The 57671-nt window shown below is 40.6% G+C and carries 55 protein-coding genes and 1 pseudogene (2 of these 56 cut by a window edge); 10 read left to right on the top strand and 46 right to left on the bottom strand.

The annotated features are described in order from the left end of the window. The 4 genes from IYQ92_RS00585 to IYQ92_RS00570 form a co-directional block, all read left to right on the top strand. Positions 1-461 carry the 3' portion of an ABC transporter ATP-binding protein gene (locus tag IYQ92_RS00585; protein WP_195674830.1) on the top strand. Its footprint begins 292 nt before the window's first position, so only the last 461 of its 753 coding nucleotides appear in the window; the start codon falls outside the window, past its left edge; the stop codon is at positions 459-461. 1 nt (position 462) lies between these two features. Next, entirely contained in the window at positions 463-2469 is a 2007-nt protein-coding gene (locus IYQ92_RS00580) for an ABC transporter permease (RefSeq protein WP_195674829.1), read from the top strand. Between the two features lie 349 nt (positions 2470-2818). Continuing rightward, positions 2819-3481 (top strand): DNA-binding response regulator, encoded by a 663-nt coding sequence (locus IYQ92_RS00575; protein WP_195675054.1) that lies wholly within the window; start codon positions 2819-2821, stop codon positions 3479-3481. Beyond that, the gene (locus IYQ92_RS00570) at positions 3478-4428 is read left to right on the top strand and encodes a sensor histidine kinase (protein WP_195674828.1); all 951 of its coding nucleotides are present in this window, start codon (positions 3478-3480) and stop codon (positions 4426-4428) included. The genes IYQ92_RS00575 and IYQ92_RS00570 overlap by 4 nt, the downstream gene beginning before the upstream one ends. Here the strand turns inward: IYQ92_RS00570 and xerS are convergent, their stop codons facing one another. Then, positions 4429-5499 (bottom strand): tyrosine recombinase XerS, encoded by a 1071-nt coding sequence (gene xerS / locus IYQ92_RS00565; RefSeq protein WP_195674827.1) that lies wholly within the window; start codon positions 5497-5499, stop codon positions 4429-4431. A 348-nt stretch (positions 5500-5847) separates the two neighbouring features. Between xerS and IYQ92_RS00560 the strand changes: the two genes are divergently transcribed. Next, positions 5848-7503, top strand: coding sequence for a peptide ABC transporter substrate-binding protein (locus IYQ92_RS00560; RefSeq protein WP_195674826.1), 1656 nt, complete (start codon positions 5848-5850; stop codon positions 7501-7503). A gap of 91 nt (positions 7504-7594) precedes the next feature. Here IYQ92_RS00560 and ffh read toward each other — a convergent pair whose 3' ends face one another. The 20 genes from ffh to IYQ92_RS00460 all read right to left on the bottom strand — a co-directional run bounded on the left by ffh (position 7595) and on the right by IYQ92_RS00460 (position 26286). Then, the gene (gene ffh / locus IYQ92_RS00555) at positions 7595-9160 is read right to left on the bottom strand and encodes a signal recognition particle protein (RefSeq protein ID WP_195674825.1); all 1566 of its coding nucleotides are present in this window, start codon (positions 9158-9160) and stop codon (positions 7595-7597) included. Positions 9161-9186: 26 nt separating this feature from the next. Next, positions 9187-9396, bottom strand: coding sequence for a hypothetical protein (locus IYQ92_RS00550; RefSeq protein WP_229311250.1), 210 nt, complete (start codon positions 9394-9396; stop codon positions 9187-9189). Positions 9397-9459: 63 nt separating this feature from the next. Continuing rightward, the gene (locus IYQ92_RS00545) at positions 9460-9792 is read right to left on the bottom strand and encodes a putative DNA-binding protein (RefSeq protein WP_195674824.1); all 333 of its coding nucleotides are present in this window, start codon (positions 9790-9792) and stop codon (positions 9460-9462) included. A gap of 133 nt (positions 9793-9925) precedes the next feature. Continuing rightward, positions 9926-11248, bottom strand: coding sequence for a sensor histidine kinase (locus IYQ92_RS00540; RefSeq protein ID WP_195674823.1), 1323 nt, complete (start codon positions 11246-11248; stop codon positions 9926-9928). After that, the gene (locus IYQ92_RS00535) at positions 11232-11912 is read right to left on the bottom strand and encodes a response regulator transcription factor (protein WP_195674822.1); all 681 of its coding nucleotides are present in this window, start codon (positions 11910-11912) and stop codon (positions 11232-11234) included. Before IYQ92_RS00535 ends, IYQ92_RS00540 begins: the two co-directional genes overlap by 17 nt. A gap of 153 nt (positions 11913-12065) precedes the next feature. Then, positions 12066-14612 (bottom strand): M1 family metallopeptidase, encoded by a 2547-nt coding sequence (locus IYQ92_RS00530; protein ID WP_195674821.1) that lies wholly within the window; start codon positions 14610-14612, stop codon positions 12066-12068. 184 nt (positions 14613-14796) lie between these two features. Then, entirely contained in the window at positions 14797-15450 is a 654-nt protein-coding gene (gene phoU, locus IYQ92_RS00525; protein WP_195674820.1) for a phosphate signaling complex protein PhoU, read from the bottom strand. 22 nt (positions 15451-15472) lie between these two features. After that, positions 15473-16231, bottom strand: a complete 759-nt coding sequence (gene pstB, locus IYQ92_RS00520; protein WP_195674819.1) for a phosphate ABC transporter ATP-binding protein PstB — start codon at positions 16229-16231, stop codon at positions 15473-15475. Between the two features lie 12 nt (positions 16232-16243). Then, on the bottom strand, positions 16244-17047 hold the full coding sequence (gene pstB, locus IYQ92_RS00515; RefSeq protein ID WP_195674818.1) for a phosphate ABC transporter ATP-binding protein PstB: 804 nt from the start codon (positions 17045-17047) through the stop codon (positions 16244-16246). Between the two features lie 36 nt (positions 17048-17083). Beyond that, positions 17084-17971, bottom strand: coding sequence for a phosphate ABC transporter permease PstA (pstA, locus tag IYQ92_RS00510; RefSeq protein ID WP_195674817.1), 888 nt, complete (start codon positions 17969-17971; stop codon positions 17084-17086). Next, on the bottom strand, positions 17961-18878 hold the full coding sequence (pstC, locus tag IYQ92_RS00505; protein WP_195674816.1) for a phosphate ABC transporter permease subunit PstC: 918 nt from the start codon (positions 18876-18878) through the stop codon (positions 17961-17963). The genes pstA and pstC overlap by 11 nt, the downstream gene beginning before the upstream one ends. A 65-nt stretch (positions 18879-18943) precedes the next feature. Further along, positions 18944-19810: a phosphate ABC transporter substrate-binding protein PstS gene (locus IYQ92_RS00500; RefSeq protein ID WP_195674815.1), complete on the bottom strand. Its 867-nt coding sequence runs from the start codon at positions 19808-19810 to the stop codon at positions 18944-18946. A gap of 189 nt (positions 19811-19999) precedes the next feature. Further along, complete coding sequence (locus IYQ92_RS00495; RefSeq protein ID WP_195674814.1) at positions 20000-21310, bottom strand: RsmF rRNA methyltransferase first C-terminal domain-containing protein; 1311 nt, start codon at positions 21308-21310, stop codon at positions 20000-20002. Between the two features lie 12 nt (positions 21311-21322). Beyond that, positions 21323-22081 (bottom strand): inositol monophosphatase family protein, encoded by a 759-nt coding sequence (locus IYQ92_RS00490; RefSeq protein ID WP_195674813.1) that lies wholly within the window; start codon positions 22079-22081, stop codon positions 21323-21325. Continuing rightward, a complete protein-coding gene (locus tag IYQ92_RS00485) occupies positions 22071-22349 on the bottom strand; it encodes a UPF0223 family protein (protein ID WP_195674812.1) in 279 nt (92 codons plus the stop codon). The genes IYQ92_RS00490 and IYQ92_RS00485 overlap by 11 nt, the downstream gene beginning before the upstream one ends. After that, positions 22342-22755, bottom strand: coding sequence for a Spx/MgsR family RNA polymerase-binding regulatory protein (locus IYQ92_RS00480; RefSeq protein ID WP_195674811.1), 414 nt, complete (start codon positions 22753-22755; stop codon positions 22342-22344). The genes IYQ92_RS00485 and IYQ92_RS00480 overlap by 8 nt, the downstream gene beginning before the upstream one ends. A gap of 54 nt (positions 22756-22809) precedes the next feature. Beyond that, on the bottom strand, positions 22810-23730 hold the full coding sequence (locus IYQ92_RS00475) for a bifunctional riboflavin kinase/FAD synthetase (RefSeq protein ID WP_195674810.1): 921 nt from the start codon (positions 23728-23730) through the stop codon (positions 22810-22812). A 9-nt stretch (positions 23731-23739) separates the two neighbouring features. Further along, positions 23740-24621 (bottom strand): tRNA pseudouridine(55) synthase TruB, encoded by an 882-nt coding sequence (gene truB, locus IYQ92_RS00470; protein WP_195674809.1) that lies wholly within the window; start codon positions 24619-24621, stop codon positions 23740-23742. Between the two features lie 75 nt (positions 24622-24696). Further along, positions 24697-26055, bottom strand: coding sequence for a DUF438 domain-containing protein (locus tag IYQ92_RS00465; RefSeq protein WP_195674808.1), 1359 nt, complete (start codon positions 26053-26055; stop codon positions 24697-24699). Further along, complete coding sequence (locus tag IYQ92_RS00460) at positions 26056-26286, bottom strand: DUF1858 domain-containing protein (RefSeq protein WP_195674807.1); 231 nt, start codon at positions 26284-26286, stop codon at positions 26056-26058. It lies immediately after the preceding gene. Between the two features lie 186 nt (positions 26287-26472). Between IYQ92_RS00460 and IYQ92_RS00455 the strand changes: the two genes are divergently transcribed. Beyond that, entirely contained in the window at positions 26473-26778 is a 306-nt protein-coding gene (locus IYQ92_RS00455; RefSeq protein WP_195675053.1) for a GFA family protein, read from the top strand. Positions 26779-26970: 192 nt separating this feature from the next. Here the strand turns inward: IYQ92_RS00455 and IYQ92_RS00450 are convergent, their stop codons facing one another. The 16 genes and pseudogenes from IYQ92_RS00450 to IYQ92_RS00375 form a co-directional block, all read right to left on the bottom strand. Continuing rightward, positions 26971-28332 carry a DUF2130 domain-containing protein gene (locus tag IYQ92_RS00450; protein ID WP_195674806.1) on the bottom strand — a complete coding sequence of 454 codons (1362 nt, stop codon included), beginning with the start codon at positions 28330-28332 and terminating at the stop codon, positions 26971-26973. Beyond that, the gene (locus IYQ92_RS00445; protein ID WP_195674805.1) at positions 28325-29302 is read right to left on the bottom strand and encodes an aromatic acid exporter family protein; all 978 of its coding nucleotides are present in this window, start codon (positions 29300-29302) and stop codon (positions 28325-28327) included. The genes IYQ92_RS00450 and IYQ92_RS00445 overlap by 8 nt, the downstream gene beginning before the upstream one ends. A 15-nt stretch (positions 29303-29317) precedes the next feature. After that, positions 29318-29887 (bottom strand): restriction endonuclease subunit S, encoded by a 570-nt coding sequence (locus IYQ92_RS00440; protein WP_195674804.1) that lies wholly within the window; start codon positions 29885-29887, stop codon positions 29318-29320. A gap of 169 nt (positions 29888-30056) precedes the next feature. Next, positions 30057-32198, bottom strand: coding sequence for a type I DNA topoisomerase (topA, locus tag IYQ92_RS00435; RefSeq protein ID WP_195674803.1), 2142 nt, complete (start codon positions 32196-32198; stop codon positions 30057-30059). An 89-nt stretch (positions 32199-32287) separates the two neighbouring features. After that, positions 32288-33133: a DNA-processing protein DprA gene (gene dprA / locus IYQ92_RS00430; protein WP_195674802.1), complete on the bottom strand. Its 846-nt coding sequence runs from the start codon at positions 33131-33133 to the stop codon at positions 32288-32290. A 62-nt stretch (positions 33134-33195) separates the two neighbouring features. Next, a complete protein-coding gene (locus IYQ92_RS00425; protein ID WP_195675052.1) occupies positions 33196-33741 on the bottom strand; it encodes a sugar O-acetyltransferase in 546 nt (181 codons plus the stop codon). A 14-nt stretch (positions 33742-33755) separates the two neighbouring features. Then, positions 33756-34517, bottom strand: coding sequence for a ribonuclease HII (locus IYQ92_RS00420; RefSeq protein ID WP_195674801.1), 762 nt, complete (start codon positions 34515-34517; stop codon positions 33756-33758). Next, entirely contained in the window at positions 34504-35355 is an 852-nt protein-coding gene (gene ylqF / locus IYQ92_RS00415) for a ribosome biogenesis GTPase YlqF (RefSeq protein ID WP_195674800.1), read from the bottom strand. Before ylqF ends, IYQ92_RS00420 begins: the two co-directional genes overlap by 14 nt. A 672-nt stretch (positions 35356-36027) precedes the next feature. Next, positions 36028-36264: pseudogene (locus tag IYQ92_RS00410) on the bottom strand (DNA-binding protein). Between the two features lie 29 nt (positions 36265-36293). Continuing rightward, positions 36294-36902: a transposase gene (locus IYQ92_RS00405; protein ID WP_195674799.1), complete on the bottom strand. Its 609-nt coding sequence runs from the start codon at positions 36900-36902 to the stop codon at positions 36294-36296. Positions 36903-37072: 170 nt separating this feature from the next. Continuing rightward, positions 37073-38614, bottom strand: coding sequence for an ABC-F family ATP-binding cassette domain-containing protein (locus IYQ92_RS00400; protein WP_195674798.1), 1542 nt, complete (start codon positions 38612-38614; stop codon positions 37073-37075). Positions 38615-38741: 127 nt separating this feature from the next. Next, positions 38742-39080 (bottom strand): ATP cone domain-containing protein, encoded by a 339-nt coding sequence (locus IYQ92_RS00395; RefSeq protein WP_195674797.1) that lies wholly within the window; start codon positions 39078-39080, stop codon positions 38742-38744. A gap of 130 nt (positions 39081-39210) precedes the next feature. Next, positions 39211-40137 carry a 4-hydroxy-tetrahydrodipicolinate synthase gene (gene dapA / locus IYQ92_RS00390; RefSeq protein WP_195674796.1) on the bottom strand — a complete coding sequence of 309 codons (927 nt, stop codon included), beginning with the start codon at positions 40135-40137 and terminating at the stop codon, positions 39211-39213. Between the two features lie 64 nt (positions 40138-40201). Next, positions 40202-41278, bottom strand: coding sequence for an aspartate-semialdehyde dehydrogenase (locus IYQ92_RS00385; RefSeq protein ID WP_195674795.1), 1077 nt, complete (start codon positions 41276-41278; stop codon positions 40202-40204). Positions 41279-41584: 306 nt separating this feature from the next. Continuing rightward, a complete protein-coding gene (gene cls / locus IYQ92_RS00380; protein WP_195675051.1) occupies positions 41585-43156 on the bottom strand; it encodes a cardiolipin synthase in 1572 nt (523 codons plus the stop codon). Positions 43157-43303: 147 nt separating this feature from the next. Beyond that, positions 43304-44974 carry a formate--tetrahydrofolate ligase gene (locus IYQ92_RS00375; RefSeq protein ID WP_195674794.1) on the bottom strand — a complete coding sequence of 557 codons (1671 nt, stop codon included), beginning with the start codon at positions 44972-44974 and terminating at the stop codon, positions 43304-43306. A 186-nt stretch (positions 44975-45160) separates the two neighbouring features. Between IYQ92_RS00375 and IYQ92_RS00370 the strand changes: the two genes are divergently transcribed. The 4 genes from IYQ92_RS00370 (at position 45161) to IYQ92_RS00355 (ending at position 48858) form a co-directional block, all read left to right on the top strand. Continuing rightward, positions 45161-45847 carry a phosphopantothenate--cysteine ligase gene (locus IYQ92_RS00370; RefSeq protein ID WP_195674793.1) on the top strand — a complete coding sequence of 229 codons (687 nt, stop codon included), beginning with the start codon at positions 45161-45163 and terminating at the stop codon, positions 45845-45847. Next, positions 45840-46382 (top strand): phosphopantothenoylcysteine decarboxylase, encoded by a 543-nt coding sequence (gene coaC, locus IYQ92_RS00365; protein ID WP_195674792.1) that lies wholly within the window; start codon positions 45840-45842, stop codon positions 46380-46382. The genes IYQ92_RS00370 and coaC overlap by 8 nt, the downstream gene beginning before the upstream one ends. Before the next feature lie 67 nt (positions 46383-46449). Next, the gene (locus IYQ92_RS00360) at positions 46450-47022 is read left to right on the top strand and encodes an ECF transporter S component (protein ID WP_195674791.1); all 573 of its coding nucleotides are present in this window, start codon (positions 46450-46452) and stop codon (positions 47020-47022) included. A 120-nt stretch (positions 47023-47142) separates the two neighbouring features. Beyond that, positions 47143-48858, top strand: a complete 1716-nt coding sequence (locus IYQ92_RS00355) for a phospho-sugar mutase (RefSeq protein WP_195674790.1) — start codon at positions 47143-47145, stop codon at positions 48856-48858. Positions 48859-48890: 32 nt separating this feature from the next. Here the strand turns inward: IYQ92_RS00355 and IYQ92_RS00350 are convergent, their stop codons facing one another. The 9 genes from IYQ92_RS00350 to prfA form a co-directional block, all read right to left on the bottom strand. Further along, positions 48891-49094 carry a hypothetical protein gene (locus IYQ92_RS00350; RefSeq protein ID WP_195674789.1) on the bottom strand — a complete coding sequence of 68 codons (204 nt, stop codon included), beginning with the start codon at positions 49092-49094 and terminating at the stop codon, positions 48891-48893. A gap of 66 nt (positions 49095-49160) precedes the next feature. Then, positions 49161-50897, bottom strand: a complete 1737-nt coding sequence (locus IYQ92_RS00345; RefSeq protein ID WP_195674788.1) for an ABC transporter ATP-binding protein — start codon at positions 50895-50897, stop codon at positions 49161-49163. 1 nt (position 50898) lies between these two features. Beyond that, positions 50899-52617 carry an ABC transporter ATP-binding protein gene (locus IYQ92_RS00340; RefSeq protein ID WP_195674787.1) on the bottom strand — a complete coding sequence of 573 codons (1719 nt, stop codon included), beginning with the start codon at positions 52615-52617 and terminating at the stop codon, positions 50899-50901. 12 nt (positions 52618-52629) lie between these two features. Continuing rightward, positions 52630-53232 (bottom strand): lysozyme family protein, encoded by a 603-nt coding sequence (locus IYQ92_RS00335; protein ID WP_195674786.1) that lies wholly within the window; start codon positions 53230-53232, stop codon positions 52630-52632. Between the two features lies 1 nt (position 53233). After that, complete coding sequence (locus IYQ92_RS00330) at positions 53234-54211, bottom strand: nucleoid-associated protein (RefSeq protein WP_195675050.1); 978 nt, start codon at positions 54209-54211, stop codon at positions 53234-53236. Positions 54212-54219: 8 nt separating this feature from the next. Next, positions 54220-55470: a serine hydroxymethyltransferase gene (glyA, locus tag IYQ92_RS00325; protein ID WP_195674785.1), complete on the bottom strand. Its 1251-nt coding sequence runs from the start codon at positions 55468-55470 to the stop codon at positions 54220-54222. A 62-nt stretch (positions 55471-55532) separates the two neighbouring features. After that, positions 55533-56129 carry an L-threonylcarbamoyladenylate synthase gene (locus IYQ92_RS00320; protein WP_195674784.1) on the bottom strand — a complete coding sequence of 199 codons (597 nt, stop codon included), beginning with the start codon at positions 56127-56129 and terminating at the stop codon, positions 55533-55535. Beyond that, on the bottom strand, positions 56122-56952 hold the full coding sequence (gene prmC, locus IYQ92_RS00315; protein ID WP_195674783.1) for a peptide chain release factor N(5)-glutamine methyltransferase: 831 nt from the start codon (positions 56950-56952) through the stop codon (positions 56122-56124). Before prmC ends, IYQ92_RS00320 begins: the two co-directional genes overlap by 8 nt. Then, on the bottom strand, positions 56952-57671 hold the 3' portion of the coding sequence (gene prfA / locus IYQ92_RS00310) for a peptide chain release factor 1 (RefSeq protein WP_195674782.1). Its footprint extends 360 nt past the window's final position; 720 of the gene's 1080 nt are visible here — the last part of the coding sequence; its start codon lies off the right edge, out of view; it ends in the stop codon at positions 56952-56954. The genes prmC and prfA overlap by 1 nt, the downstream gene beginning before the upstream one ends.

The raw sequence follows: 57671 nt of genomic DNA, 5'->3' as shown, positions 1-57671 counted from the left end.
TCGACACGCTCAATGTCAGAGATAATATTTTTCTGCCGCTGGTCTTAGCGCGCAAGGGTTACAAGGAAATGGACAGTCGTCTGCAAGCTATCGCGCCAAAATTGCGTATCCAAGACTTGCTTGAAAAGCGCCCCTTTGAATTGTCTGGTGGGCAAAAGCAGCGCGTGGCCATCGCACGCAGTCTGATTACCAATCCTCAGATTCTTCTGGCTGATGAACCAACGGCTGCGCTGGACTATCGTAATTCGGAAGACCTGCTCAATCTTTTTGAGACCATCAATGCAGACGGACAAACCATTCTCATGGTAACCCACTCTGCCAATGCAGCCAGTCATGCCAAGCGCGTGCTCTTCATCAAAGACGGTCGTATTTTCCACCAGATTTACCGTGGTAACAAGACCAATCAAGAGTTCAGCAAGGATATTTCATTGACCATGACAGCTCTGTTAGGAGGTGAGTAGGATGTTCTACCTCAAACTGGCTTTCAACAATTTAAAGCATTCCTTCAAATACTTTGCTCCATTTTTCCTCGTGGGTGTGACCACCTTTGTTTTCTGTAATATCACGCTCCTGCTGGGAATGAGTCCTATGGCTGCTTCTATGGGGACGGGTCAAATGGCTTTAGGGCTGGCCTACATTGTCTTGGCTATCCTGACAGCCATTCTCTGTCTTTACAGCTACAACTTTCTCCTCAAGCAGCGTAATCAGGAGTTCGGGCTCTATAACATTCTTGGCATGAATAAGAGTCAGATTATCCGCGTGGCTAGTCTTGAACTCTTGGCTATCTATGTGATTACCGTTCTTCTGGGTGTCGTCTTTAGTGGTATTTTCTCGAATTTCTTCTATCTGATTTTCGTCAACATCATCAACTACAGGGACTTGCACTTTTCACTGACAGCTCAGCCATTTTTCATCAATACCGGTCTTTTCGCTGTTATCTTTGCGGGGCTTGAGCTTGTCAATATCCAAAAGCTCGGGCGGACTTCGGCCCTTAACCTCTTTAAGAATCAAAGTCAGGGCGAACGTGAGCCTAAGGGAAATCTTATCCTAGCGGTTCTTGCTTTACTTGCTCTTGCTTACGGTTATCACTTGTCACTTTCTTCTGGCAATAGTAATGTTCTCGCAGCTATTGTAAAATTCTTCCAAGCTATCTTGGCGGTGATTTTTGGGACTTACCTTTTCTATATCAGTTTTACAACCTGGTATTTGAAGGCTCGTCGTAGAAATAAAAAATACTTCTACCAACCTGAGCATTTCGTCAATACCTCGCAGATGATTTTCCGCATGAAGCAAAATGCGGTAGGACTTGCCAACATCACCCTGCTAGCCATCATGGCCTTTGTGACCATTTTTTCAACGGTAGCCATTTATACTAATACTAACAATCTTATTAAGGACCAATTTCCTAAGTCTTCTGTTTTTGAAGTCATTAATGCGACTAGCAAAGAAGAAGCAGATGCACTTATTAAGAACTATATTGAAAAACCTCTTGGAAAAGATGCCAAGTCACTCATGCGGTATTCTTACTATACTTACGGTGTCAATCTTTCAAAGAAATCTCATCAAACCTTAGCCCTTGAGAATCAATCTCTCGGTAATAAAAAGGCTCTTCTTAAGAAGGACTCTAATATGACAGCTCTACAAGTCGTCACTCAAGACGATTTCAAAAATCTAGGTAATAAACTACCAAACTTGTCAGAAAATCAAGTGGCAGTCTATTACTACGACAACACACATCCTCAAGCCTTCAAAACCTTATCTTGGTTAGGCAAAGATTATCAAAATGTTTACCAAATCAAGACAGCTAATCATATGCGCGGCAATAATACAGGTTTGCCAGGGGCAATGATGATTGTCGTTGCTAACAGTCAGGTGGCTTCGGACTTATTGGCTAGCTATAAACAACAAGTTCAGTTACAAGCTTCACAAACGAGTGTGGTTTTCGGTGACCTAAGTAAAGCTAAGGAAGCGAAATTCCTCAAGATTGCTAGCAAGAGCAATGGAACTATCGCTTCAGACGAAAATGGCGGAGCTATCATCTATTACAACCAAGAAAACAGCCGTGAGGAGTTTCTCAAGATGACCGGTGGCTTCCTCTTTGTTGGTTTTCTTCTAGGGGGTTCCTTCCTACTGGGCGCAGCCTTGATTATCTACTACAAACAACTGTCTGAGGGCGAGCAGGACAAGGAATCTTACAGGATTTTGCAGGAAGTTGGGATGAGCCTCAAGCAGATCAAGAAGACTATCAATTCACAAATTATCTTTGTTTTCTTTCTACCTTTAGCCATGGCTATCCTTCACTTTATCTTCGCTTTGCCGATTTTAAAATCCCTACTCTATGCTTTCGGCGTCCAAAGCGACAACCTCATCTATACCGTCAGCGCAGTGACAATCCTTGCTATCTTGCTCATTTACTTCGGTATCTACAAGCTAACCAGCAGAACTTACTATAAAATTATCGAAAGATAGTTCAGTCCCTCGGGGAATTGACCAGAACCACATGTCGGACAAGCAAAACCCCCGAGGAATTTCCAGAATGACATGTTGAACAATCCAAACGCACTGTGCATTGACTAGAATGATACGTCGGACAGTCCAGATACACGATGCACTGACCTCAATCTGAACGAAACTCGTCAGTTGCACGGCGAACTGATAAGAACGACCTTCGGTTCTGATGAGAGACACACGGTGCATTAACCTAAAAAAACGAACGATAGACAGAGGCACTTCTTATTACCCTTCGTTTCTAACTATCCTTTTGAAAGGCAGACTGAGTGGCGATTTTTCGCCACTTTTTTGGTAAAATGAATTTATGATGAAAAAGGAAATGATTTATATCGTTGAGGACGACGAGACCATCGTTGACCTCCTAAAAAACCACCTGTCTAAGACTTATCAGGTGGCTAGCGTCAGCAATTTTCGCAATATCAGCAGAGAAGCGGAGGCGCTCAAGCCCGACCTCATCCTCATGGACATTACGCTTCCCTATTTTAATGGCTTTTACTGGACGACTCAGATTCGCAAGCAGTCCACTATGCCTATTATTTTCATTTCGTCCAGCGACGACGAGATGGATATGGTCATGGCGCTCAACATGGGTGGCGACGACTTTATTTCTAAGCCCTTCTCACTGACTATCCTAGACGCCAAGATTTCAGCCTTCTTGCGACGCGTCCAGCAGTTTGTCACCGACGAGTACCATTTGGACCAGTTTAGCCTTAGTCGTGATGGGGTCTTGTCAAATGGGGCTGAGCGGGTCACCTTGTCGCCAACGGAGAACAAGATTCTGACCATTCTCTTTGCCCACATCAATCAAGTGGTCTCCAAGGAAGACTTGCTGGAGAAACTCTGGGAAAATGAGAGTTTTATCGACCAAAACACCCTCAGCGTCAACATGACTCGCCTACGCAAGAAGGTCATGCCACTGGGCTTTGACCGCATTCATACCGTGAGAGGAGTTGGCTACCTACTCAAATGATTTGGACGTTTTTGATTGAATACCGAGCTTGGTATCTGACCTATCTGGTCATGTCGGGGACCTACTGGCTGACCTTTTACCTTTACCGCCTGCCCATGTCCTATTTTGGCATGAGTATCCTCTTTAATCTGACATTTCTAATCATGATTAGCATGGCGTTTTTTATCAAATTCAGGAAGAAGATGCAGATACTTCACGATTTTATCTATCTTGACGAATTGGCAGAGCTCCATTCACCGTCGGAGTTGGTCTACCAGCAGCTCATTAGTCATCTGAAAGACAGTGATAATCAGTTGCTGTCAGACATCAAGGAGCAGTTGAAGCAGCAGCAGGACCTCATCAAGATGTGGTCTCATCAGATGAAGGTGCCCCTATCTGCCCTCTCTCTCATGGCACAGACTGACCAGATGGACAGCCGAGAAGTGCGCCAGCAGCTCCTACGTTTGGGCAATTACATTGACACACTCTTGACCTATCTCAAATTTAATCAAAACAAGGACGATTTTCGTTTTGAAGAATGCTCCGTCCGTGAGATTGTCACCGATTTGGTCAAGAAGTACCGCATCGCCTTTCTGGTTAAGCACCTATCCATTGATATTGAGGGAGAATGGCTCCTAAAGACCGATAAAAAATGGCTCAGCTTTGCTATTTCACAAATCCTAGACAACGCCGTCAAATACTCTAACCCTCAGTCGAGTCTGAACATCCGCATGACGGATAGCAGTATTGTGATTGCTGACAAGGGGATTGGCATTTTGGAAGAAGACCTGCCTCGTATTTTTGAGGAGGGCTTCACTGGCTACAACGGTCACGAGGACAAGAAGGCGACTGGACTTGGACTTTACATGACTAAACAAGTGCTGGACCAGCTTAACCTCACTATTCAAGTTCAAAGCCGAGTTGGGCAAGGGACGAGCGTCAGCATTCTTCAAAAATCGTTGCGCTGATTAGAGCTTATCGAGAGCATTCTTTTGCTCATCGTTGACGATATGGGTATAGAGGTCGGTGACTTGGGTGGAAGCATGGCCGAGCTGATGGCTGACCAGTACCTGCGATTTAGTCGCGTCGTAGAGACGGGTAGCAAGGGTGTGGCGGAGCTTGTGCGGGGTCACACGAAGCTTGAAGTCCTGCGAATATTTGCCAACCATTTTTTCAATAGAAGAAGCATCCATGCGATTGGGAACACCACGGTATTCGGATAGAAAGAGGGCAACATCCTGCTTTTCAGCCTTGTAACGGGCTTTTCGGATGCTGAGGTAGTTTTCCAGATAGGGCTTGGCAAAGCCGGCAACGTTGACCGAATCACGTTTGCCACCTTTTCTGGTAACATCGATAACCATCATATTCATATGCAAGTCTTTCACATCCAGATTGACAGCCTCGGACAGACGAACGCCAGAAGCGAGAAGTAGTGCCACAATGGCTAAATCGCGTTCCTTATTTTTCTTGAAAGATGACAGGGCGCGTTTAGAGAGCTTGTTTTCATACTCACAATCGATATACTCCAAGAACTCCATGGTTTCATCACCTAAGAAGAGTTTTTGTTTAATATTTTCAGCACGTGCAGCCAAGGTTTCTTTTTTCTTCTTGGTTGCTATTTTTTTCATGACATTTCGGTAAAAATAAGGCTCACCATCAGTATTTTCAACCTCCTCGGTAAGATATTTGAAAAGACTAGATAAAGCTGACAAAGTCCGATTGATGGTTGTCTGTGAAACCCCGTTTTGCGTTGTGTTAGCATTCAGCAAAGGACGTTCTCTCAAATACAAAACGAAAGATTCCATGTCTTTCTTAGACAGATTTTCCAGCGTCTCCAAATCAACGTCAGCAATTTTTCCAGCATCCGAGATGCCAGAATCAATCAGCCATTCCAAAAAACGACGATATTCCTTGAGGTATTCATAAAGCGTCGTAAAGCTATAAGGCACCGATAATTTTGACTGATAGTAATCCAAAACATACCAAGGCATGATTTCTTTGAGCTGGTCAATTTTTTCGAGTAATAATTCACGTTTCATCTGTATTTTTCTCCATAGATTTCTATAATAGAAGTATATCATACCTATATCTTTCTTTCAAGAAAATTACAGTTTTTCGGAAAGATGTATGAAGTTGGTTTGGTGGTCGGACTTATGCAGGTTACATTTTTATTAGCTCGACCAAGAGACAATATTTTTTACTTTTCAATTAAATAACTGATAAATAAAAACTTCACTTATCTTTGATAAAATGGTCATTGAATTATAATTCGTATTTTTAAATAAAAAATAATTTCAGAATTTTCGGAATCCCTCTTTAATTGCTTTCTCTTTTTTGATATAATACCCCTATCATATGAAAAAAGAGATTTTGAAGGAGGTTTTAAAATGACTACTTTTCATTCTAAAACGGTAAAATATTCAGGTTTAGGCTTAGCCGCTCTTTCTGCTGGTTTGTTACTCGCAGCTTGTGGCAATAACAGCAATTCCGCTAGCGCAAATAAAAACGAAATCAACTGGTACACACCGACTGAAATCATCACTTTGGACATTTCTAAAAATACCGATGCTTATTCTAATATCGCCATTGGAAATTCTGGAAGTAACCTACTACGTATTAATAAAGATGGTGTTCCAAAGCCTGACTTGGCTAAATCAGTTGATGTGTCATCAGACGGTCTTACCTACACAGCAACTCTACGAGACAACCTAAAATGGTCAGATGGAAGCAAGTTAACTGCTGAAGATTTTGTTTACTCATGGCAACGTATTGTTGACCCCGCAACAGCGTCTGAATACGCTTATTTAGCAACAGAATCACATTTGTTGAATGCTGACAAGATTAACTCTGGTGACATTAAAGATTTGAGCCAGCTAGGTGTTAAGGCTAATGGTAATAAAATCACCTTTACTTTGACAAGTCCTAGCCCACAGTTCAAATATTTCTTGGCTTTCTCTAACTTTATGCCACAGAAAAAAGCCTATGTTGAAAAAACAGGTAAAAATTACGGTACAGCATCTAAGTATCAATTGTACTCAGGACCTTATACCATCAAAGGTTGGAACGGGTCAAATGGTACTTTCAAACTAGTTAAAAATAAATACTATTGGGATGCTAAAAATGTAAAAAATGACGCCGTCAATATCCAAACGGTTAAAAAGCCAGATACAGCCGTTCAAATGTACAAACAAGGACAGCTCGACTTTGCTGAAATTTCAGGAACTTCTGCTATCTACAACGCTAATAAAAACAACAAGGATGTCATCGATGCTTCAGATGCTCGTACAACCTATGTTCTCTACAACCAAACCGGTTCTGTAAAAGCTTTGACAAATACAAAAGTTCGTCAAGCGCTCAATCTGGCAACAAACCGCAAAGGTATTGTTAAAGCTGCAGTTGATACTGGTTCTAAACCAGCAGAATCCCTTGCACCAGCTAAGTTAGCTAAGTTAACAGATGGTACAGATTTGGCGAAATATGTTGCACCAGGTTACAGTTATGATGCTAAAGAGGCAGCAAAACTCTTCAAGGAAGGCCTTGCTGAAGTCGGTCAATCTGACCTTAAAATCACAATCACAGCTGACTCGGATTCTCCAGCAGCTAAAAACACTGTTGACTACATCAAATCAACTTGGGAATCTGCTTTACCAGGCTTAACTGTTGAAGAAAAATTTGTAACCTTTAAACAACGTTTGGAAGATGCTAAAAATGAGAACTTCGATGTTATCCTATTCTCATGGGCTGGTGACTATCCAGAAGGCTCAACATTCTACGGATTGTTTACGACCACATCATCATACAACTATGGTAAATTCTCAAGTTCTGACTACGATACTGCCTACACTAAAGCAATCACAACAGACGCTCTAGATACAGATGCTGCTGCAGATGATTACAAGGCTGCTGAAAAAGCTCTTTACGACCAAGCTTACTACAACCCAATTTACTATCTTGGTAAAAAAGGTTTGCAAAACCCAAGCATCAAGGGACTTGTTCGTAACTCTACTGGTCTAAACGTTGACTTTACTTACGCGCATAAGTAGCACAAATTAAGAGGGAAGTTTGAGGCTTCTCTTTTAATTTGTGCTAATAAAAAGACCTATCTAGTGAGGTGCTAGATAGGTCTTTTGAGTTTTATTTACGTTTTTTCTTAGCCTTTTTGATTTTGTTAGCTTGGCGTTTCATGGCTTGTTTCATTGCAAATTGTCCCACCTTACCTTTCAGACCACCACCAAACATTTGGCTCATGTCCATATTTCCACCAAGAGCAGATAGGTCAGGCATGCCATTGCTTCCCATCATACCTTCTAGGGCAGACATATCCATATCAGGCATATTCGGCATGTTCTTAGGAAGATTGTTAGGATTGATACCCATTTGCTTCATCATTTTGTCCATGTCACCTGACATAACGCCCTGCATCATTGATTTAGCTTGGTTGAAATCTTTGATAAACTTATTGACTTCGACAAATGAATTCCCTGAACCGTTGGCAATGCGACGACGACGACTTGGTGTTAGTAAGTCTGGATTTTCGCGCTCTGCAGGTGTCATCGATGAGACGATAGCTCGCTTACGTGCGACTTGCTTTTCATCAACTTTGAGATTTTTCATAGCAGGATTATTAGCCATGCCTGGAAGCATTTTAAGAAGGTCTTCCATTGGTCCCATATTTTGGACTTGGTCCAATTGGTCAATAAAGTCGTTGAAATCGAAGGTGTTTTCACGCATCTTCTCAACCAATTCTTGTGATTTTTTCTCATCATATTCTTGGCTAGCGCGTTCAATCAATGTGAGAAGGTCCCCCATTCCCAAGATACGACTTGACATACGATCTGGGTGGAAGGTTTCAATATCGGTAATCTTTTCACCAGTACCAGTGAATTTAATCGGCTTACCAGTGATTTCGCGAATAGAAAGAGCAGCACCACCACGGGTGTCACCATCGATTTTGGTAAGGACGACCCCGGTGATATCAAGTTGATTGTTGAATTCTTCGGCGACATTTGCTGCCTCTTGACCGATCATGCTATCAACAACTAGCAAGATTTCATTTGGATTAGCCAGTGCTTTAACATCACGGAGCTCTTCCATGAGCTTCTCGTCAATTTGAAGACGACCAGCGGTATCAATCAAGACATAGTCATTGCGATTTTCGCGTGCCTGCGCCAGCCCATTTGCCACAATCTCAACAGCCGAATGGTCAGTCCCCATGTCGAAGACAGGAACATTGATTTGCTGACCGAGTGTTTTCAGCTGGTCAATGGCTGCTGGACGGTAAATGTCGGCCGCAATCATCATCGGACGAGCATTTTCTTCCTTGATGAGTTTGTTAGCCAGTTTGCCTGCGAAGGTTGTTTTACCAGCACCTTGAAGCCCAACCATCATAATAATCGTTGGAATCTTAGGAGATTTTTCAATTTCAGCCGTTTCTGAACCGAGAATCTCAGTCAATTCTTCGTTAACAATCTTAACGATTTGTTGCGTTGGGTCAAGCGTATCAATGATTTCATGACCGACAGCGCGTTCACGGACACGCTTGATAAAGGTTTTGACAACTGGTAAAGCAACGTCAGCTTCAAGCAAAGCTAGACGAATTTCTTTGGTAACTTCCTGAACATCTTTTTCAGTCAGCTTTTTCTTTCCACGAATATTTTTGAAAACGCCCTGTAAGCGTTCGGTTAAACTTTCAAATGCCATGTTTTATCTCCACTTAAAATTCTTTACTAAAATAATAAACATCGTCCTCGCGATGCATGCCCAATCCTTGATAGACAGATTGCGCTACTTTGTTGCTTCGGATAAACTTGAGTAAAACCCAAAATCTTATCGTCTTCCTCTGCCAAAAAAACGATTGATTCCTGCTTATCAAACAAATCATAGGCTTGGTCAATTTCAGCCTCTTGACGGTAACCACGACGGTAGTCATCAAACAACTCAGCTACTTTCTACAAATCTTTTTCTTGCATCAAGCGAATCATCTGCTCTACCTCTTCGTTTTATTCCCGATTATCAATACTGCTAAGGATGGCAATCTTCTCAGTCAAAAAAGAGTCGTCAGGATATTCTTCCAAAATCTCATCGAAAATCTGACTACGCACAATATAATCTGAATACATGTGCAGCTTCATTTCATAAGCTTCCAAAATGCGCTCGGTCCGCTTGATATTGTCATAAACAGCCTGACGGCTGACACCAAATTCTTCAGCAATCTCTGCCAAGCTGTAGTCATCAGCATAATAAAGCTCAATGTAGTTCATCTGCTTATCGGTTAACAGCGCAGCATAAAACTCAAAAAGGGCATTCATGCGATTGGTTTTTTCAATTTCCATAACTCATATTATAACAAAAAATTAAAAACCGCGCTACAATGGGATTTATTAGACTTTTAGATACTAGAAAACAGCCTAGTCAATCTGCTAAGCTGTTTTGGAATTATTTCCAAAAATACATGAATTCAAGATTTTATTTATTCGAAAAGTGAACTTCAAAAATCGTCCCCTTAGGTGTATTATCTTTGACTTCGATAGTTCCTTTTAGAGCGCTAGCGATTTGGCTTGCTAGAGACAACCCTAGACCAAAACCACCACTTTGACGCGTCCTAGCCTTATCGACACGATAGAAACGGTCGAAAATCTTTGTTTTGTCGCTATCTTTGATACCAGGACCATTGTCAGCGACAGTCAAAATCACTTGCTTATCAGTTGTTTTAACCGTAAAATCAACCACCCCATCCTCACCAGTATATTTAATGGCATTGTCAAAAAGGATAGTCATCAACTGTTTAAGAACAGCCTTGTCTGATTTGAAAGGTGCCGTCATAAGGTTGTGGGCATGGAAAGTTTTATCATTCTCCTCAGCAATCAAGCTATAATTTTCGAAAATGGCGTCAATATCTTTAGCAGTAATCTCAGTATAGACCAGCTTAATCCCATCATCGCGACGAGCTAAGTTGAGCAGATTTGTGGTCAAAATACGCATATTGCGCACTTCGTCCAGACTCGATGCGATGCTTTCGCTATTATCTAAAATCGTCGAATCCGGCTTTCTAAAGAGAGATTCTAGACGGTTCTGAAGCACGGCTAGCGGTGTACGAAGCTCATGGCTAGCATTTTCGACAAATGCTTTTTGCTTTTCATAACTTTCGATAATAGGCTTGCGCGTCCAGTTAGCAAGGTAGACGCTTGCACCAATGGAAATGAGCCAAAATGTTGCCATGACAACGATAATAATACGTTCATAACGTTCGTTGGCGGTTGCAAGCTGGTCAACGTTGATAATAACTGACATATATTTTACATCTGGATAGCTAATATTTTTTACTTTCACAGTAACAATGTGATATTTTTCCTCATGTCCAAAAATATTCGTTAAAGAAATTTCATATATTTTTGAAAGATATTTTTTATTAAGTTTTAGCGATTCCCAGCTAGCGAAGAAAATATTGTCAGCATTTAAAATCTTTCCATCATCCGAGAATAAAATGATGTCCGTATTTGCTACAATCTGCTCAGATAATTTTGGATTTAAGTTGTTTGATTTAGAAACTTCAGAGTCCTGATTAACTAGACTACTGCGCCCCATAACCATTTCAACATAATCATCTGTTTTGCTAGAAATACGACTTAAACTACTATCTACGTTGGAATAAAGTCCATTTCTCATAATTTGCAAAATGATGGTTGTCATGATGACGAAGATTCCAGTAAAAACTAGAAAAAAATGAATAAAATGGGAAAAACGACTAGATGAAATGATTTTTTGTACTTTATTATTCAGTTTCGACATTTTTTAGAATATACCCTACACTACGCAATGTTTGTAGATTTTCAGCAAAAAGAGTCCCTTTTAGTTTTTTACGAATTTTAGAAACATACACTTCAACAACGGAAACAGTCGTATCACTGTCAAATCCCCATAGACGGTCAAAAATTTGAGATTTTGGCAAAATCACATTTTGATTTTGTAGGAAATAAACCAATAAATCAAATTCTTTACCAAGTAGTTCAACGGGCTGGTCATTAACATAAGTGCTGTTTGTAGCAGTGTCCACACGAACATCGCCATAAACTGAGTTATTATCATCTAATTTTCCTGAACGTTTCAAAAGCGCCTGAATACGCATTTTTAATTCTTCAAGATAGAAAGGCTTAGTGAGATAGTCATCTGCTCCTAACTCAAAACCGTGTCCTTTATCGTCCAGACTTTCCTTGGCTGTCATGATAAGGACAGGCGTTTTAATTCCTTTTTCGCGCAGCTCTTTCAACACCTGAAAACCATTCTTTTCTGGCAACATCAAGTCCAGCAAAATAAGGTCATAGATACCGCTTTCTGCTTCGTACAGCCCTTCTTCACCATCAAAAACCTGCATAACATCTGCAAAATCATCTAAAAAGTCAAAAATAGAATTTGACAGACTTAGGTCGTCCTCAATCAATAATAATTTAATCATAACTTTCTCTCCTTAACGAACATATTTCTACTCTTAGCATTATATCACGAATTGTAACTAATTGTTCTTGTTTACACATAATAATGACGAGTTTAGCAAATATATCTTAAGGAATACTAAAAGAAGCAAGAATCTCTTACTTCTTTTAGTCTATTAGTTGATAGCTTCTTTAATTGCAGTGTTGACGGCTACTTTTTCAGCTTCAATGAGGGCTACGCGAGCAGCAATTTCTTTGATACCCATTGAAATGTTACGGCTGATTGCCATATCTGATAATTGTGGTTCAAAGAAGGCTTTGTACTCATCAAGACGTTGACTCGTTTTGAAAATATTGGCTGGATAGATAACAAATTTATCAAAACTCATATCACCACCGAGAGCAGCTTTAATCCAGTTCCAGTTTTCTTTAGCCCAATTCCAAACGGTTTCTTGAGCAAAATCGTTACGTAGGAATGTGTAATACCAGCTCATAGCGAGATCCTGAGGTTTAACAACATCTTTATCTTGCCACTTAGCGAGTAAACTAGCAAGTGTGTCAGCATCTTTAGTATTTGAAAGTGCATTGGCAATTTGACGTTTGAAGTTTCCGTCAGTAGTTGCGATGTAAGTTTCAAGGTAAAGAATTGTTAATTCCTTTGATTCGTGATGCTTGATTTGATTGTTCAATACTAATGCACGAACGGCCGCTGGGATATTAGCTAGATTGTCTCTGTGCTCATCAAAGATTTGGCTCGCCTTAGCAACGGCGTCTTCATTACCAGAGTAAAGAGCATTGGTCAAAGTAATTTGACGAACCATTTCATCTTCATCGCTTTCACCATCGTGTTTTTCAAAACCAAGACGGTCGTAGTTACTTTGGCTCAATTCACCGACTAATTTCTTGAAGGCAACTTCTTCTTCCGTATCAGATTCAACGAATAGCTCAAGACCGTTAAGAACGCTTCTGATTCCCGCTGCTACTAGGTATGATGTCTCATGAGCTAGCGCTTTAACTAGAGACACTAGGGCGCTGTATGAAATTTCGCCACTTTCTGCAAGCAAACGGCGCTCTTGAACAATTTGAAGTTTAGAAATGTTATCCAACTCAGTCAATTCATTCAAGATATTATCGAGCAACTCACCTTGATAATCAGTGATGTAATGAGCCGTATTTTCAGTGTTGAAACGAAGTGCACCAGTATTTTGACTAGCAAGTTGGCTATAGTTTGGAATTTCAATGCTTTCTTCAGTCAAAGTATCTGGAAGACCAGACCAGTTGCTGTTTAATGGAACATGCCATAAACGACCTTTTTCTTCGTGTTCACCGATGAAGAATTGTTTTTGAGAAATCTTGAGTGTATCATTTTCAAGACTAACTGTGACAACTGGGTAGCCTGATTGTTCCAACCATGAGTTCATGAAAGCAGCAACATCTTTACCAGAAGCGTCAGCTAGAGCATTCCACAAATCACGTCCGATAGTATTGCTATACTGATGTTTTGTGAAGTAAGCGTTAAGCCCTTTTGTAAAAGTAGCATCACCCAACCAACGACGAAGCATGTGCATGAGACGGCTACCTTTGGCATAAACAATGGCAGGATCAAATAGCGTATTGATTTCGTCTGGGTGGTTAACAGCAACGTGAACAGATTGAACACCATCTGTTGCATCACGTTTAAGGGCAAGAGGAACGCCACTTGTTTGGAAATCTTCGAAGATATTCCAAGTAGGTTCAATGGCGTTGATTGAAACGTATTCCATCATGTTGGCAAAAGATTCGTTAAGCCAAAGATCATCCCACCATTTCATTGTCACAAGGTTACCGAACCATTGGTGAGCAACTTCGTGAGCTACAACTAATGCAACTTGTTGGCGACTAGTAACAGTTGAATTTTCATCTACAAGTAGGTAAACTTCACGATAGGTTACAAGACCCCAGTTTTCCATTGCTCCGGCAGAGAAATCAGGAAGGGCTACGTGCAGTGATTGTGGAATTGGGTATTTAACACCGAAGTAATCTTCATAGAATTCGATGACACGCACAGCGATATCAAGTGAAAATTCTACTTCACTGAGTTTATGGGCTTTTGTCGCATAAGACCCTACAAGGGTACCATTTTTAGTATGAGCAGTTTTTCCATGAAGGTCTCCCGCAGCGAAAGCTAGAAGATAGGAAGACATACGAGGGCTTGTAGCGAATGTCCAGAGACCAGTTTCTTGACGACGCTCTGCATTGACTTCAGGCATGTTTGAAAGAGCAATCTCTCCCTCTTCTTGATCAAATTTAAGGCTAAGATCGAAAGTTGCTTTTGCTTCAGGCTCATCAATACTTGGGAAGACTTCACGAGCAAAGTGACTTTCAAACTGCGTTGAAATAACTTCCTTCTTAACACCTTCAACTGTGTAGTATGATGGGTACATACCTGTCATATTATCAGTGATTTTACCAGCAAATTCAAAGACAAGTGTCATGCTACCTGTTTCAGGTAATTCGATATGAAGTGCTTCATTTTCATTGTCCATTGTAAAAGTCAATTCTTGATTATCAAGAAGGACTGATTTGATGGCTAAATCTTTTTGATGGAATGAAACCCTATTGTCTAAAGCTTCTCCACTGACAGCAACATTACCCGAAAAAGATTTTTCAGCGCGGTTAATATCTAGAAAAAGGTTGTAATTTTCAGGCACAAACTTTTCTACAAAGTGTTCTACAGTTTTCATATAGCTCCTTAACTAATACTGATGATAGCTAATCATCAGCGAACGGTATTTAATGTAAAAACGGTCAATTACTTCTGCGGCTTCTACATTTTACAAACACTAATTATATCATAAATGAAACAAGTTTGCTATTTTAGGGTTGTCATAATAAAAAATCTGAGCATTTTCACTCAGATTTTCTGTATTATAATTCGATGATTTTACCTGTTTTGAGATAAACGACCCACTCACAGATGTTTTTAGCGTAATCTCCAATGCGTTCAAGGTGCATTAAAACTTGGAAGTACTCTTTCCCAGCAAATACAACATCGGGTTGTTTACGGATTTCATCCACTGCCAAAGTTTGAATATCACGGAAGTAATTATCAACGATTTCATCTTGTGCAGCAATTTCGTAAGCGTGCTTTTCATCGCCATTGATGTAAGCTGTCAATGCTTCTTCTACCATGGTTTTAACGTGTTTACCCATTGCGTTAATTTCTTTTTCGACAACAGGAATGCGCTCTTCGCCTTTCATACGAATAGTCGCTTTAGCAATTGATGTTGCGTGGTCTCCCATACGTTCAATATCACTTGTTGCTTTTAAAACAGTAATAACAGTGCGAAGGTCCTGTGATACGGGTTGTTGCAAGGCGATAATTTCAAGAGATTTTTTCTCTAGCTTTGTTTCAAAGTTGTTGATTTCTTCATCACCTTCGATAACTTCTTTTGCCAAGTCACGGTCATGGCTGACAAAAGCGCGGACTGTTTTATTTAATTGAGCAGCTACTTCGGTCCCCATTGCGTAAAATTGATTATGGAGTTTTTCTAATTCTTCGTCAAATTTCGATCTTAACATTATCTTATTCTCTTTCTTAACCTTATCCAAATTTACCAGTGATGTAATCTTCGGTTTCTTTATGTTTAGGACTCATAAACATTTCTTTAGTATTTCCATACTCAATTAAACTACCATCCAAGAAGAAACCAGTTCTATCAGAGATACGAGAGGCTTGTTGCATTGAGCGGGTAACCAAGAGCATTGTATAAGTATCTTTCAAACCATAAAGTGTTTCTTCAATCTTACCAGCTGATATTGGGTCAAGTGCTGATGTGGGTTCATCAAGTAGGATAATTTTAGGACTAGTTGCCAATGTACGAGCGACGCAGACCCGTTGTTGTTGACCACCTGAAAGCCCTAAAGCAGAGTCATGAAGGCGATCCTTAACTTCATCCCAGATAGAAGCCCCTCTGAGTGATGTTTCGACAGCCTCATCTAAGATTGCTTTATCTTTAATACCTTTTAGGCGCAAGCCATAAACAACATTTTCAAAAATAGACATTGGAAACGGGTTAGGTTGTTGGAAAACCATGCCGATTTCTTTGCGCAATTCAACTGTATCTGTACGTGGGCTATACACGTTATGTCCGTTATACATTACAGAACCGGTTAAAGTAACTTCAGGATTCAAATCTCCCATGCGGTTGATAGCACGTAGCAGAGTTGATTTTCCAGAACCTGATGGTCCGATTAGAGCTGTGATTTCATTAGGATAAAAATCCATCGAAACTTCTTTTAAGGCTTTCTTTTTATTATAGTAAACGGATAAATCGCTGATTTGTAAAATAGGTTCAGTCATTTGCTACCTCTCCTATCCAAAACGTCCTGAAACATAATCACTTGTTGATTGTAATTTGGCATTTTGGAAAATGTTATTAGTTTTATCATACTCAATCAAATCTCCAAGATAGAAGAATGCGGTATAGTCACTTGCACGTGCGGCTTGTTGCATATTGTGAGTCACGATGATAATCGTATAATTCTTTTTGAGTTCGAACATGGTTTCTTCCAACTGCATGGTTGCAATTGGATCAAGCGCTGAAGCGGGCTCATCCATCAACAAGATTTGAGGTTTAACCGCAATAGCTCGCGCGATACAAAGACGTTGTTGCTGACCACCAGAGAGGGTGAAGGCTGATTTATGCAAGTCATCTTTCACTTGGTCCCAGAGGGCGGCTTGTTTAAGAGACGTTTCTACGATTTCATCTAAGAGTTGTTTATCCTTCACTCCGGCCCGTTCGTAAGCGAAGGTAATATTTTTATAAATTGATTTTGCAAATGGGTTAGGGCGTTGGAAAACCATTCCGATTTCCTTACGCATTTCGTATACGTTGATATTTGGTGCATTAACATCGATGCCTTCGTACAGGATTTCACCTGTTACGCGGGCAATATCAATGGTATCATTCATACGGTTCAAGCTACGAAGGTAAGTTGATTTTCCGCAACCTGAGGGACCGATAAGGGCAGTAATTTTATTTTTTTCAAATTGCATATCGATTCCTTTGATAGCTTCCTTTTCACCATAATAGACGTGAAGGTCTTTGGTTGAAAGCGCAAGCTTTTCTTCAGGAAAAGTAATGATATGGCGTTCATCCCAGTTATATTCTGTCATGAGTTCTCCTTGTGTCACTTCTAAATTGATATGACATTAGTTTGCAGATGTGAGTTTAGAGTGAAGCTTTTTACCGATGTAACGAGCAGATAAGTTGAAAATAAGAATAACAACGAGCAATACCGCCGCTGAACCTGCTGAAACTTTTGTCGCATCAGGAATAGTACCTTCACTGTTAACCTTCCAAATATGAACAGCCAACGTTTCCGCTTGGCGGAAAATTGAGATTGGACTTGTAATGCTAAATAGATTCCAATTTGACCAGTCAAGAGCTGGTGCTGATTGTCCCGCTGTATAGATTAGGGCTGCTGCTTCACCAAAAATACGACCAGATGCTAGGACGATACCTGTTACAATACTTGGAAGGGCTTCTGGTACAACAACGTGAATAACTGTTTCCCAACGAGAAATACCAAGAGCTAAGCCAGCTTCGCGCTGTGTATGGTGAACATTTCGCAAACTATCTTCAACGCTTCGAGTCATTTGAGGCAAGTTAAAGACTGTTAATGCCAAGGCACCCGAAATGATTGAAAAGCCATATTGGAATTGCACAACGAAAATCAAGTAACCAAACAAACCAACAACAACTGAAGGGAGTGAAGATAAGATTTCAATACAAGTACGGACGAAGTTTGTTAAGCGCCCTTTTTTTGCATATTCAGAAAGGTAAATCCCCGCTCCAAGTGATAAAGGGATAGAGATAAGCAAAGTAATAACAAGTAAGAAAAATGAGTTATAGAGCTGAATCCCAATCCCACCACCAGCTTGGTATGACGAAGATTTCCCAGTCAAGAAATGCCAAGAAACATGTGGCAATCCCCGAAGAAGGATGTACAAAAGTAAGGATGCAAGAATAGTGACGATAATTACAGCAATACTATAGAGAATAATCGTCGCTAGTTTATCAACTTTTTTAGCGTTCATAGTTTTTCTTTCCTTCCCTTGTAATCAATTTGATGACAGTATTGAATGCGAGACTCATAAGTAACAAGACTAACGCTAATGACCAGAGAACATTATTTTGGACTGTTCCCATGACAGTGTTACCGATACCCATTGTCAAAACAGATGTCAGTGTTGCTGCAGGTGTTGTGAGAGAGGCAGGCATAACAGCAGAGTTACCAACGACCATTTGAATGGCTAAGGCTTCACCGAAGGCACGAGCCATTCCGAAGACAACGGCTGTGAAAATTCCTGGGCGAGCAGCATTAAGGATAACACGCCAAATGGTTTGCCAACGCGTTGCCCCCATAGCAAGACTTGCTTCTTTATAGTGACGAGGGACAGCTTTTAGGCTATCAACTGTCATGAAGGTCACTGTTGGAAGGATCATAACAAAGAGTACGAAAACCCCTGATAAAATACCAAAACCAGTTCCGCCAAAAATCGAACGAACAAATGGCACGACAACTTGCAAACCGATAAATCCATAAACAACTGACGGAATACCGACTAGCAATTCTACCGCTGGCTGAAGAATTTTAGCACCGTATTTTGGTGAAATTTCAGTCATAAATACAGCTGCCCCAATAGCAAACGGTGTTGCAATAAGTGCAGATAAGATAGTAACGATAAATGATCCAGCAATCATTGGTAGGGCACCAAATTCTTTTGAACTAGGCTCCCACTTTGTACCGAATAGGAAATCGGATAATTTCACGCCATCAACGAAGAAGGTTGATAGACCTTTTTGTGCAACGAAAACCAAAATCATTGCAACAATGAAGACAATTAAGGCTAGGCTAAGAAAAGTAATGGTTTTTCCAAATCTTTCCAGCCTTGAATTTTTTGAAGGTGAGGTTAATTTTTTAACCAATTCTTGATTTTTCATAACTCCTCCTGAGTTTTAGAAACGTCAATTATGCTATCCAGCATAGGCGTTTCAGACGATTAGACTTATTTCGCTGTTACAGTACCATCTGCACTCTTAACAACTTGCATGTTGTTGATAGAAATGTACCCCATTTTTTCAACAATCTTATTTTGGACTTCATCACTCAGCATAAAATCAAGAAATTCTTTTGTGAGTCCTGTAGCTTCTCCTTTAGTATACATGTGTTCGTATGACCAAAGCGTCCAATTGTTAGTCGCAACATTTTCAGCAGTCGGTTCAAAACCATTAAGTTTAAGCTGTTTGACGCTGTTATCAACATAAGCAAAGGCTAGGTATGAAATGGCACCTGGTGTCTGTGATACGATTGACTTAACCATACCGTTAGAATCTTGCTCTTGACTTTGAATGGCAGATTTACCCTTCATTACAATACTGTCAAAGGTCGCACGTGATCCTGAACTTGCTGCGCGGTTGATAATTGAGATTTCTAAGTCCTGTCCTCCCACTTCTTTCCAGTTTTTGATTTTACCTGAAAAGATATCACGAAGCTGGTCAGTTGTTAGATTATCAACTTTGACTTTGCTGTTTACGATAACAGATAGCCCTGCTACTGCCACTTGGTGATCAACTAGCTTACTAGCATCAATCCCGTCTTTTTCTTCGGCAAACAGGTCACTGTTACCAATTTGCACAGCTCCTGCCTGAACCTGAGATAAGCCAGTACCTGAACCTCCGCCTTGGACATTGACAGTCTTTCCAAGGTTTGTCATTCCAAATTCGTCAGCTGCAGCTTCAACTAGTGGCTGCAAAGCAGTGGAGCCAACTGCGGTGATAGACTGACCTTTATCAATCCAACTTGCACAGGCTGTCATAGTGAACATAGTTACGCTCACTAAGGCTAACAAAAAGACAAATTTTCTTTTTTTCATTTTGTTTTTCCTATTCATTATTAAAATAGCTACTTACTAGTGCACCTATTTATAGTAGGATTTTGTAGTAATGCACTGAAAGTATTATGGAAACTGAAAAAACAGTTTTCATAATTAAATATAACATAAGTTAACTTGGTTTGAAAAGTATTTGTTTTTCCTTTTTAAGGAAAATGTATTAAATAACAGTTAAACTCGGAAACGTAATCTTTTTGGATAATAATTTTTCAAGGTATTTCCCACAACTTTAGCAAAGCCTAGACCGTTGCCGTTTACAGTTACTTGATACCAACCATTTGGAAAAGTTTGAGTTAGAGGAACGACATTTCCAGAAACATAGATACCAAACTGCTCTATATCAATTTCAAGTGTCTGTACTAGGTCATTAGGGGATAGAGCAACCCCTAGTGCGAAAGAGGGCTCGAAACGTTTCTTTTTAAAAGCTCCTAAATGTAAGCCGTTTCGAGCAATTTTAACTTTGGACAAATCAGGTAGCCCTTCAGGTAATAAGTAGAGATTATCCCCAAATGTTTGTAAAGTCCCTTGAAGCTGTCGCTTTAGATGTTGGTTTGAAAAATCTTGCCATAGTGCCAACTGCTCTTTTGTAAGGTTAGACTTTGCAGATTTGACTTTGATAGGCTCTTTGGAACGTGTGTCTTGGAGTTTGGCGACAAACTGCCCCTCACCTTTAAAATGATGCGGATACATTCTAGCGACTTGAGGCAGATTAATTCCTGAAATCATACCATTGATTTTAGGAACATCAACGAGTTCCAAGTAATCATATTCTTCGAGTAGCCACTTCACTACTTCTTCATTTTCCTCAGGTGACCAGGTGCAGGTCGAATAGACTAATGTTCCTCCGACCGATAGCATCTTCATAGCTTCTATCAGAATCTCTTTTTGAAGTTTGGCGCATTCAGAAGGATAATCCTTATGCCAATATTGTGTAGCATCGGGGTTCTTTCTGAACATTCCCTCACCAGAACAAGGACCGTCAAAAACAATCAAATCAAAGTAACCTTTGAAGACTTTTGCCAACTTTTGAGAGCTTTCATTTGTCACAATAACATTTTCTGCACCAAATCGTTCAATATTTTCGACTAATATTTTACTGCGTTTGGTAGAAATTTCATTGCTAACAAGGAGTCCTGTGTTGTTAAGGTAGGCTAATAATTGGGTGGATTTCCCACCAGGTGCCGCCGCTAAATCTAAGACTCGCATCCCCTCTGTAGGAGCGGCTACTTGTGCTACCACCTGAGCGGCTGGTTCTTGTGAATAAACTAAGCCTGTCGCATGTTCAACCGACTTTCCTGAAACTTTGCCATAGTGGCCCCAAGGGGTGTTGGGGATAGGATCAGGAAAACTTTTCTGACTCGTTTTTAAAGGATTGGTTCTAAAACCAGCTACTGCTTCTTTTTGAAAACTCTCCAGAAAAGCCGATGCTTCATCGCCAAGAAGACTCTGATATTTATCAATAAATTCTTTTGGTAATTCCATGTCCTCTTTTCCTTATGTAAGATATTTTTGAATGGTTTCTAATTTGCTGACTGGGACGAGCATAACGGTTTGGCGAGTAGTCATGTCGGGGTCTTGTCCGTCTAAGGTTAATAAGCGATAGCCTATTTTTTTCCCCATAATCATAGCCGCCGCATAGTCCCAGGGCTGGATATAGGAAATATAGGCTAGGAGCTTGCCAGATAAGACTTTACTCATGCTGATGCCTGCCCCTCCATAGACTCGGACGCCTAAGGTTTTGTCAACCAAGTCATGAATGCCATGGTAGTTTTTGGCAAACATGGAGGCGTTGGAGCCAATTAGGCTGAGCTCCAATGGGGTATCTTTGTAGGGCGCTAACTTTTTCTCGTTAGCATAAACATCGAACGGACCCCCTCCGCTAAATAGGGTATCCGTCATTACATCATAAATCAGCCCAAATTGTCCTACGCCATCTTCAAAATAAGCTATCATGATGGCAAATTGTTCATCTTGAACGATGAAATTTACCGTTCCGTCAATCGGGTCGATTACCCAAACGTGACCGTCTGAAATAGGGTGACGCACATTGTTTTCTTCAGCAAAAATATGGTCATCTGGATACTTTTCTAGGATATGCTGAATCAAAAAGTCCTGAGTCGCTTTATCAACGCTCGTCACTAAATCATCAAAGCGCGTTTTCTCTTCGATTTGATAACTGTCAGTCATGTGCTCTTTGACAAATTGCCCTGCTTGACGGATGAGTTCCTTAGCAAAGGTAAATTTAGTTTTCAAGTGAAATAAATCCTTTCCCTTTTGCTTGGGCAACTTTGACTGTCTGGTAGGTCGAATAACCACTTGATTTTTCAAATTCACGGTCGATTTGTTTCTCTTGTGCCTTGCTTTTTACGACTGTTTTGAAAGCCTTATAACTTTCAAGAACTTTCTCCGCATCAACTTTACTTTCATAAGCAGACTCTACTTGATTCAAAAAATGAAGCACTGCGGTAATCTCGTCAGTGCTCCAAGTTAAATCAAGCGGATAACTATAATTATTAGCCATTTTTCCCCTCAATTTCTGCTCTAATTGTTGCTTGACGCAACTCTTGCTTTCGATAATCACGTGATAGGAAAGCACGGATTTCATCTTCATTGAAGCCAATTTGCATACGCTTTTTGTCTAAGATGATAGGGCGACGCAATAGGCTTGGATTTACTGCGATTAAGTCAATCAAGTCAGAAATGGATAATTCATCAACATCAATATCAAGTTTTTGAAAGACTTTTGAGCGAGTTGAAATAATATCTTCGGTACCGTTTTCAGTAAATGACAGAATTTGTAATAATTCCTCACGGCTTAAAGGACTTGTGATAATGTTGTGCTCCTGGAAAGTGACATCGTGCTTGGTTAGCCATGCACGCGCCTTTCGACAACTAGTACAACTAGGTGATAAAAATAAGGTAATCATGTAACCGCCTCTTTATTTTACTACCTATATTATACAAAAAAATAGAGTATTTGACTATCCCTTTTGCCAATTTAGGGCGATTTCTTTGTCGCTGTACAGTTGGTTGACCAAGTCATCAATACCACCAAATTTAACCATGTCACGGATTTTTTCTAGCCAAATAATTTCAATGGTTTCACCGTAAATATCATCTTCAAAGTCGAAAATATTTGCTTCAAGACGGAGTTCAGTTCCTCCGAAAGTGACATTTTTTCCAACACTGGTCATGGCACGATAGCGTTTTCCTCCGACTACAACATCTGTAACATAGACGCCATCAGCGGGCAAGTAGGTGCGGTCAATTGGGGCTAGGTTTGCTGTTGGAAATCCAATCGTTCGTCCACGCGCGTCCCCGTGCACCACCATACCACGGGTAGAAAATTCATAGCCCAGCAGCCTATTAGCTTCAGCAACATTTCCTTCCACGATAGCTTCACGAATGCGAGTAGATGAGATTTTATCACCATCCTCAGTCACTTCAGCAATCGCATAAATTTGACCATCGAAGTTACGAGCAAGATAGTCACTATTCGTCCGATTATGACCGAATTTATAATCGAATCCAACAACTACTGTTTTGGCATTAAGTCCCTTGATGTAGTCACGAATGAATTCGTCTGATGAAATTTTTGAAAATCGGCTGGTGAAATCTGTTAGGTAGAGGGTATTGACACCATACTCTTCAAATTTTGCATAGCGACTTTCAGGGTATGAGATATGGAGCAATAATTCTGGGGCGAAGTGGGCGAAGGCTAGTTTCGGTGATTCATTGAAAGTAAGAACTGTGATTGTTAGATTGTCGCGCGCAGCAATTTCTTTTGCTTTATCAAAAAGCGCCTTATGCCCTCGGTGGAGCCCGTCAAAATAGCCTAGGACCAGGACAGTAGGTTCATGACTCTGAAAGTCTGTGCTGTCATTGATGTGAATAATATTCATTGTTTTTCCTTATAATAAAACTTTTCGTGGTTTGTACTCATTGCCACGCTTCTCAAGAATGGCGACTACTTTGTCTTGGTAGAAGCTAGCGAGTAGGTCCTCTTCCCTATCGAGCTGAATACGACGACCAAAGCTAATCCCAATCTTCTCTTCCTCAGCAAGGTCGACGCGTGGTAAATCGAGAACGCCATACTCAATTGGTAGTAAGAAAGAAAAATCAGCTTGTGCTACTTTCTCACTAATCTCAACAAGCGTAAGAGCGGTATCTAAAGTTAGCCCTGCTGAGGCGGTGCGCTCTAAACGAGACATATGACTTGGATAACCTAGCTTAGCCCCAAGGTCAACTGACAAGGTACGAACATAAGTTCCCTTGCTACAAGCAACTCGGAAATTAAAGTGACAAAGGCCATCTTCAAAAATTAGGGGACTTGTCCGCTCAAAATTACGGATAGTAACTTGTCGTTGCGGACGCTCCACTTCTTGCCTCGCACGCGCATATTCGTAGAGTTTTTTGCCATTCACTTTGACCGCAGAATACATTGGCGGAATTTGAATGATATCACCGATAAAGGCTTGCATCGCTTGGTCTATACGTTCTTCTGACAAGTTCTCATCGACTGGTTTACGGTCAATGATTTCCCCACTGGCATCTTCTGTGCTCGTTGAGTAGCCTAGAGTGACCTCGCCTTCGTAGACTTTTCCCGCTTCTGTCATGTATTCAATAACACGCGTTGCCTTTCCTACGGCAATTGGTAGAACGCCAACAACGTCAGGGTCAAGAGTACCACCGTGACCGATTTTTTTCTCTTGGAGAATTTTACGCAGTTTAAAGACGGCATCATGTGATGTCATCCCTGCTTCTTTTTTTAAATTGATAATTCCTGTAATCATAATGACTATTATAGCAAGAAATAAATGGAAACACAAAAGAGCGAGATGGGAAACTCGCTCACTGATAGATTTATTCTAAATATCTCTGTTCATGTCTGTGTCAATATCACGATAGTCTTGAATATCTTGAACATATTCTAAGACACCTTGAAATTCACCTTCTTGGTCGCGGACAGCTGCATAGGTGACATGGACAAATTTTCCGAGACGGTCTGATTTGAACCACATGGTGACCTTATCGCGTTCTCCGCTACGTAGTAATTTGAAGATGGTCTTGACCTTATCAAGGACTTTTGGTGGATGACAGAGCTCGACATTTCGTCCCACCTGACTTGGTGTACGTTTAAAGACCATGTCCTTGGGGTCCCCCTGGTCATTATAGTATTGGAAAATATCGTCCTTATTGACAAAGGTTATTTCCATTGGGAGATGGTTGAGGATGAGGTTGGCTTGTTCTACAGATAGGTAGCCGTTTCCCATGTGCTGTGGTGTGGTGCGGTCAGCGACTGTTTCTTCTGTTTTAGGTGTGAAGGTAATGGTGAACTGACCTTCTGGTGTGTCGATAATGCGCGTATTCGGGGCTTGTTCTTCTGACAATTCTTCTTGCGTGGTGTCAGCTTGGGGCTCGTCCGCTACTTCTGCGCTAGCTGATTCTTCAAAAGACTCGCGGTGAGGTTCCCAAACTTTGGTTGTCTTGATAATTGCATAGCCGTAAGCATCGCTTTCTTGCGCGATTTGAAGCCAATCGTCTTGCGTGAAGGTTTCCAGCAAAATCATGAGGAGAATCGCCTCTTCCTTGAAAATCATCTCCTCAAACTCTTTGGCGAAGCGCTCAAAACTTTGGCTGACATCATCGATTGAGACTTGTGGAAGTTGGGAAATGAGCTGGCGCGTGTCTTTGAACATTGCCCGAATATCATCATCAACGCCCCACATCACCTTAGGTGGTGCATCATGTCCGTAACGTTCCATGATAGGGAAGAAGACCTTCTCCTTACGCGAATAATGGTTGTGGAACTGTCCGAGTAAATCCATCTGATGTTGCAAGCCAGATAAAATCTGGTCTTGGAATTCCTTATTCTCAGGTTTATTGTAGTTTTCAAGGATACGTCGGATGCGTAACATAGCTGCGCGAAGGGCGATGTTTTCCTGCTTGAAAACATAAACGGGGTGACCTTCTTGATCGGTGTCAGGCACCTCTACATCATCCACAGCTCCCTTGAATAAGTTTGCGTGGACATTGCAGAGCCCCATAACATCTTCAAAGGTGATGCCTGTATCTGAGGACATAAGTTCGTGCTCCATCATAGAAATTTCCAGAGCTGAGACACCTTTAAAATGTTGATTAAATTGCTCTTGAACAGATTCGGCAGTTGCACCTTGGTGCAAGTCTAGAAGGATATTTTTGAGAACATCGATGCGATCTTGACTCATTTATTCACCTCCTAAGATATCATAGCCATTGAAGATAAGAGTTTGTTTGATGGTTTCTAGTGGAATATTTGCTAATTTAGCGCCAGCCTTCAAAGTGGTTACACGACCAACGGTATTTAGCATAGCAGGATTGGCTAGGGGTTTGAATCCTAGCTGGACGAGGATATCTTTGAGTTCTGGATTTGCTGCAATCAGTTCTGCAACGGGTTTACTTAAATCTATTGTATTCATAGCATTGTACTCCTTTGTTGAGATAGTATTATTATAGCGAATTTTCAAGGAAATTACTTTAAAAGTTGACAAATTGGATATTTTATTAGAAAGTATAGTCAATAAAAATTTGTGAGGTACACTAATGACTAAAGGTTCATGTTTATGTGGTGCAGTGACTTATGAGCTGACTAGTTTGAGGGACCAATTATTTTTTGCCACTTTTGTCAAAAGGCAAACGGAACGGCTTTCTCAGCTAACGCTATGATTCCTAGAGATAATTTTCACCTTTTAACCGGTGAAGACAATTTAGTAACTTATGATTCGTCTCCAGGGAAAACTCGCTATTTCTGCGCAACTTGCTTCAACCCGATTTGGCACGAAAAAGCAGATCAACCAGAGCTTATCACTTTGAGATTAGGAAGTTTAGATCAGGTTGATGATACTAATTTCGATAACATCGAACGTAAGCATACAAATCTTGAATCTCAGCCAGCTTGGTTGGGTGATTGATAAAAAGGAACTGTGTTGGCTGAACACGGTTCCTTTTTTATGATGGGATGTCTGGATAGAATCTAAGCGATGGATGAGCTATCATGCTAGACCCGATAGTATCGTAAAATCTATTTTCGTTAGAATTTTAAAATGGCTTAGAGAAGGTTTAGATGGTCATTTTTAACTGATTTTTCATAAGCATGATATTCATTATGACTCCTTCAAGGCTTCAAATTTAGCTTTCATAGTCGGATTTTTACGCGTCAATTTTTTTACAGAGACATCTTCCAACTTATTATTAGCTAAACGGAGCTGATTTTCAGAGGTCGTGAGGGCTGCTTTAACAGCTTCCATGCGCTTGATGGCTTTGTCGATTTCATCGATTGCCTTTTGGAAATTCTTGCTGGCTGAATTGTAATTTTTAGCAAAAGCATTTTTAAAAATATCTAAATCTTCCTCAAAGTGGGTGATATCGATATTTTGCTCACGAACAAGCGCCAATTCTTGCTTATATTGCAATGAATTCATAGCAGCATTACGCAGAATACCAATCAATTGGATGAAGAACTGCGGACGCACCACGTACATTTTTTCGTACTTGTGGCTAACATCGACAATACCCGTGTTGTAGTAGTCGTTATCAGCTTCTAGCATAGTGACTAGTACCGCATATTCGCAGTCTTTTTCACGACGGTCCCTATCCAATTCCTTAAAGAAATCCTCATTTTTGTGCTTTTTAACCGTGTCATCCGCTTCATTTTTCATCTCAAACATGATGGACAAAATCTCAACGCCGTTTTCGTCCTTTTCACGGTAGATAAAATCGCCTTTAGAACCACGACTTGAAACGGTGTTATCTTTTTCAAAATAGGCATTTGGAAAGGCAAGATTGCGGACTTTGTTGAATTCAGTCTCGGCGTAAATTTCCAGACTTTCACCGATAGCTTTGGTGGATTGCTGCGCTTTAAAATTTTTATAGAACTCAACTTGCTCATTAGCTGCCTTTAGCTGACTCTCATAATCGCTACGTAACGTAGCTAGCGCCAGCTCATTTTCCTTCTCCTGAAGCGCCAATTGATTTTGAATAGCGTCACGCTGACGCTCCACATTTGATAAGGACTTTTGAAGTTGATTTTCATGCTCCAAACGCAATTTATCAAGCTGTGCCTCCAAATCACGCAAATGCTGATCTTTTTCGGATAGTTGCTCAGATAGACTCTGCTTCTGATCTTTTAAAAGTAAAGCCTTCTCTGTATCAAACTGCTGAATTTTAAAACTGAGATTAGCAATCTCTTGGTCTTTTTGAGAGAGGGCGGTTGCTAGTTCAAGGTCCTTTTCGTTGGTCAGACGGTCTAATTTAGCCCTAAGTTCAGCAGTTTCTTGATCTTTTTTGTCCATGTGCTCTTGAAGTTGATTTTTAGCTTTTTCATCGAGAAGCGCAGTTTCACGTGCCAGACGCTCATGCAGTTCCTTTTCAAACTCCTGACCACGGACTTGGTCTAAAAGTTGACTGTATTCAGATTCGTTGATGGTAAAAACAGTGCCACAGTGCGGGCATTTGACGTCATTCATTTAGTTCTCCTTGATTGTTAGTCATGTAGCATTGGTAGAAAGTCACCTTGAGTTGAAGGAAATGTTCCAAGTCATGAAGATTTTGGAATAGACGCGCGCAATTTTCAAATTCTTCACGTGTTTTGGGAAGTTCTCTCTGGCGAAAATCAGACAAGCACTGATTGATAGTCGTTAGCAGAGCTGTCGCTGGATTTTCTTGACTAAGTTGTTCAGCTGTCTGTCCAAATAATTCAGCCAAGATTTCTCCTTCATCACTAGCTAGCTGACAGTGATTCATATTGTGGGCAGTCAATCGTAAGACTTGATTTTGTTGCTGACGCATTTCAAAGTAGTGAGCTTCGTAGTTTGTTTGTTTGAAAACTTGGTTATGACGGTCTCGGTAAACCAAGGCTAAAGCTTCCTCTAACAGACTATCAAGTTCGTTGATAAGGCTGGCCTCATTTCGTCCACCGCCATCAAGTAAAAACTGATTGAATTTCAGTAGAATACTTTTTAGCAACTTCTCAGATTGTTGGTGATAACTCTGTACTCGCTTGTTATGGGATGGCATGTAGAGATTGGCAAGGAGGGCGACTCCTGCTCCTAAGATGAAAAGCGCCAGCTCATGACCCATAAAAGCCAAAGAGATAGTCCTCTCTACCCAGAGATGCGTCACCAGAACCGTACTCGGCGCAATACCAGCAGCTAGCTCCCACCCCAAAGCTAAGGGAATATAAAAGACTAGGTAGCAGGTAAAAGCAAGAAGGTTGAAGCCGAGCGACTGGAAGGCAATATAGGCAATAGCTAGCGCTAAAAGCGCAGACAAGAAGCGGTGATAGGTCATTTCTAAAGTTGAACGCCGTGTATCGAGAACACTCAAAATAGCGATGACTCCCGCCGCTGTTGCATAGGATAAACCGAGTTGCTGGGCAAGCGAAGTCGCAAGAACAGTTGACAGAATCATTTTAATACTACGTTGTAAGATAGACATCAAAATCCTCTCTTCTTAAAATAATTGTCGATTGATATCATCTTGAATACGTTGCCACTCCTGTTTAGCGCGTGAGATTTTACGCTGAAAATCTCCTAAACCTTGTAAATATCGGCTAATCATGTAGTCTTGTTTGACCAAAGGAATGCTTGGTATTTCAATATCAAGCAAAGAGTCTGTACTTAAATTGATAACGGATTGTCCATTATCAGCCTTGTCTAACTGTCTTCTTCCCTCTTTCGAATCCAAAAAAAGCTTGATGTAGTAGCCACGAATAGTGTCATTAGGACGAAGAATAGTAATATTAGCCGAAGCTATTGTGGGATAGTTTTGTTGCTCATAGACGGCTACTTTCTTAACAGTACCTTTTGAAGCAATCAGAACATCTCTTTCTTCGAGCAAGTAACGAGAGTATTGCTTTTCTGTCAAGTCGGCTGTTTTCAAGTTGGTATAATCGATTATCCCAGAGGCGCTTATATCACTTATATTGATAATATGAACGAGACCAGGCTCAAGCTTTGAGGAGATTGCCCGCCCTTTAAAGTGAGTGACTTGATCACCTAGTCGCTGTTGTGATGAATTCATAGGAGCTCCTTTGTAAGTTAGTAATAATAGTATATCACAAATATGAGTATTAGACTACTAAGATGTTCTGCTGTAACTCTGAATTGCTAAAAAGCCAGAAATAAGTCACTAGTACTTTGATATTCAAAAATAAAATTCCACTACTTTCTTGAGGCAGTGGAATTTCGTATTATTTAATTTTTTCTTCTTGATAGTCACAATTTTCATCCGAGCAGACGACTTGTTTACCACCACCACGGACTTTCTTCTCAACAAGGAAGTGTCCTGATTTAGGACAATCACGTCCAACAGGTTTATCCCATGAAGTAAATTCACACTCAGGGTAACGGTCGCAGCCATAGAAAAGGCGATTGCGTTTCGTTTTGCGCTCAATAACTTGTCCTTGGTGACAAACTGGACAAATGACACCAATTTCTTTAGTGATAGCTTTAGTATTATGACATTCAGGGAAATTACTACATGCGTAGAATTTACCATAACGCCCAAGCTTAATCACCATCGGATGCCCGCATAGGTCACAATCAAATCCTGCTGGTTCATCCTTGATTTGAATTTTTTCCATTTCAGTTTCAGCCTTGGCCAATTCTTTTTCAAATGGATGATAAAAGTCATCGATAACCTTTTGCCATTGTTGCTTACCCTCTTCAACCTCGTCCAGCTTACCTTCCATTTCGGCGGTAAATTTAACATCGACGATGTCAGGGAAAAATTCAACAATCAGACCGTTAACAATTTCGCCAAGTTCAGTTGGTTCAAAGCGTTTAGCTACTAATTTGACATAATAGCGGCGCTGAATAGTTTCAAGAGTTGGCGCATAAGTCGACGGACGTCCAACACCATTTTCTTCAAGCGTCTTAATCAGAGTTGCTTCGGAGAATCGTGCTGGCGGTTGTGTGAAATGTTGTTCAGGTTGAGTATTTACTTTTTTAACAATATCACCTTCTGCCATCTCTGGAAGCATCTTATTCTTGTCAGAGTCGTTATAAACGGCCATGTAACCATCAAATTTAACCTGACTACCATTTGCGGTAAACATAACACCGTTCTGTGTTAAATTGACTTTCATAGTGTCAAAGACAGCCGCAGTCATCTGGCTAGCCACAAAACGATTCCAGATAAGAGTATAGAGCTTCAGTTGATCCTTGTCGAGGAATTTGGCAATACTTTCAGGTGTATAATTGACATTTGACGGACGAATTGCTTCGTGGGCATCTTGTGCCCCAGAGGCATTTTTGACCTTGCTACCATGTTTTGAATAATTAGCACCAAAGCGTTCTGTGATGAAATTTGCCGCATCATTTTGGGCAACTGGACTGATACGTGTTGAGTCAGTACGCATATAGGTGATAAGACCTTGGTGCCCTGCTGACCCAAGTCCAATTCCTTCGTAAAGCTGTTGAGCAACCATCATGGTTTTACGAGTACGAAAATTGATTTTATTAGCTGCATCTTGTTGCATTGATGAAGTGGTGTAAGGAAGCGGTGCATTCCGACGACGCTCTTTCTTCTCAACCTTTTCAACAAGAAAATCATCGCTGGTAATTCGTGCTAGAACTTGTTTAACATCTTCGTTATTAGAAAGTTTCATTTTCTTGCCGTCTAAGCCGTAAAAAGAAGCTTGGAATTTACGTGTTCCCTTTTTGAAGGCACCGTCAATTGTCCAATACTCTTCCGGTTTGAAGACCTTGATTTCATTCTCACGGTCAATAATGAGCTTAAGCGCAACGGATTGAACACGTCCAGCTGACAAGCCTTTTTTGACCTTTTTCCAAAGAATCGGTGAAATCGAATAACCTACAATACGATCCAGAACACGACGAGCTTGTTGGGCATCTACTAAGTCCATATCAATCTGGCGTGGCTCGACAAAAGCGTTTTTAACGGCGTCCTTGGTGATTTCATTGAAGACGACACGGTTGTTGTCTGTCTCATCCAAATTCAAGATGTGCGCTAAATGCCATGAAATAGCTTCTCCTTCACGGTCCGGGTCACTGGCAAGATAGACTTTTTTTGCCTTTTTTGCTTCTTTTTTGAGGTCATTAATGAGAGGACCTTTGCCTCGAATATTGATGTACTGTGGCTCGTAGTTATTGTCGAAATCGATAGACATGCTTGATTTTTTCAAATCACGGATATGTCCAACAGAAGCGACAACCTTATAGTTTCGTCCTAAATATTTCTCAATAGTCTTCGCCTTAGCAGGAGACTCCACGATGACAAGATTTTTCTTAGGAGTTGCCTTTTTCTTCGTTGATTTTTTAGTGGTGGCTTTTGTTTTGGTAGCCGTTTTTGTTTTACTTGTAGTTGCCATAAGCGTCACTTTCTAATTCGTAAACTTATAGCATAATAACTTACTTTTCTTAAACTGTCAATAAAAAACTTTTTCCTATAGGAGAAAGTCTAATTTAGATTATATTCTGAAAGGACGTCAAAACCTGCTGTGATACACTTCGCGCCTTCTTTTATCAAATGATGACAACCATCCGATTTTCCGTCAATAATATTCCCTGGAATTGCAAAAATATCCCTTCCTTCTTCCAAGGCACGTTCACAAGTAATAAGACTGCCTGAACGCATTTTGGCTTCTGCTACGATGACTCCTTGACTGAGACCAGCAATAATCCGATTACGCTCTGGAAAATGGAATTTCAGCGGTTGCTCACCAGGTTCGTATTCTGTCAGAATGAGCTGGTTTTTGACCATGTATTCTTGCAGAGCTGCATTTTCTTTAGGATATGTGATATCAAGTCCAGTTCCGATGATGGCAATACTAGCTCCGCCGTTTTTCAAAGAAGCGATATGTGCAGCTGTATCGATACCGCGTGCAAGTCCGCTGACGATAACAAATTGATTGTTCAATTCTTTGATGATTTTGTGGACAGACTTAGTTCCTGTCTCAGAAGCTGTACGAGCTCCTACAACAGCTAGTTTAGGCTTGGCTAACAATTCTAGATTACCTTGATAAAAGAGCAAGACGGGCGCGTTATAGGTGTTTTTGAGTTCTTCAGGATAGTCTTTATCAAAAATGGAAAGACTTGAAAATTGGTTGAAACTCTGACGCAATTGTTTACTGTCCAGATTTTTATAATGTTCCATGAAGATGGCTGGTTTTTTGCATTTTGAGACGACTGCCATATCACGGAGTGACAGCGATTTTCCCACTCGTGCCTGATAGTCTAAAATATGGTGAATGTTAAGATTGGTTAAGCCAGCTTTTTTTAGTTTGTATAGTTCGAAATTGTTCATAGTTACCTCCCAACTATACTATTCGAAAAAAGAAGCCGATTTCTCAACTTCTTTCCTCATTTCTATAATTGTTTAATAACTCGTGCTGGATTTCCTGCGATAGCCACATTGTTGCCGAAAGACTTGGTCACAACACTTCCAGCCCCTACGACCACATTATCTCCCAGAGTAACACCAGGTAAGATAGTCACTCCACCACCCAGCCAAACATTGTCGCCGATGGTAATTGGCGCACCATATTCCAAACCAGCAATCCGCTCCTCAGCATCAAGCGGATGTAACGGTGTCAAGAGTTGACAATTCGGTCCAATCATGGCATTATCGCCGATGCGAATTTCACAGACATCTAAAAAGGTTTGGTTGAAGTTTGCATAGAAATTCTCTCCAACATGGATATTTGAACCGTAATCACAAACAAAATTTGGCTCCATCATGATATATTCACCTGTTGAACCCAACCAAGATTTGAGCATTTCGCTTCGTTTACTTCTATCTAATTCTTGATTAAAAGCCATAATTTTTTGACGAGTAGATAAGCGTTCACTCTTCAAATCGCTATCGCTAGCGTCATAAAGTTGACCAGCTAACATTTTTTCTCGTTCGGTTATTGCCATCTTTTCTCCTAAATCATTGATTTGATGGGCTCAAAGGTCTTGCGGTGTATTGGGGTGATTCCTTGTTCATCCAATCCTTTGAGGTGGTCTTTGGTACCATAGCCTGCATTTTTAGCAAACGCATAGCCTGGATATTTGTCATCATAGTCAGTCATCATGCGGTCACGGGTCACTTTGGCTACAATGGAAGCTGCTGCTATTGACAAGGAAGTCGCATCTCCTTTGATGATTTTGGTCTGTTTGATAGGCAAATCTAAGACCATGGCATCAATTAAGAGGTGCTGAGGTTGGATAGCTAGCTGCTCAACTGCTTCTTTCATGGCAAGCTTGGTAGCTTCGTAAATATTGACCTCATCTATCACTTGATTGTCCTTGATACCGATTCCTACTGCCATTGCTTGTGCCATAACGGTCTCATAGATTTCCTCGTGTTTCTTTTTGGGAATTTGTTTTGAATCATTGAGTCCCTTGATTTTACAATTCTTAGGTAGGATAACTGCTGCAGCTACCACTGGACCTGCTAGGGGACCTCTGCCCACTTCATCGATTCCAGCGATGAGGTCGATACCTTTAAGATAGAGTTCCTTTTCGTAGCGCAGCATATTTTCCAAGCGCTCATCCTCGTCAAGATCCGCTTGAATGGCTTTGCGACGCTGCTTGATGGCGGTTTGGACACCAGAGCGAGTATCACTCTCGACCTCAAGCCAGTAAGGGTCTGAAAAATCTGTCACCTCAGCTAAGCGATACTTGATTTCCTTAATCGTCGCCATCTGCTTCTCCTACAACATCAAGTGTGTAGCGACCAAGTTTACCATCACGAACCTCTTTGACAAAAAGGTTATAAAAACGGTCATAATCGTCTCGGAACCCAAGTTTTTGAGTTAAGGACATAATCATCTCAGGAGCCTCATCTTCTAAGTTAATAGCCTTAAAACGCTCTTGAAGACGTTCTGGATAGTATTGTTTAAAATAATTCAAACCGAAGATGGTTACTTCATCCATAGGCAAGAGTTGGTCTTTGATGGCACCAGTCAAGGCCAGTTTAAGCCCGACAAGTTCATCCTCAAATTTTGGCCAGAGAATCCCTGGCGTATCTAAGATTTCAAGTTCCTTGTTGGATTTGAGCCACTGCTGTCCCTTAGTAACCCCTGGTTTATTACCTGTTACTGCAATTTTTTTACCGGCCAGGCGATTCATGAGCGTCGATTTCCCAGCATTTGGGATACCGATAATCATAGTGCGAAGGGTTCCTTTCTGAATCCCGCGTTCTCTCAATTTTGCCAACTTATCAGTCATTAAACTTTTTGCTGCATCCGTCACTTTTTTTACGGTTGATTGTTCTTTTGAGTTGATAGCCAAGGTTGTGATACCTTGTTCCTCGTAAAACTGGCGCCATTCTTTGGTACAAACTGGGTCAGCTAAATCTACCTTATTCAAAATCATCAATTTCGGCTTATTACCAACAATTTTGGTCAGCATAGGATTTTGACTAGATAGAGGCAGACGAGCATCAACTAAAATTGTTACAAAATCAACGTGTTTAATATTCTCTTGTACCTGTCGGCGGGCTTTGGACATGTGACCTGGAAACCATTGTATTGTTGCCATATTTTCTAAATCCTTTCATATCAAGGGGTTGCACCCCTTGATTTACTGTTTTTTATCATTAGGCACCGAGCAGGCACCAAGAAAAATTGTCAATTCCATGTTAGGCGATACCCCACCACTTCTTGATTCGTTCCTAGAATACTTTGACATTGAAAATTTGGATAATGTTTTAACATATCTTTTTGCATCTTTGGAATAATATTTCCAGATATGTGTTTTGGTTGATATGAAGAGCTTAGGAGTAATTTTAGTGAGTAGGTAATCATCTCCTATAATTTCTCCCAATCGTCGTATAATAAGTTCTTCTCTCTTTATGGTTTGTTCTCTTACGGAAACACACAAGTTTCAAACCAGCTTTGCTTGAGTTGACCAAAAGTTTTTATTGTCGTAACAACATTCAAATTGATCCAATAAGTCATCTACTTTAGCCTTCAATTCTCGCTCAGCTTGTCTACAAGCTCTAGGGGGGTGTAAATGATACGACAGCTGTCCGCTACTTTCCAGTTAAAGGATCTTTATATTATATTTTTTTATTATTTCATATCGAACCTTTCCTTTGGCATTTTCTTTAGTTCTAAAATACATATTCCCTCTCCTCGCTACTAACCTTGAGAAGTTCGAGAATTATTTAGATAGAAACATTAACCGTCTTTCATTATAACATGATTTGCCTTATTTTACCGCTCCCTTTTGTTTCCATCGTAAAAATTCTTCAAAGCCTTCAAGATTTATAAAAACAAGTTTATGAGTAGGGTTGATCACATAATTTCTAAATTACTTATGGTTCCTCATTTCGCTAATCCAACGATTGAGTATATAGGGGTTAAGACCTTCCCATCTTACCAAAATACTCTTTTTGTCTCCCCACTCTGCTAATGCATTATCAACTGGTACATATTTTATTTTCATAGATTTCTAATCCAATCTTTTGTTGACCTTTAGTGGGTGTGATTGGTTAAATCACTCATGGGCATTTCACCCGCTGTCCTTTTGGCAATTGTCGGCTCTCCTTTAGAAGCTGGTGTCACTTCCCAATCAACTGGTAAGCCGCACTTAGTATCCGCAAATAAGTGAAGACGATACCCAAAATGCTTAATGGTTAAGACCTGGCCGTTAGGTAATTGCGTCTCTTTCTTGGAGAAATCAGCCTCTAAATCAGAGCGGTGGTCCCGTCTTTTCTTATTCTTTTGATACGGACTAGCGTAACTGTCTAGATACTTCCCGTCTAAGACCAAATGGACACCAAAATCAGGTAAGCTGTCATAGACCACGGTAACCGCAGTTTTAGCCCAAGCCTCTAAGTTGTCACGGACTTTCTTGAAGCTCCCATCTTTTAGAGTAACATAGTGAGTCTCGAAGCCACAGATTTGACGTAGCTGACTGTTACAGTTGAGTTGACGAATCAGTTGCTTGTCAGTTTGAAATTGAAGCACTAATTTGGCAATATAGGCTATAAAGTAAGACTCAACGCTATAGTCTTGACGCCCTCCCTTACGTTTGAATTCTATCTGTTCAAGTAGACCTGTCTCAGGAAGGCTATCAACCACAGCTAAAATTTTTTCTAAATCACCTAGTTCTGTCTCCTCAAAGAGGTTGAGTTGTGTTATACTTTTTCGCTATTTTTTTTACAATTCTATTATAACGCTGAAATCGGTTGATATAACTAATCTGGTGGAGTTCGGAATTGATTCTTGTTAGAGCAAGATATGATTCTAAGTTAGCTTAATTCATTAAAGTCCCAAACATCACTGACCCATCCTTCATAAAAGTCAGGTTCATGGCAGACCATCAGTACAGAACCTTTGTAGGCTTGCAAAGCGCGTTTGAGTTCGGCTTTAGCGTCGACATCAAGGTGGTTAGTTGGTTCATCAAGGACGAGGACATTGTTTTCACGATTCATCAGTAAGCAGAAGCGTACTTTTGCCTGTTCACCACCAGAGAGCACTTGAATTTGACTTTCAATGTGTTTTGAAGTTAGTCCACAACGAGCGAGTGCTGCTCGAACTTCGGCTTGATTGAGAGCTGGAAAGGCATCCCAAACAGCTTCAAGTGGGGTTTGACGATTCCCGCCTGCCACCTCTTGTTCAAAATACCCAAGATCAATAAAATCGCCACGTTCCACTTCACCAGAAATTGGAGGAATAATACCAAGCAAACTCTTCAAAAGAGTTGACTTCCCGATACCATTGGCGCCGATAATGGCAATTTTTTGATTACGTTCAAAGGTCAAATTCAAAGGTTTAGTCAATGGACGGTCGTAACCAATCTGTAGATCCTTGGCTTGGAAAATGAAACGACTTGGTGTGCGTGATTCTTTAAATTCAAAACTCGGTTTTGGTTTTTCAGCTTGAAGCTCAATAATATCCATCTTATCCAATTTTTTCTGACGAGACATGGCCATATTTCGAGTGGCAACACGGGCTTTGTTACGATTAACAAAGTCTTGCAGGTCAGCAATTTCTTTTTGCTGGCGCTCATAAGCGGCTTCCAACTGAGCCTTTTTCATGGCATAGACAGATTGGAAATTATCATAATCGCCAGAATAGCGAACTAAATCTTGATTTTCAACATGATAAACGATGTTAATCACATCATTTAAAAATGGAATATCGTGAGAAATGAGAACAAAGGCATTTTCATAATTTTGCAAATAGCGTTTGAGCCAATCAATGTGCTCCGCATCTAGATAGTTAGTCGGTTCGTCAAGAAGTAAGATGTCAGGTTTTTCCAGTAAGAGCTTAGCAAGAAGAACCTTGGTACGTTGTCCACCTGAAAGTTCTGTAACATCAGAGTCCATCCCGAAATCCATAACACCAAGTGCGCGTGCCACTTCATCGATTTTCGCATCCAAAGTATAGAAATCACGAGATTCCAAGCGGTCTTGAAGCTCCCCGACTTCTTCCATGAGAGCGTCAACATCAGCGCCTTCATCAGCCATAAACATGTAGATATCATTGATGCGAGCTTCGGTTTTGAAGAGTTCATCGAAAGCGGTACGCAAGACGTCTCGAACCGTTTGTCCGGCCTCAAGGACGGTGTGCTGGTCTAAATAGCCAGCAGTTACATATTTTGACCATTCCACTTTGCCTTCATCAGGTTGTAGATGGCCTGTAACGATAGACATGAAGGTCGATTTTCCCTCGCCATTGGCACCAACAAGACCGATGTGTTCACCTTTTAAAAGGCGAAATGACACATTTTCGAAAATTGCACGATCCCCAAAACCGTGGCTTAGATTCTTAACTTCTAAAATACTCATGATTTATCCTTTTTTTGTAAAATAGCAGAGCTGTTAAAAAGCTCATAGAGTCTCCCCTACGAGCTATCTGCTCTTATAACCTCTCTTAGTATATCCCAATATGATAGGCAAAGTCAACTTGAGTTTACTATTTTAATTTCTCAAAATGCAAGTGAACAGCTATCTGATCTGCGTAACCATTACGTTCCAAATCACGTTGCAAACGATAAGAGATATAATGCTCAGCAATACGGATAAAACCCGCATCCAACAAACGATTTTCCACCAAAGATTGAATCATGCTGATAGTTGGACGTTCAGCCCTAGTTTCTTCCAAATCAAGAACGACTTTTTTAGTTACCTGTGCTAAATCTTGACGAAGATCATCATCAAGAGCGTACACTGTCTGAGCAGCTTTCAAAATAGCTTGGTAAATTTTATCTGGATCAAATTCAACAACCTGACCATCACGTTTTGTAATTTGCATAGGCAACCTCCTTTATGACAACTATTTACATTTATTATGCAAATGTTTTCATAAATTGTCAAGTGAAAACGCCTAAAACTGGCCCTTGAACAAGAAAAAGGAGAAATCGGCTTTCTCCTCTATTTTCTATTTAATAATTTGGACGGATGACTCCTGTAACATATTGATAACTTTGGCGACCAAGAACGACATCGATGATATGATTAGCTTCGTCTGGCGTACAAGCCACTAGTGGCAAACGAAGCGGACCAACATTGAAACCTTGATAGTTCAAGACTGCTTTAACTGGAGCTGGACTTGCAACTGAGAAAAGAGCATTAACTTTAGGCAAAAATTGACGTTGCAATTTAGCTGCTTTTTTGATGTCATTAGCTTTGATAGCTTGTAACATTTCGTATAGTTCATCACCATTTGTGTGAGAAGCAACGCTGATGACGCCATCGGCGCCGAGATTCATCGCATGAAAGGCCTCGCCATCTTCACCAGTAAAAACAAGGAAATCTTCAGGTTTATTTTCAATGATGTAAGCCATGTTATCAAGGCTAGTACACTCTTTAACACCGATAATATTCGGGTGCTGTGCCAAACGTAGCATAGTTTCAGGTGCTAATTCGATAACAACACGTCCAGGGATATTGTAGATAATGATTGGTAAATCACTAGCTTCAGCGATAGCTTTAAAGTGCTGGTAAAGCCCTTCCTGACTCGGTTTATTATAGTAAGGCACAATAGCTAGACCTGCAGCAAAACCGCCAAAATCTGCCACTTCTTTGGCAAAATCGACGGAGTCTCGCGTATCATTTGTACCTACCCCAGCAATCAAAGGCACGCGACCGTTTACGATTTTTTGCACCGCTGCAAATAATTCAAGCTCCTCGTCGTGGGTTAAAGTTGGACTTTCAGCTGTTGTCCCTGCCAAAAGCAAGGCTTCAGTGTGGTGGTCCAATAGATGCTCAATCAATTTTGGTAGAGCGTCAAAGTTAATGGAACCATCTTGATGAAATGGTGTCACTAAAGCTGTGATGATTTTGACATTTTTTAAATCTTCAATCGACATAATAATCTCCTTTCACAATCCGTCATATGAAAATAGGAAAACCCGAAGGCTCCTACTCTCACTATTATTTCAATTCAAATTTCAATTCTTTGGTTGGACGAACAAGGTTACGTTCGTGGAGGGTTTCTGCGATTTGTACAGAGTTCCAAGCAGCGCCTTTAAGAAGGTTGTCTGAAACGACCCACATATGAATTCCTTTTTCAACATCCAAGTCTTTACGGATACGACCAACGAATGTTTCGCGTTTACCAACAGCGTTGACAGCTTGTGGGTAAACTTGTTGTGACGGGTTATCTTCGAGCACTGCACCTGGGAATTTAGCGATTGCTGCCTTCACTTCTTCGATTGGCGCTACTTCTTTTGTTTCGATGTAGACTGATTCAGAGTGTGAAAAGAGGACAGGGATACGAACACAAGTTGCTGAAACTGGAAGTTCAGGTTCTTCCATAATTTTTTTAGTTTCATTTGTCATCTTCATTTCTTCGTAAGTGTAATCATTATCAGTGAAAACATCAATTTGTGCTAACGCATTAAATGCGATTGGGTAGTGTTTTTTATCGCCACCAGCTGGAAGAATGTCTGCGTGAACATTTTTTGGTTCTACACCGTCATTCACCACATCTTTGATTTCACGAACAGTTTCGTTAATAGCAGATTGTCCTGCTCCTGAAACCGCTTGATAAGTGGAAACGATGACGCGTTCTAGCCCCCACTTTTGACGGATAGGTTCAAGGGCTACCATCATTTGGATAGTTGAACAGTTTGGACAAGAAATGATACCGTTGTGTTCTTCAAGTGCGTGAGCATTGACTTCAGGTACAACTAAAGGCACATCAGGATTTTGGCGGAAGTAAGATGTGTTATCAACTACCACAGCGCCAGCTTTAACTGCATAAGGGGCAAATTTTGCTGAAACAGAGCCACCCGCAGAAAACAATGCAATATCAACACCCTCAAATGAGTCTTCTGTCGTTTCTTCTACAACGATGTCTTGACCTTTGTATTGTAGTACTTTGCCTGCTGAGCGCGAAGAAGATAAAAGACGTACTTTATCGATTGGTAAAGTTGATTGTTCCAATTGTTGAATCATTCGAGTACCGACGGCACCTGTTGCACCGACAACTGCTACTGTATATCCCATAAAAACACCTCATTAGATTAAGATTGAACTGTCATTCAAAATTTTCAAAAAATTTTATGTAGGTCAATTATACTACATTTTTAATGACTTGGAAAGCCTAGTTTTGTATAAAAATAAAAAAGTCCTACTGTCAAAAGACAATAGGACTTAGGGCACTTCTAAAAAGTGAGATAAGCAGGTTCACACAACTTATCAAGGTCCGCTCCTGCGTTAATGACCTCCCTTGCGCAAAAATGGCAAAGCCACATTCGACTCATCGCATAGCAATAGTATAGCATAAATCGAAAATAAAGCAATAACTTTATTTTACAACAGCGGAGCGATGGTCTTTGTAACAGCCCCGATAACTTTTTGTGCTACTGGGAGTTCTTCAATCATCTTAGGAGTTACTAATTGTGATTGCTCCAAAGTCTCCATGTAATCTTTATAAATGTCTTTGATAGCTGGAACTTTGTAGAGATAGGTAGCACACTCAAAATGATGATAAAGGCTGCGATAATCTAAATTGATTGTCCCCACTACTGCTTTTGTATTATCGCTAACAAATACTTTAGCATGAACAAAGCCAGGAGTGTACTCATAAATTTTAACTCCTGACTGAGTGAGTGCTTTATAATAAGTTTTCGCCAAAGCATATGGAATAGGTTTATCAGGAATGCCAGGCATAATAATCCGGACATCAACGCCCCGTTCTGCAGCAAATCGAAGGGCGTGCTCCAACTCGCTGTCTAGAATCAAGTAAGGTGTCATGATGTAAACATATTCGCGAGCGTGGTTGAGAATATCGATATAGACATTTTCACCAACTTTGTCAGCATCAAGAGGGGAGTCACCGTAAGGGATGACAAAACCTTCCGATTTGATAGGCTCTCTATGTGTCCCAAGATAAGGCTGCACAACCATTTCTTTTTCAGTGATTGACCACATTTGCAAAAAGAGCAATAGGAAGCTATCAACAGCTTTACCTCTGAGCATGAGCCCAGTGTCTTTCCAGTGCCCAAATCGCTCAATGTAGTTGATGTATTCATCAGCAAGATTGACACCTCCCGTGAATCCAACCTCGCCATCAATAACGATAATTTTACGGTGGTCACGGTAGTTATAATAGGTTGAGATAAAAGGTGAAATCGGAGAAAAAGCCTTTGCTTTGATACCTAGTTTTTCTAGACGCTTGGTGTAATCGAAAGACAGCTTCGTGATTTCAACCATACCGTCGTAGAGGACACGAACTTCAACACCTTCTTCGACTTTCTTTTCAAGAATACTGAGAATTTCTCCCCACATGACTCCCTCTTCGATGATAAAGAATTCAAGGAAGATGTATTTTTTCGCTTTCAATAGCTGAGCTTTTAATTCTTTAAAGAAATCTTCCCCAGTCGAGAAATAGGTAGCCTGTGTATCTTGGTAGACTGGGAAATTACCATGACTCTTCTCAAAATATTGCACCAAGTGATAGGTTGTTGAAGTACTACTTTTCAACAGCTTCAGGGTCTCGGGGTGATCTTGAAGATAAGGCTGGCTTTCATTAATAAGATTTTCTAAACGGGATTTGAGGCCACGATAGCCCCAATCCAATTTTGTATAAATGAAAAACAGGGAACCGAGCAGAGGAGCAACCATGACCAAAATCAGCCAAGTAACACGAGACAAGGCATCCATTTCACTATTAACTAGATACAAAACGGTACCAATAGCTAAAACGCGCTCCACCACTGCTAACCAAACACGGTATTGGTCTAACCATGAAAATGAAGCGAGCAGGAATAAAATTTGAATGATAATCAGTACAGCAATCACAGTTGTACGACTAAAAATACCACGTAAAAAGCCCGCTCGACCTTTATTTAACAAACGGACGACATTATTTTTATTATTGATGACAGGACCTCCTTGATAAAGCTTATTACACTATTATAACACAGTTCTTGTCTGGAGTAGTGCACTTTATTTTTTAAAATAGTTAGCACGGACAAAAAACAAGAAGAACTAAACAGCTCTCCTTGTTACTAAGTAAGATAAAGTGAATTAGAATAGCCCCAAAGCGGTTCCGTCTTCTGCAACATCCATATTTAAAGCTGCAGGTTTTTTAGGTAGACCTGGCATTGTCATAACGTCACCTGTTAAGGCAACGATGAAACCTGCACCAGTTTTAGGGACAAATTCGCGGATGGTGATGTCGAAACCTTCTGGCGCACCAAGTAGGAATTGGTTATCTGAGAAGCTGTACTGAGTTTTAGCCATACAGACTGGCAATTTATCCCAGCCAAACTGAGCAAATTGTTTGAGTTGATTCTTAGCTTTCTTTTCAAAGACAACAGATTTTCCGCCGTAGATTTCAGTGACGATTTTAGTGATTTTTTCTTCGATAGTATCTTCATCAGAATAAAGACGCTTGTAGTCAGCTCCGCCATTTTCTACGGCATCGACAACCGCATGCGCCAAATCAATACCACCGTCAGCACCGTTTGCCCAAACGCTGGCCAATTCAACCGGCACATCAATCTCGGCGCAAAGTTCCTTGAGGGTTGCAATTTCAGCCTCGGTGTCAGCTACGAATTCATTGATGGCAACGACAACTGGAATGCCGAATTTACGCATATTTTCCACGTGACGTTTGAGGTTAGCAAAACCAGCGCGCACCGCATCTACATTTTCCTTAACCAAGTCCGCTTTGGCTACGCCACCGTGCATTTTGAGGGCACGAAGAGTCGCAACAACAACTACTGCGTCTGGAGTCGTTGGAAGATTTGGTGTTTTAATGTCAAGGAATTTTTCAGCGCCAAGGTCAGCACCAAAACCAGCTTCAGTGATGGTGTAATCAGCTAGTCGCAGAGCTGTTGTAGTAGCCAAAACAGAGTTACATCCGTGAGCGATATTAGCAAATGGGCCACCGTGAACGAGCGCTGGGGTCCCGTAAATAGTTTGAACAAGGTTTGGTTTAATGGCGTCTTTCAAGATAAGCGTCAATGCACCTTCAACCTTCAAATCTTTCACATAAACAGGTGTGCGGTCATAACGATAAGCCACAACGATATTAGCCAAGCGCTCCTTCAAGTCTTTGAGGTCAGTTGCCAAGCAGAGGATAGCCATGATTTCAGAAGCTACTGTAATATCAAAGCCGTCTTCACGTGGAATTCCATTGACAGGACTTCCAAGTCCGACTGTTACATGACGAAGAGCGCGGTCATTCAAATCGACAACACGTTTCCATATGATACGTCGTTGGTCAATGCCGAGTTCATTTCCTTGGTGGAGATGGTTGTCAATCAAGGCTGACAAAGCATTGTTAGCTGTTGTGATGGCATGCATATCTCCTGTAAAGTGAAGATTAATATCTTCCATTGGTAGCACTTGAGCATAACCACCACCAGCAGCTCCCCCCTTGATTCCCATAACTGGACCAAGAGAGGGTTCACGAAGGGCAATCATGGTTTTTTTACCTATTTTGTTAAGAGCGTCAGCTAGACCGATACTCATCGTAGATTTTCCTTCACCCGCTGGTGTTGGGTTAATAGCTGTCACGAGAATTAATTTTCCTGGCTTATTATTTTTAACAGCTTGGATTTTTTCAAATGACAGCTTTGCTTTATATTTACCATATAATTCGATGTCATCAAAGGTGATGCCAACTTGTTCGACAATCTTTGTGATTGGTTTTAATTCAACGCTTTGTGCAATTTCAATATCTGATTTCATGACGGGCTCCTTAAGTAATGTAAATTTATTATAGCAATAAAAATAGATTTTAGCATCTTTTTGATGATTTTTTTCAAGAATGTTCGGCATTTACTCTGTGTTCAATTTCAATCAATTAAAAAGTTAGGAAATTTGTAATCGTAGCAAAGGTTTTACGAAAGCGATTTTTTTGTGTAAAATATGGCTATGAGACTATTAATTACATCTGGTGGAACCACTGAAAAAATTGACAATGTTCGTGGAATCACTAATCATTCGACGGGACATTTGGGAAAAGCTATCGCTGAAAAATTTTTATCAGAGGGTCATCAAGTCACTTTGGTAACTACAAAGTCTGCTGTTAAACCGTCAGACCATCCTAATTTATCTACTCATTTAATCACCAATGTTGATTCTCTGATAACGACTTTAGAACCCTTGGTTAAAACACATGATGCCATCATTCATAGTATGGCTGTGTCAGATTATACGCCAGTTTACATGACTGATTTAAAAGAGGTAGAGGAAACTACTGACCTAGCGCAGCTATTGACCAAACGAAATACGGAAACAAAAATTTCCTCACAAGCGGATTATCAGGTGCTTTTTCTGAAGAAAACGCCTAAAATCATTAGCCTCATTAAGGAATGGAATCCTAACATTCAGCTCGTTGGTTTTAAGTTATTAGTCGATGTTACTCAGGAAGAACTTTTTCAGGTGGCGCGTGCTAGCTTGATGAAAAACAAAGCTCAGTTCATCTTGGCCAACGACCTTACTGAAATTACTGGGAACCAACACCACGCCTACCTGCTCAATCAGCACCAGGCTTTTGAAGCTTTTACCAAGGACGATATCGCTAATCTTATCTATGAAAAGGTAACTGAAAATGACTAAACGTATTACTCTTGCCGTATCAGGATCAATTTCTGCCTATAAAGCAGCCGATCTCACCAATCAATTGACCAAATTTGGCTATGATGTCCATGTCTTAATGACGCAGTCTGCTACGCAATTTATCACCCCATTGACGCTTCAAGTTTTATCCAAAAACGTTGTTCATCTTGATGTGATGGAGGAGGGTGACCCTCGCTTTGTCAATCATATCGAGTTAGCTAAGCGAACAGACTTGTATTTGCTTGCACCAGCTTCTGCTAATACTATCGCTCATTTGGCACATGGCTTCGCTGATAATATGGTGACTAGTGTTGCCTTGGCTCTGCCTCAATCAACGCCTAAATTATTTGCGCCAGCTATGAACACAAAAATGTATGACAATCCGCTAACACAGCGAAATATTGCTACTTTGAAGGAAGTTGGTTACGAAGAGATCGCTCCGCGTTCAAGTCTTCTTGCTTGTGGAGATGTCGGGCGAGGGGCCTTGGCGGATCTTACTGAAATCATCAAAGCTGTGGATGTACAGTTTCATTAGAAAGTTAGCCCTTGCATTGATTTGGTCAAACTTGTATAATAGGAGAAACTAATGTTAAGGAGTTATCATGCGTAGAAAACAAAAATCTTCTGATATTGCCGTTATCTCTATCTTTTTTGCAACGATGCTAGTTATCCACTTGATATCAACTCTCGTTTTTAGTGTATGGATCGTTCCAATTAAGCCGACTTTGGTTCATATTCCGGTTATCATCGCTTCTATTGTTTACGGTCCTAAAATTGGCTCGATTCTAGGTGGTTTGATGGGAGTGATTAGTGTTGTATCCAACAGTGTGACTATCTTACCAACAAGCTATCTCTTCTCTCCTTTTGTTGAAAACGGGAATCTCTTCTCCTTGATTATTGCATTGGTGCCACGTATTTTGATTGGTGTTGTTCCCTACTTCGTTTACAAATTGTTCAAGAATAGGTTTGGTCTTGGATTAGCTGGTGCTCTGGGATCTTTGACAAATACTGTTTTTGTTTTATCGGGAATCTTCCTCTTCTTCTCTTCTGTTTACGGCGGACAAATCAAGGTCTTGTTAGCCAGCATCATATCAGCTAACTCAGTTGCAGAAATGATTACCTCTCTTGTTCTGACCGCTATCATTACCCCAAGTCTTTTAAAATTGAAAAAATAGTTACAACTCAGTCAGAATAAGCTGGCTGATTTTTTTTGAAAGATTGCATGAAAAACATGGAAATTCATCATGAAAAGTGTTATAATGAAAGCGTTTAGAAAATATAAAGGAGTTGATTCTATGACTTACACTGAAAACTATCAAAAATGGTTAGACTTCGCTGAACTTCCTGACTATCTTCGTCAAGAATTGGTTGGCATGGACGAAAAAACAAAAGAAGATGCCTTCTACACCAACCTTGAATTTGGTACAGCAGGTATGCGTGGTTACATCGGAGCTGGTACTAACCGTATCAATATCTATGTTGTCCGCCAAGCAACTGAAGGACTTGCTAAACTGATTGAAACCAAAGGTGAAGACGTTAAAAAACGCGGTGTTGCCATCGCCTACGATTCACGTCACTTCTCTCCAGAATTTGCCTTTGAATCAGCACAAGTTTTGGCAAAACATGGTATCAAAGCTTATGTTTTTGAAAGCCTTCGCCCAACTCCAGAATTATCATTTGCTGTGCGCCACCTTGGCACCTTTGCTGGTATCATGGTAACTGCCAGTCACAACCCTGCACCATTCAATGGTTACAAAGTTTACGGTGAAGACGGTGGACAAATGCCACCTGCTGATGCTGACGCTTTGACAGATTTTATCCGTGCTATTGACGACCCATTCGCTGTTGAATTAGCTGACCTTGAAGAATCAAAAGCATCTGGTCTTATTGAAGTCATCGGTGAGGCTGTTGACGCTGAATACCTCAAAGAAGTTAAAGACGTTAACATCAACCAAAAATTGATTGACGAATACGGCAAAGACATGAAGATTGTCTACACACCACTTCATGGTACTGGCGAAATGCTTGCTCGTCGTGCTCTTGCACAAGCTGGCTTTGAATCCGTTCAAGTTGTTGAAGCTCAAGCTGTTCCAGACCCAGACTTCTCAACTGTCAAATCACCGAACCCAGAAAACCAAGAAGCTTTCGCACTCGCTGAAGAACTTGGTCGCAAGGTAGATGCTGACGTACTCGTTGCAACTGACCCAGACGCTGACCGTCTCGGTGTTGAAATTCGTCAAGCTGACGGTTCTTACAAGAACCTTTCAGGTAACCAAATCGGTGCCATCATTGCTAAATACATCCTTGAAGCGCATAAGACTGCTGGCACTCTTCCTGAAAATGCTGCACTTTGCAAATCAATCGTTTCAACTGAGTTGGTTACTAAGATTGCTGAAAGCTACGGCGCAACCATGTTCAACGTTTTGACTGGTTTCAAATTCATTGCTGAAAAGATTCAAGAATTCGAAGAAAAACACACTCACACTTACATGCTTGGTTTTGAAGAAAGCTTCGGTTATCTTATCAAACCATTCGTACGTGACAAAGATGCTATCCAAGCCGTTCTTATCGTTGCTGAAATTGCAGCTTACTACCGCTCTCGTGGCTTGACTTTAGCAGATGGTATTGACGAAATCTACAAAGAATACGGCTACTTCGCTGAAAAGACTATTTCAGTTACTTTGTCAGGCGTTGATGGCGCTGCTGAAATCAAGAAAATCATGGATAAATTCCGTGACAATGGACCAAAACAATTCAACGCAACTGACATTGTTAAATTGGAAGACTTCCAATTGCAAACAGCAACAACTGCTGCTGGCGTTGAAAAATTGACAACACCACCAAGTAATGTGCTTAAATACACTTTGGCTGATGATTCTTGGATTGCTGTCCGTCCTTCAGGTACAGAACCAAAAATCAAATTATACATTGCAACTGTCGGTACAGACCTTGCTGATGCAGAAGCTAAAATCGCAAATATTGAAGCAGAGATCAATGCTTTCGTGAAATAATAGTGTAAGACAAAAAGATTGAAGTTCGCCCTTCAATCTTTTTTTGATTTATGAAACCATTCAAAAAATTCCTCAAAAATACCATACAAAAGGCTAAAAATCAACCAAATAGATATCAACAGGGATAGAAAACCTAAAAAGATTGACAGTCCTGTTAGGCTACTTGATAATTGGTAACTGATGTAGGCTAGCAACAAAGTAGCTACTGCTAACAAAATGAGTCTTCTATTTTTCATGGGAAACCTCCTTGATTGTCATTATATCACAAGAAAAACAGCTTCCGCGAGGAAACTGTTTTTTGACTATCCAGCTTGCGCCGTTTGCATTTTGTAGTACATGCCCTTCTTAGCCATCAAGCTATCATGGTTACCGTATTCAACGATGTCGCCATCAACCATAACCAGAATGACATCTGCACTTTGAATTGTTGAAAGGCGGTGGGCAATGATGAAACTTGTACGCCCTTTCAACAACGTTTCAAAAGCATCTTGAATCAAAATCTCTGTCCGCGTGTCAATAGACGAAGTCGCTTCATCCAGAATCAGAATGTTAGGAATTTTGACGAAGATACGGGCAATGGTCAATAGCTGGCGCTGACCCTGTGATAAAGATGCCCCTGCATCCGCCAAATAAGTATCATAGCCCTGAGGTAATTGGCGAATAAAGAAATCAGCATTGGCTGCTTTTGCCGCTTCAATAACCTGCTCTCGACTAGCGTCAGGATGTCCATAAGCAATATTATCATGAACAGTACCGGTTTTTAACCACGTTTCTTGAAGTACCATACCAATTTGCTGACGGAGATCAGCCTTATCGTAATCAGCGATTGATTTACCATCCAATAAAATTCGTCCCTGACCCACTTCATAGAAACGCATTAAAAGGTTAATCAGTGTTGATTTACCAGCACCAGTCGGACCAACGATGGCTACTTTAGAATTAGCTGGAATGGTGAGGTTGAGATCCTTAATCAAAGGTTTTTCTTTGACATAGCCAAATTGAACATGCTCAAAGGTAACTTGTCCTTCTACTGGTTTATCATCAAAAACTTGACTGACTGGAAGTTGTGGATTTTCTTCATCTAAGATATTGTAGAGGCGATCTGCACAGGCAATGGCGCTCTGCATTTCAGATAGCACAGACGAAATATCGTTAAATGGTTTTGTGTACTGGTTGACGTAGTTCAAAAAGGTGGTTAATTGACCGACAGTGAAAGCTCCAGACATGATCCGAAGAGCACCTACTCCCGCCAACAAACCATAAATCAAACTATTGATAAAACGTGTTGAAGGATTAACTGTTGAAGAATAGAAAATAGCACCTTGTGAATAGTTAGCATAAGTCTCATTGATGCCTTCAAATACCGAGATGCTCTGCTCCTGAGCATTGAAAGTCTGTAGAAGACTTTCTTGGTTAATCATTTCTTCAATAAATTGAGTTTGTTGTCCCCGAGATTTGGTCTGGTTTTGATAAAACGTGTAACTTTTTGACGCGATAAACCGAGCAACAAAAAGTGACAAGGGAGTTAAAACAAGCACCAAAATCAGCATTAGTAAGTCAATTTCTGCCATGCTGACGATGGTAATTAAAATCGTTAATAAGCCGACAAAAAACTGATTGAAGACCATCAAAAGACCGTTACTCAGTTGTTCAGTGTCTGTTGTGACACGAGCAACGAGATCTCCGATACTTTTTCGATCAAGATAAGCTAGAGGTATCTGATCCAATTTACTCATAACACGTTGACGAATATCTGAAATATAAGCATAGGTGAGACGGTTATAAATGAGTGGGTTGAACCATTGAATCAAAGTATTGACAGCGATAACAAGGACCATCTTAGTAAGGATTGGTAAAATGAGAGCGATTGATTGCGGCTTAACCACAACATCAACAGCATTACCAATTAAAATTGGTAAGTAAACGGTCAAAGCAACCTGAATGATGGTTCCGATTGTAGCTAAAATAACGAGACGCTTTTGAGAAAGTAAATCTAAGGCGAGACGCTTACTAGTATTCGATTGATTTTTTGCTTTCAACTTAATCGTCCGCCTTTCTATGTTGTGAATAATGGATGGATTGATAAAGGTTGTTTGACTCTAACAAGGCTTTGTGAGTATCAAATCCTACCTGATAACCTTTATCGAGAACGAGAATCTTATCGGCTTGTTTGAGACTGTTTGTACGCTGTGATACCATGATGAGGCTTGTTCCCTTAAGTTTTTCAGAAATGGCAGTCAATAGCTTGGCCTCTGTCAGATAATCCAAGGCAGAAGTCGAGTCATCAAGAATCAAAAACGGTGCTTTCTGGACGATAGCGCGAGCAATGGTCAATCGCTGGCGCTGACCTCCTGAAAAATTACGACCAAACGCTTCAACAACCGTATCCAGTTGACCATCTTTTTCCTTAACAAAATCGCTGGCTTGTGCAATATCCAAAGCTTCCCAGAGCGTATCTTCGCTAACATTTTCCAGCCCAAGTAAGAGATTTGAACGAATCGTTCCTTGAAAGAGCTCTGCTTTTTGAGGAACAGTACGAACCCAGTTACGCCATTCACGAATACTTTCTGGAGACTTGCCATCTTTAAAAATGCTTAGCGTCCCATTTTGTGGAGTGTAGAGATGATTGATCAATTGAACAACACTCGACTTTCCAGAACCAGTCCCCCCAATGATCCCCAGAAATTGTCCAGGTGCGATAGAGAAATTCAAATTATTGAGTGCAGGCTCGGCAGCAAGTGGGTAAGTAAATGACAAATGGTTGACAACTAACCCTTGATCCGACATTTTCGTATCAATCTTAGCATCGACATCTTCATTCGTTTTATCAAAAACTTCCGTAATCCGTTGAGCACTGATGAAACTTTGGTTCAACGAGGTTACTAACATGGTCATTTTCAAAAGTTCTGTCAGAATTTGAAGGAGGTAGTTGACCAAGGCAATCAGCATCCCTTGAGACAGCCCGTTATGCGCAATCTGAAGATTTCCTTGCCAAATGACAGCAATCAAAGTAAGATTGACAACTAAATAAGTCATCGGTGTCACTAGACTTGAAAGACGCCCGGCATGCAGTTGCAAATCAGTATAATCGTTGTTGAGATTTTTAAACTGATTTTCTTCGCGGTAAATTTGCCCAAAAGCTCTAATCACACGCATTCCTTGCATCTGTTCACGCGTCTGATTGACAATCTTATCCGTTGCTTTACGAATTTGACTGTATACTGGTGCCAAAAGGCGTGACATAGTAAAAACGATGATAAATAGGATGACAACCATCCCTAGGAACCAAAGTGTCATTTTGGGGCTAATGGTGAAGGACATGATGATAGCCCCGAAAACAATAATCGGTGCACGCAAGAAAAGACGGAGAAATTGGTTGATACCAGTTTGAATTTGGTAGGTGTCGCTAGTCAGACGTGTTACCAAGCTCGAAGTGGTCAATTCATCGCGGTCTTCTTTACTGAGACGAATAATTTTTTGATAAAGGTCTTTCGTCAGTTGTTTTGTGTAACCCACTGCTGCTTTTGATGAAAAATATTGAGCAGAGAGCGAAACGGTAATTCCGATTAGAGCAAGACCGAATAAGGTAGCAATCATAAGTCCTAGTTGTCCCTTATTTTCATGAGGAATGACTTGGTCAACGATTCTAGCGATAATAATAGGAACGAGAAGCTCAAATGAGGCTTCTAATAATTTAAAAAGGGGACCAAAGAAAGTTTCTTTTAGGTACCCTTTAAAATACTGGCTTAATTGTTTCATTAAATCCTTCTTCTAAAATAAATTCATCAATTTCATCAAGTAGAGATTGAACTGCACTTCTCGCGAATAATAGATATTCCCACCATTTTTGTACAATTTTCCGCCTGAAATTAAAGCAAGGGGATGGTAGTAAAAATAGGTTTCACCGCTAGTATTTCCAAGACTTGGAGCAACAATATCACGAGAGTAAACCTTCGCGAGAGCGATGGTATTGACTCCTCCGTGCTTAGCAACATAGTCGATGTAAGATGAGCCAAAATTATAAGCTTGGACAGCCGTCCAAACGTCCACTCCAGCTTCATTGGCTGCACTGATATTTTCCGAAAGCAAGTTGACCCCGTGTTTGATACTAGTTTGGCTATCCGTTATGGTATTCATCGCTCCATCAACACTCTCACTAGACTGCATAACATCTAAGGAATTTCCACGCGTTTCAGTGTAAATGATAGCAAGAACCAAATCGACGTTGGTCGTAGAGTTATTTCTATCCAAAGTTTTGGAGACCAAGTTTTCATACTTCATCACGTTTTTCACATTTTGATGTGTGTGGTAAAGTTGGTAACCAATAAAAAGAATTAGAAGTAAGATTACCAGTCGTCTGAGAATTTTAAACATACTATTTGTTTTGAATATCCTGTATATTTTTGATGAGAATTGAGTAAGTGCCGTCATCGTTTTGAATGAATTCAACAGATTCGGCATCTTGATAAACATTGTTTGGGACAATCAGCTCGATTCCATTTGATAGCGATAATTTCTGACTCTCTAACTTTTTGATTTGGCGTGAACTATCAATATCTGAAACTTTAATCGAATTAGGAATACTTTCTTTTAGTTCATCGACAAAAGATAAGCGCGCCGTCAAGTTATCATCAAATAATTGATCTGCTAATTTTTCAGGTGACAATTCTTGCTCTTCATCCAGATTTTTAAAGATAGCCGACTTCATTTTCGATTGAAAAGCAAAATCATCTTGATTGAAATTTTCTGCGATTTTCTGAGCAGTTTTTTCAACCATTTTAATCGACTTTTTGACCGATTGCTCAGGCTCGACCTGTAGCAAGTTTTCTGAGAAGTAATTAGCGAAGCTACCATTATGCTTGATGCGTTTTTCAATCAAATAATAGTGATTATTCTGACGATTGATGACTAAGGCTTCATCTGGAGTTTGTGCAGCGCTTGGAAGATTGTTTTGAGTCACCTTGATGGGAGTATCACTAGAATCTCCAATGTGAGCGAAGCTTTCTTTCAAAGCAACGCGAAGGAAGGCAAAGTGCTCAATACCATCACGGTCAAATTGAATGAAAATCAAATCGTTGGTTTTCTGATCTTCAGAAATAACGAACTCTTCCTTCCACAGCTGAGCAATAGCCACAGAGGATGTCATCAAATTCTCTGTTAAATGACTCATGAAGACATTGTCATCAGAAAATGAACCACGCTTAGCATCTTCAGAAAAGACTTTGCTCAATTTTTTACGGAAATAATCATCAATTCTCGGTGTGATAACGACTGGCGCATCTGCAAAAATAAGCTCAGTATCATTTGGTGTAAATTGGTGAATGATAATTTGTTTAATATAAAAATCCATTATTGATTAAATTAATAAAGTGGGAAAGCGTCTGTAAGCTCTTTAACTTCAGATCGCACAGCTTCTAACACTTCTGGTTTATCATGATTTTCTAGAGTTTTAACCATGAGCTCTGCGATTTGTTGAGCTTCCTTGACACCCATGCCACGGCTAGTGATTGCTGGTGAGCCGACACGGATACCAGATGTTTTGAACGGAGATAGGGTTTCAAAAGGAATTGAATTTTTGTTTAAAGTGATATTGACTTCTTCAAGAATGTTTTGAGCTACCTTACCATTTTCAACAACTTTTGTGACATCAACAAGAAAGACGTGGTTATCAGTTCCGTCTGAAATGACATGGAAATTAGGGTGTTGATTGAAGACTTCAGCCATAGCTTGCGCATTTTCAATAACATGTTTTCCATAATCTTTGAAGGCAGGGTCTAGCGCTTCTTTGAGAGCTACTGCTTTCGCTGCAACAACGTGTTCTAACGGTCCACCTTGTAAACCTGGGAAAACAGCTGAATCAATCTTCTTAGCGATAGCTTCGTCATTAGTAAGAATCAAGCCACCACGAGGACCACGCAAAGTTTTATGAGTAGTTGTTGTAACAATGTGAGCATACTCCACTGGATTTGGATGTAGTCCTGCTGCAACAAGACCTGCGATATGCGCCATATCAACCATCAAATAAGCTCCAACAGCGTCAGCGATTTCTCTAAATTTTTCAAAATCAATGATGCGAGAGTAAGCTGATGCACCAGCAACAATCAATTTAGGTTGATGTTCTTTAGCAATAGCTAAAATGTTGTCATAGTCGAGAACTTCTGTTTCAGGGTCAACTGAGTAAGCAACAAAATGGTAGGTTTTTCCAGAAAAGCTTACTGGTGAACCGTGAGTCAAGTGACCACCTGCTGCCAAGTCCATACCCAAAACAGTATCGCCAGGTTGGATGAGTGCCATGTATACTGCTGCGTTAGCTTGGCTTCCTGAGTGTGGCTGAACATTAGCAAATTTAGCATCAAATAATTCTTTGGCGCGTTCGATAGCTAGGCGTTCAACGATATCGACACAGTCGGTACCACCGTAATAACGTTTACCAGGATAACCTTCAGCATATTTGTTAGTCAAAACTGATCCTTGAGCCGCCATTACAGCTTTTGAGACAACATTTTCGGATGCAATTAACTCAATATTATTTTGTTGACGAACCTCTTCGGCTTTAACAGCTTGCCAAAGTTCTGGGTCAAATGCTTGGTAGTTCTCGTGGTCAAAAATCATAATATTCTCCTTTTGTTGGCATGGCTCTTCTAGGGAGCAGGTAACACAATGTATAATAACCTCTATACTTCGAATTGAAGATTGGGGATGATAGCTAGGATATCTTCTTTAGTAATCGCACCTTGGCGTAAAATAGTAGCTTTTTCGCCAGAAAGATCTAAGATGGTTGAATCAACACCGGTAATAGCAGAATCATCCTCAATCCCATCAACATTATATTGAAATTGACCAAGTATATCTTTGAAAACAGTGCCACTGTCATGTCCAGAAATGTTAGCAGATGGTCCAATTAAAGGACCGTATTTTTTGATCATTGCTAGAGTTTCTGGGTGATTGGGCATTCTAAAACCGACGCTAGATAGCCCAGAATTGATCCAATATGGAACCTTAGGACTAGCCTGTAGGATAATCGTCAAGGGACCCGGTAAGAAAGCCGAGACAAGTTTATCTAAATAACGGGGTGGGTTAACAGCGTAATCGTAAATACTTTCAATATCAGCAATGTTTAAATTCATTGCCTTATCTTTTGGTCGCTGTTTAAGGCGATAAACATTATTAACAGCCTCTTCATCCAGAGCCTTGGCAAAAATCCCATAGACCGTTTCGGTTGGCATGATGATGGCTCCGCCGTCGTGCAAGGTTTCTTCTAAATTACTCATTATCTAATACGACCATTCTATCTTTTCCAAACACATCTTTTAACACGCGAACACGATGCTTGGGAAAGCTTTTAATTAGTAGCTCACGCAAACCCTCTCCTTGTTTGTAGCCAATTTCAAAGTAAAGCTTGCCTCTATCGGAAAGGTACGCAGCTGCATTTTCAATAATCTGACGATAAATCGCATAGCCCTCTTCCTCGGCAAAAAGTGCCAGATGGGGCTCGGAGGCAAGGACATTCGTGCCCACCTCATTCTCGTCGCTATAAGCGATATAGGGAGGGTTTGACACGATGATATCATAAGTCCCTGTGATATTAGCCAAGACGTCCGACTGGATGAAATCAACCGTAACCTGCTCGTTTAGAGCGTTCACTTTAGCAAGTGCCAAAGCGTCATTGGAAATATCGCTGGCGCTAACTGACCAGAAGGGACGAGACTTTTTAAGGGAAATAGCAATAGCCCCGCTCCCTGTCCCAATATCAAGAATCGAAAGATTTTTAGACGAATTTTCTGATAAAATCAGCTCCACCAACTCTTCTGTCTCAGGTCTCGGAATCAAAACTCGCTCATCAACTGATAGTTCTAGGTCTCTAAAATAAGCCTTCCCAGTAATGTATTGTGGCGAACGATGACCTTTTAACTGTTCAAGGATAGACAACAGTAACTTTTGATGATTCAAAGACACTTCTTGGTTCTGGTTGAGTAAATAATCAGTTGTCGTCCAGTCAGCTAGTTCTTTAAAGACATAGATTAGGTTTTCACTGTCTTCTCCAATGGATTCTAATTGTTCTTCGTATTGCCTAAAAAGCTGTGCGTAATTCATTATTTATTAAGCGCTTCTAGTTTTTGGGTTTGATCGTAAAGAACGAGGGCATCAATGACTTCGTCCATCTTACCTGACAAAATCGTATCCAATTTTTGCAAAGTTAAACCGATACGGTGGTCAGTTACACGGTTTTGTGGGAAGTTATAAGTACGGATGCGTTCCGAACGGTCACCGGTACCAATTGTTGATTTACGTTCAGCATCTTGCTCGTCTTGGGCGATTTGTGCGAAGTGGTCAGCAACACGGGCGCGGATGATTTTCATCGCTTTATCACGGTTCTTCTGTTGCGTACGTTCTTCCTGCATTTCAACCTTGATACCTGTCGGAATGTGAACCATACGGACGGCTGTCGCAACCTTGTTGACGTTTTGTCCGCCGGCACCTGAAGCGTGGTAGATGTCAACACGAAGGTCTTTTGGATCAATATCATACTCAACTTCTTCTACCTCTGGCATGACCAAAACAGTGGCTGTAGAGGTGTGGACACGACCTTGGCTTTCTGTGACAGGAACACGTTGCACACGGTGGGCACCTGATTCGTATTTCAATTTAGAATAAACAGATTGTCCTGAAACCATGGCTACTACTTCTTTGATACCACCGACGCCATTGATGGATGATTCCATAACTTCAAAGCGCCAGCCTTGGGTTTCAGCGTATTTTTGGTACATATTGAGAAGGTCTCCGGCAAAAAGCGCAGCCTCATCACCACCTGC

Origin of the sequence: Streptococcus sp. HF-1907, from assembly GCF_015594605.1 — a bacterium.
GTDB lineage: Bacteria > Bacillota > Bacilli > Lactobacillales > Streptococcaceae > Streptococcus.
The sequence above is the reverse complement of the archived record's forward strand: the minus strand, read 5'-3'. Positions and strand labels throughout refer to the sequence as shown.

Excerpts from the sequence above, each read along its gene's own strand:
- IYQ92_RS00475 (WP_195674810.1), bottom strand. The coding sequence starts at position 23,730 with ATGAATATTATTCACATCAATGACAGCACAGACTTTCAGAGTCATGAA.
- IYQ92_RS00400 (WP_195674798.1), bottom strand. The coding sequence starts at position 38,614 with ATGAGTATTTTAGAAGTTAAGAATCTAAGCCACGGTTTTGGGGATCGT.
- IYQ92_RS00560 (WP_195674826.1), top strand. The coding sequence starts at position 5,848 with ATGACTACTTTTCATTCTAAAACGGTAAAATATTCAGGTTTAGGCTTA.
- IYQ92_RS00445 (WP_195674805.1), bottom strand. The coding sequence starts at position 29,302 with ATGTCTATCTTACAACGTAGTATTAAAATGATTCTGTCAACTGTTCTT.
- IYQ92_RS00355 (WP_195674790.1), top strand. The coding sequence starts at position 47,143 with ATGACTTACACTGAAAACTATCAAAAATGGTTAGACTTCGCTGAACTT.
- IYQ92_RS00530 (WP_195674821.1), bottom strand. The coding sequence starts at position 14,612 with ATGAAAACTGTAGAACACTTTGTAGAAAAGTTTGTGCCTGAAAATTAC.
- IYQ92_RS00485 (WP_195674812.1), bottom strand. The coding sequence starts at position 22,349 with ATGGCTAATAATTATAGTTATCCGCTTGATTTAACTTGGAGCACTGAC.
- IYQ92_RS00440 (WP_195674804.1), bottom strand. The coding sequence starts at position 29,887 with ATGAATTCATCACAACAGCGACTAGGTGATCAAGTCACTCACTTTAAA.
- IYQ92_RS00500 (WP_195674815.1), bottom strand. The coding sequence starts at position 19,810 with ATGAAAAAAAGAAAATTTGTCTTTTTGTTAGCCTTAGTGAGCGTAACT.
- IYQ92_RS00575 (WP_195675054.1), top strand. The coding sequence starts at position 2,819 with ATGAAAAAGGAAATGATTTATATCGTTGAGGACGACGAGACCATCGTT.
- IYQ92_RS00375 (WP_195674794.1), bottom strand. The coding sequence starts at position 44,974 with ATGAAATCAGATATTGAAATTGCACAAAGCGTTGAATTAAAACCAATC.
- IYQ92_RS00420 (WP_195674801.1), bottom strand. The coding sequence starts at position 34,517 with ATGGCGACGATTAAGGAAATCAAGTATCGCTTAGCTGAGGTGACAGAT.
- topA (WP_195674803.1), bottom strand. The coding sequence starts at position 32,198 with ATGGCAACTACAAGTAAAACAAAAACGGCTACCAAAACAAAAGCCACC.
- pstB (WP_195674819.1), bottom strand. The coding sequence starts at position 16,231 with ATGACTGAACCTATTTTACAAATCAGCGATTTATCCGTTTACTATAAT.
- pstC (WP_195674816.1), bottom strand. The coding sequence starts at position 18,878 with ATGAAAAATCAAGAATTGGTTAAAAAATTAACCTCACCTTCAAAAAAT.
- IYQ92_RS00545 (WP_195674824.1), bottom strand. The coding sequence starts at position 9,792 with ATGGAAATTGAAAAAACCAATCGCATGAATGCCCTTTTTGAGTTTTAT.
- dprA (WP_195674802.1), bottom strand. The coding sequence starts at position 33,133 with ATGAACAATTTCGAACTATACAAACTAAAAAAAGCTGGCTTAACCAAT.
- dapA (WP_195674796.1), bottom strand. The coding sequence starts at position 40,137 with ATGTCGATTGAAGATTTAAAAAATGTCAAAATCATCACAGCTTTAGTG.
- IYQ92_RS00360 (WP_195674791.1), top strand. The coding sequence starts at position 46,450 with ATGCGTAGAAAACAAAAATCTTCTGATATTGCCGTTATCTCTATCTTT.
- prmC (WP_195674783.1), bottom strand. The coding sequence starts at position 56,952 with ATGAATTACGCACAGCTTTTTAGGCAATACGAAGAACAATTAGAATCC.
- IYQ92_RS00320 (WP_195674784.1), bottom strand. The coding sequence starts at position 56,129 with ATGAGTAATTTAGAAGAAACCTTGCACGACGGCGGAGCCATCATCATG.
- IYQ92_RS00465 (WP_195674808.1), bottom strand. The coding sequence starts at position 26,055 with ATGAGTCAAGATCGCATCGATGTTCTCAAAAATATCCTTCTAGACTTG.
- ffh (WP_195674825.1), bottom strand. The coding sequence starts at position 9,160 with ATGGCATTTGAAAGTTTAACCGAACGCTTACAGGGCGTTTTCAAAAAT.
- IYQ92_RS00370 (WP_195674793.1), top strand. The coding sequence starts at position 45,161 with ATGAGACTATTAATTACATCTGGTGGAACCACTGAAAAAATTGACAAT.
- IYQ92_RS00480 (WP_195674811.1), bottom strand. The coding sequence starts at position 22,755 with ATGATTACCTTATTTTTATCACCTAGTTGTACTAGTTGTCGAAAGGCG.
- pstA (WP_195674817.1), bottom strand. The coding sequence starts at position 17,971 with ATGAACGCTAAAAAAGTTGATAAACTAGCGACGATTATTCTCTATAGT.
- IYQ92_RS00535 (WP_195674822.1), bottom strand. The coding sequence starts at position 11,912 with ATGATTAAATTATTATTGATTGAGGACGACCTAAGTCTGTCAAATTCT.
- ylqF (WP_195674800.1), bottom strand. The coding sequence starts at position 35,355 with ATGGCAACAATACAATGGTTTCCAGGTCACATGTCCAAAGCCCGCCGA.
- IYQ92_RS00385 (WP_195674795.1), bottom strand. The coding sequence starts at position 41,278 with ATGGGATATACAGTAGCAGTTGTCGGTGCAACAGGTGCCGTCGGTACT.
- IYQ92_RS00350 (WP_195674789.1), bottom strand. The coding sequence starts at position 49,094 with ATGAAAAATAGAAGACTCATTTTGTTAGCAGTAGCTACTTTGTTGCTA.
- glyA (WP_195674785.1), bottom strand. The coding sequence starts at position 55,470 with ATGATTTTTGACCACGAGAACTACCAAGCATTTGACCCAGAACTTTGG.
- IYQ92_RS00580 (WP_195674829.1), top strand. The coding sequence starts at position 463 with ATGTTCTACCTCAAACTGGCTTTCAACAATTTAAAGCATTCCTTCAAA.
- phoU (WP_195674820.1), bottom strand. The coding sequence starts at position 15,450 with ATGTTAAGATCGAAATTTGACGAAGAATTAGAAAAACTCCATAATCAA.
- truB (WP_195674809.1), bottom strand. The coding sequence starts at position 24,621 with ATGATTACAGGAATTATCAATTTAAAAAAAGAAGCAGGGATGACATCA.
- coaC (WP_195674792.1), top strand. The coding sequence starts at position 45,840 with ATGACTAAACGTATTACTCTTGCCGTATCAGGATCAATTTCTGCCTAT.
- IYQ92_RS00335 (WP_195674786.1), bottom strand. The coding sequence starts at position 53,232 with ATGTTTAAAATTCTCAGACGACTGGTAATCTTACTTCTAATTCTTTTT.
- IYQ92_RS00395 (WP_195674797.1), bottom strand. The coding sequence starts at position 39,080 with ATGCAAATTACAAAACGTGATGGTCAGGTTGTTGAATTTGATCCAGAT.
- IYQ92_RS00460 (WP_195674807.1), bottom strand. The coding sequence starts at position 26,286 with ATGAATACAATAGATTTAAGTAAACCCGTTGCAGAACTGATTGCAGCA.
- xerS (WP_195674827.1), bottom strand. The coding sequence starts at position 5,499 with ATGAAACGTGAATTATTACTCGAAAAAATTGACCAGCTCAAAGAAATC.
- IYQ92_RS00540 (WP_195674823.1), bottom strand. The coding sequence starts at position 11,248 with ATGTCGAAACTGAATAATAAAGTACAAAAAATCATTTCATCTAGTCGT.
- pstB (WP_195674818.1), bottom strand. The coding sequence starts at position 17,047 with ATGACAGAATATAACTGGGATGAACGCCATATCATTACTTTTCCTGAA.
- IYQ92_RS00495 (WP_195674814.1), bottom strand. The coding sequence starts at position 21,310 with ATGGAATTACCAAAAGAATTTATTGATAAATATCAGAGTCTTCTTGGC.
- IYQ92_RS00570 (WP_195674828.1), top strand. The coding sequence starts at position 3,478 with ATGATTTGGACGTTTTTGATTGAATACCGAGCTTGGTATCTGACCTAT.
- IYQ92_RS00340 (WP_195674787.1), bottom strand. The coding sequence starts at position 52,617 with ATGAAACAATTAAGCCAGTATTTTAAAGGGTACCTAAAAGAAACTTTC.
- IYQ92_RS00450 (WP_195674806.1), bottom strand. The coding sequence starts at position 28,332 with ATGAATGACGTCAAATGCCCGCACTGTGGCACTGTTTTTACCATCAAC.